Origin of the sequence: Rhizobium sp. M1, from assembly GCF_002531805.1 — a bacterium.
Lineage (GTDB): Bacteria > Pseudomonadota > Alphaproteobacteria > Rhizobiales > Rhizobiaceae > Rhizobium > Rhizobium etli_C.
On sequence record NZ_NWSW01000009.1, the window covers coordinates 1 to 56,388 of the forward strand.

At 62.4% G+C, this 56,388-nt stretch carries 52 protein-coding genes (1 of these 52 only partly in view); 25 read left to right on the forward strand and 27 right to left on the reverse strand.

Going from position 1 to position 56,388, the window contains the following annotated elements:
- Positions 1-341 precede the first annotated feature (341 nt).
- On the reverse strand, positions 342-713 hold the full coding sequence (locus tag CO655_RS10050) for a helix-turn-helix domain-containing protein (protein WP_097607490.1): 372 nt from the start codon (positions 711-713) through the stop codon (positions 342-344).
- Positions 714-854: 141 nt separating this feature from the next.
- Here CO655_RS10050 and CO655_RS10055 point away from each other — a divergent pair, with 141 nt between their 5' ends.
- On the forward strand, positions 855-1,316 hold the full coding sequence (locus CO655_RS10055) for a nuclear transport factor 2 family protein (RefSeq protein ID WP_097664543.1): 462 nt from the start codon (positions 855-857) through the stop codon (positions 1,314-1,316).
- Positions 1,317-1,359: 43 nt separating this feature from the next.
- On the opposite strand, the gene CO655_RS10060 is transcribed toward CO655_RS10055, so the two are convergent.
- Positions 1,360-2,235 carry a LysR substrate-binding domain-containing protein gene (locus tag CO655_RS10060; RefSeq protein ID WP_097664544.1) on the reverse strand — a complete coding sequence of 292 codons (876 nt, stop codon included), beginning with the start codon at positions 2,233-2,235 and terminating at the stop codon, positions 1,360-1,362.
- A gap of 106 nt (positions 2,236-2,341) precedes the next feature.
- On the opposite strand from CO655_RS10060, the gene CO655_RS10065 reads away from it, so the two are divergent.
- Together CO655_RS10065 and CO655_RS10070 are read left to right on the forward strand one after the other, a co-directional pair.
- Complete coding sequence (locus CO655_RS10065) at positions 2,342-3,046, forward strand: SDR family oxidoreductase (RefSeq protein WP_097664545.1); 705 nt, start codon at positions 2,342-2,344, stop codon at positions 3,044-3,046.
- A 13-nt stretch (positions 3,047-3,059) separates the two neighbouring features.
- Complete coding sequence (locus CO655_RS10070; RefSeq protein WP_097664552.1) at positions 3,060-3,632, forward strand: pyridoxamine 5'-phosphate oxidase family protein; 573 nt, start codon at positions 3,060-3,062, stop codon at positions 3,630-3,632.
- A 40-nt stretch (positions 3,633-3,672) separates the two neighbouring features.
- On the opposite strand, the gene CO655_RS10075 is transcribed toward CO655_RS10070, so the two are convergent.
- From CO655_RS10075 to CO655_RS10090, 4 genes are all read right to left on the reverse strand, one after another.
- On the reverse strand, positions 3,673-4,140 hold the full coding sequence (locus tag CO655_RS10075) for a response regulator (protein WP_097664554.1): 468 nt from the start codon (positions 4,138-4,140) through the stop codon (positions 3,673-3,675).
- 142 nt (positions 4,141-4,282) lie between these two features.
- Positions 4,283-6,199: an ATP-binding protein gene (locus CO655_RS10080; RefSeq protein WP_097664555.1), complete on the reverse strand. Its 1,917-nt coding sequence runs from the start codon at positions 6,197-6,199 to the stop codon at positions 4,283-4,285.
- Positions 6,196-6,855, reverse strand: coding sequence for a response regulator transcription factor (locus CO655_RS10085; RefSeq protein WP_097607412.1), 660 nt, complete (start codon positions 6,853-6,855; stop codon positions 6,196-6,198). The genes CO655_RS10080 and CO655_RS10085 overlap by 4 nt, the downstream gene beginning before the upstream one ends.
- The gene (locus CO655_RS10090; RefSeq protein WP_097664556.1) at positions 6,852-7,976 is read right to left on the reverse strand and encodes a sensor histidine kinase; all 1,125 of its coding nucleotides are present in this window, start codon (positions 7,974-7,976) and stop codon (positions 6,852-6,854) included. The genes CO655_RS10085 and CO655_RS10090 overlap by 4 nt, the downstream gene beginning before the upstream one ends.
- 191 nt (positions 7,977-8,167) lie before the next feature.
- On the opposite strand from CO655_RS10090, the gene CO655_RS10095 reads away from it, so the two are divergent.
- From CO655_RS10095 to CO655_RS10110, 4 genes are all read left to right on the forward strand, one after another.
- On the forward strand, positions 8,168-8,623 hold the full coding sequence (locus CO655_RS10095; protein ID WP_097664558.1) for an SgcJ/EcaC family oxidoreductase: 456 nt from the start codon (positions 8,168-8,170) through the stop codon (positions 8,621-8,623).
- A gap of 198 nt (positions 8,624-8,821) precedes the next feature.
- Complete coding sequence (locus CO655_RS10100; protein WP_176539233.1) at positions 8,822-9,373, forward strand: DUF3299 domain-containing protein; 552 nt, start codon at positions 8,822-8,824, stop codon at positions 9,371-9,373.
- Positions 9,374-9,457: 84 nt separating this feature from the next.
- Positions 9,458-9,718 (forward strand): type II toxin-antitoxin system VapB family antitoxin, encoded by a 261-nt coding sequence (gene vapB, locus CO655_RS10105; RefSeq protein WP_097664559.1) that lies wholly within the window; start codon positions 9,458-9,460, stop codon positions 9,716-9,718.
- Positions 9,715-10,119, forward strand: coding sequence for a type II toxin-antitoxin system VapC family toxin (locus CO655_RS10110; RefSeq protein ID WP_010029705.1), 405 nt, complete (start codon positions 9,715-9,717; stop codon positions 10,117-10,119). The genes vapB and CO655_RS10110 overlap by 4 nt, the downstream gene beginning before the upstream one ends.
- 86 nt (positions 10,120-10,205) lie before the next feature.
- Here the strand turns inward: CO655_RS10110 and CO655_RS10115 are convergent, their stop codons facing one another.
- Together CO655_RS10115 and katG are read right to left on the reverse strand one after the other, a co-directional pair.
- Positions 10,206-10,931 (reverse strand): SDR family oxidoreductase, encoded by a 726-nt coding sequence (locus CO655_RS10115; RefSeq protein WP_097607416.1) that lies wholly within the window; start codon positions 10,929-10,931, stop codon positions 10,206-10,208.
- A 605-nt stretch (positions 10,932-11,536) separates the two neighbouring features.
- On the reverse strand, positions 11,537-13,720 hold the full coding sequence (katG, locus tag CO655_RS10120) for a catalase/peroxidase HPI (RefSeq protein ID WP_097664560.1): 2,184 nt from the start codon (positions 13,718-13,720) through the stop codon (positions 11,537-11,539).
- A gap of 144 nt (positions 13,721-13,864) precedes the next feature.
- On the opposite strand from katG, the gene CO655_RS10125 reads away from it, so the two are divergent.
- The gene (locus CO655_RS10125) at positions 13,865-14,803 is read left to right on the forward strand and encodes a hydrogen peroxide-inducible genes activator (RefSeq protein WP_097664561.1); all 939 of its coding nucleotides are present in this window, start codon (positions 13,865-13,867) and stop codon (positions 14,801-14,803) included.
- On the opposite strand, the gene CO655_RS10130 is transcribed toward CO655_RS10125, so the two are convergent.
- The 3 genes from CO655_RS10130 to panC form a co-directional block, all read right to left on the reverse strand.
- Positions 14,793-16,193, reverse strand: a complete 1,401-nt coding sequence (locus tag CO655_RS10130) for a VWA domain-containing protein (protein WP_245423770.1) — start codon at positions 16,191-16,193, stop codon at positions 14,793-14,795. The genes CO655_RS10125 and CO655_RS10130 overlap by 11 nt on opposite strands.
- 177 nt (positions 16,194-16,370) lie before the next feature.
- The gene (panB, locus tag CO655_RS10135; protein WP_097664563.1) at positions 16,371-17,192 is read right to left on the reverse strand and encodes a 3-methyl-2-oxobutanoate hydroxymethyltransferase; all 822 of its coding nucleotides are present in this window, start codon (positions 17,190-17,192) and stop codon (positions 16,371-16,373) included.
- Positions 17,189-18,082, reverse strand: a complete 894-nt coding sequence (panC, locus tag CO655_RS10140) for a pantoate--beta-alanine ligase (protein ID WP_097607420.1) — start codon at positions 18,080-18,082, stop codon at positions 17,189-17,191. Before panC ends, panB begins: the two co-directional genes overlap by 4 nt.
- A gap of 273 nt (positions 18,083-18,355) precedes the next feature.
- Between panC and CO655_RS10145 the strand changes: the two genes are divergently transcribed.
- Positions 18,356-18,838 carry a ProQ/FINO family protein gene (locus CO655_RS10145; RefSeq protein WP_097607421.1) on the forward strand — a complete coding sequence of 161 codons (483 nt, stop codon included), beginning with the start codon at positions 18,356-18,358 and terminating at the stop codon, positions 18,836-18,838.
- Between the two features lie 91 nt (positions 18,839-18,929).
- On the opposite strand, the gene repC is transcribed toward CO655_RS10145, so the two are convergent.
- The 9 genes from repC to CO655_RS10190 all read right to left on the reverse strand — a co-directional run bounded on the left by repC (position 18,930) and on the right by CO655_RS10190 (position 29,480).
- Positions 18,930-20,213, reverse strand: a complete 1,284-nt coding sequence (gene repC, locus CO655_RS10150) for a plasmid replication protein RepC (RefSeq protein ID WP_097664564.1) — start codon at positions 20,211-20,213, stop codon at positions 18,930-18,932.
- 215 nt (positions 20,214-20,428) lie between these two features.
- Positions 20,429-21,400, reverse strand: coding sequence for a plasmid partitioning protein RepB (repB, locus tag CO655_RS10155; RefSeq protein WP_097664673.1), 972 nt, complete (start codon positions 21,398-21,400; stop codon positions 20,429-20,431).
- A 69-nt stretch (positions 21,401-21,469) separates the two neighbouring features.
- The gene (repA, locus tag CO655_RS10160; protein ID WP_097664565.1) at positions 21,470-22,678 is read right to left on the reverse strand and encodes a plasmid partitioning protein RepA; all 1,209 of its coding nucleotides are present in this window, start codon (positions 22,676-22,678) and stop codon (positions 21,470-21,472) included.
- Positions 22,679-22,920: 242 nt separating this feature from the next.
- Positions 22,921-23,982, reverse strand: a complete 1,062-nt coding sequence (gene ugpC, locus CO655_RS10165; RefSeq protein WP_097664566.1) for a sn-glycerol-3-phosphate ABC transporter ATP-binding protein UgpC — start codon at positions 23,980-23,982, stop codon at positions 22,921-22,923.
- Positions 23,983-24,004: 22 nt separating this feature from the next.
- Positions 24,005-24,859, reverse strand: a complete 855-nt coding sequence (locus tag CO655_RS10170) for a sugar phosphate isomerase/epimerase (RefSeq protein ID WP_097664674.1) — start codon at positions 24,857-24,859, stop codon at positions 24,005-24,007.
- Between the two features lie 27 nt (positions 24,860-24,886).
- On the reverse strand, positions 24,887-26,125 hold the full coding sequence (locus tag CO655_RS10175) for an ROK family transcriptional regulator (protein ID WP_097664567.1): 1,239 nt from the start codon (positions 26,123-26,125) through the stop codon (positions 24,887-24,889).
- Positions 26,126-26,168: 43 nt separating this feature from the next.
- On the reverse strand, positions 26,169-27,011 hold the full coding sequence (locus tag CO655_RS10180) for a carbohydrate ABC transporter permease (RefSeq protein WP_097664568.1): 843 nt from the start codon (positions 27,009-27,011) through the stop codon (positions 26,169-26,171).
- Entirely contained in the window at positions 27,008-27,937 is a 930-nt protein-coding gene (locus CO655_RS10185; RefSeq protein WP_088686130.1) for a sugar ABC transporter permease, read from the reverse strand. Before CO655_RS10185 ends, CO655_RS10180 begins: the two co-directional genes overlap by 4 nt.
- 244 nt (positions 27,938-28,181) lie before the next feature.
- A complete protein-coding gene (locus CO655_RS10190; protein WP_097664569.1) occupies positions 28,182-29,480 on the reverse strand; it encodes an extracellular solute-binding protein in 1,299 nt (432 codons plus the stop codon).
- Positions 29,481-29,833: 353 nt separating this feature from the next.
- Here CO655_RS10190 and CO655_RS10195 point away from each other — a divergent pair, with 353 nt between their 5' ends.
- Positions 29,834-30,880: a Gfo/Idh/MocA family oxidoreductase gene (locus CO655_RS10195; protein ID WP_097664570.1), complete on the forward strand. Its 1,047-nt coding sequence runs from the start codon at positions 29,834-29,836 to the stop codon at positions 30,878-30,880.
- Positions 30,881-31,000: 120 nt separating this feature from the next.
- Here the strand turns inward: CO655_RS10195 and CO655_RS10200 are convergent, their stop codons facing one another.
- The gene (locus tag CO655_RS10200; protein ID WP_097664571.1) at positions 31,001-32,140 is read right to left on the reverse strand and encodes an ROK family transcriptional regulator; all 1,140 of its coding nucleotides are present in this window, start codon (positions 32,138-32,140) and stop codon (positions 31,001-31,003) included.
- A 160-nt stretch (positions 32,141-32,300) separates the two neighbouring features.
- On the opposite strand from CO655_RS10200, the gene CO655_RS10205 reads away from it, so the two are divergent.
- Positions 32,301-32,720 carry a hypothetical protein gene (locus CO655_RS10205; protein ID WP_245423771.1) on the forward strand — a complete coding sequence of 140 codons (420 nt, stop codon included), beginning with the start codon at positions 32,301-32,303 and terminating at the stop codon, positions 32,718-32,720.
- 110 nt (positions 32,721-32,830) lie between these two features.
- Here the strand turns inward: CO655_RS10205 and CO655_RS34290 are convergent, their stop codons facing one another.
- The 3 genes from CO655_RS34290 to CO655_RS10220 form a co-directional block, all read right to left on the reverse strand.
- Positions 32,831-33,019 (reverse strand): hypothetical protein, encoded by a 189-nt coding sequence (locus CO655_RS34290; RefSeq protein WP_097607432.1) that lies wholly within the window; start codon positions 33,017-33,019, stop codon positions 32,831-32,833.
- Between the two features lie 312 nt (positions 33,020-33,331).
- The gene (locus CO655_RS10215) at positions 33,332-34,390 is read right to left on the reverse strand and encodes an LLM class flavin-dependent oxidoreductase (protein ID WP_097664573.1); all 1,059 of its coding nucleotides are present in this window, start codon (positions 34,388-34,390) and stop codon (positions 33,332-33,334) included.
- Between the two features lie 183 nt (positions 34,391-34,573).
- Entirely contained in the window at positions 34,574-35,623 is a 1,050-nt protein-coding gene (locus tag CO655_RS10220; RefSeq protein WP_097664574.1) for a LacI family DNA-binding transcriptional regulator, read from the reverse strand.
- A gap of 264 nt (positions 35,624-35,887) precedes the next feature.
- Here CO655_RS10220 and ugpC (CO655_RS10225) point away from each other — a divergent pair, with 264 nt between their 5' ends.
- From ugpC (CO655_RS10225) to CO655_RS10275, 11 genes are all read left to right on the forward strand, one after another.
- Positions 35,888-36,952 carry a sn-glycerol-3-phosphate ABC transporter ATP-binding protein UgpC gene (ugpC, locus tag CO655_RS10225; protein ID WP_097664575.1) on the forward strand — a complete coding sequence of 355 codons (1,065 nt, stop codon included), beginning with the start codon at positions 35,888-35,890 and terminating at the stop codon, positions 36,950-36,952.
- 60 nt (positions 36,953-37,012) lie between these two features.
- Positions 37,013-38,248, forward strand: a complete 1,236-nt coding sequence (locus CO655_RS10230) for an ABC transporter substrate-binding protein (RefSeq protein ID WP_097607436.1) — start codon at positions 37,013-37,015, stop codon at positions 38,246-38,248.
- A gap of 141 nt (positions 38,249-38,389) precedes the next feature.
- A complete protein-coding gene (locus CO655_RS10235; RefSeq protein WP_097607437.1) occupies positions 38,390-39,325 on the forward strand; it encodes a sugar ABC transporter permease in 936 nt (311 codons plus the stop codon).
- 5 nt (positions 39,326-39,330) lie between these two features.
- Positions 39,331-40,185: a carbohydrate ABC transporter permease gene (locus CO655_RS10240; protein WP_097607438.1), complete on the forward strand. Its 855-nt coding sequence runs from the start codon at positions 39,331-39,333 to the stop codon at positions 40,183-40,185.
- Positions 40,182-41,927, forward strand: coding sequence for an L-arabinonate dehydratase (gene araD, locus CO655_RS10245; RefSeq protein WP_097664576.1), 1,746 nt, complete (start codon positions 40,182-40,184; stop codon positions 41,925-41,927). The genes CO655_RS10240 and araD overlap by 4 nt, the downstream gene beginning before the upstream one ends.
- 10 nt (positions 41,928-41,937) lie before the next feature.
- Complete coding sequence (locus tag CO655_RS10250) at positions 41,938-42,741, forward strand: aldolase/citrate lyase family protein (protein WP_097664577.1); 804 nt, start codon at positions 41,938-41,940, stop codon at positions 42,739-42,741.
- Between the two features lie 10 nt (positions 42,742-42,751).
- A complete protein-coding gene (locus CO655_RS10255; RefSeq protein ID WP_097664578.1) occupies positions 42,752-43,636 on the forward strand; it encodes an SMP-30/gluconolactonase/LRE family protein in 885 nt (294 codons plus the stop codon).
- A gap of 3 nt (positions 43,637-43,639) precedes the next feature.
- A complete protein-coding gene (locus CO655_RS10260) occupies positions 43,640-44,404 on the forward strand; it encodes an SDR family oxidoreductase (RefSeq protein ID WP_097607442.1) in 765 nt (254 codons plus the stop codon).
- Between the two features lie 19 nt (positions 44,405-44,423).
- Positions 44,424-46,439, forward strand: a complete 2,016-nt coding sequence (locus tag CO655_RS10265) for an alpha-glucosidase (protein ID WP_280953065.1) — start codon at positions 44,424-44,426, stop codon at positions 46,437-46,439.
- 2 nt (positions 46,440-46,441) lie between these two features.
- On the forward strand, positions 46,442-47,215 hold the full coding sequence (locus tag CO655_RS10270; RefSeq protein ID WP_097664676.1) for a sulfite exporter TauE/SafE family protein: 774 nt from the start codon (positions 46,442-46,444) through the stop codon (positions 47,213-47,215).
- Positions 47,212-48,681, forward strand: a complete 1,470-nt coding sequence (locus CO655_RS10275; RefSeq protein ID WP_097664581.1) for an NAD-dependent succinate-semialdehyde dehydrogenase — start codon at positions 47,212-47,214, stop codon at positions 48,679-48,681. The genes CO655_RS10270 and CO655_RS10275 overlap by 4 nt, the downstream gene beginning before the upstream one ends.
- Before the next feature lie 181 nt (positions 48,682-48,862).
- Here the strand turns inward: CO655_RS10275 and ftsZ are convergent, their stop codons facing one another.
- Genes ftsZ through CO655_RS10290 form a run of 3 tightly spaced genes read right to left on the reverse strand, consistent with a single transcriptional unit; the run spans position 48,863 to position 51,808 of the window.
- A complete protein-coding gene (gene ftsZ / locus CO655_RS10280) occupies positions 48,863-49,855 on the reverse strand; it encodes a cell division protein FtsZ (RefSeq protein ID WP_245423782.1) in 993 nt (330 codons plus the stop codon).
- Positions 49,856-49,899: 44 nt separating this feature from the next.
- Complete coding sequence (gene fabF, locus CO655_RS10285) at positions 49,900-51,177, reverse strand: beta-ketoacyl-ACP synthase II (protein WP_097664583.1); 1,278 nt, start codon at positions 51,175-51,177, stop codon at positions 49,900-49,902.
- 46 nt (positions 51,178-51,223) lie between these two features.
- Positions 51,224-51,808, reverse strand: a complete 585-nt coding sequence (locus tag CO655_RS10290; RefSeq protein WP_097607446.1) for a TetR/AcrR family transcriptional regulator — start codon at positions 51,806-51,808, stop codon at positions 51,224-51,226.
- A 97-nt stretch (positions 51,809-51,905) separates the two neighbouring features.
- On the opposite strand from CO655_RS10290, the gene CO655_RS10295 reads away from it, so the two are divergent.
- The 3 genes from CO655_RS10295 to CO655_RS10305 all read left to right on the forward strand — a co-directional run.
- Positions 51,906-53,006, forward strand: a complete 1,101-nt coding sequence (locus CO655_RS10295) for an efflux RND transporter periplasmic adaptor subunit (RefSeq protein ID WP_097664584.1) — start codon at positions 51,906-51,908, stop codon at positions 53,004-53,006.
- Positions 53,006-56,137, forward strand: a complete 3,132-nt coding sequence (locus CO655_RS10300; protein WP_097607448.1) for an efflux RND transporter permease subunit — start codon at positions 53,006-53,008, stop codon at positions 56,135-56,137. The genes CO655_RS10295 and CO655_RS10300 overlap by 1 nt, the downstream gene beginning before the upstream one ends.
- Before the next feature lie 172 nt (positions 56,138-56,309).
- Positions 56,310-56,388: the 5' portion of a glutathione S-transferase family protein gene (locus tag CO655_RS10305; RefSeq protein WP_097664586.1), read on the forward strand. 506 nt of this gene lie beyond the right edge of the window; 79 of the gene's 585 nt are visible here — the first part of the coding sequence; the start codon lies at positions 56,310-56,312; its stop codon lies off the right edge, out of view.

The following is a 56,388-nucleotide window of genomic DNA, read 5'->3' on the forward strand; positions in this document are numbered from 1 at the left end:
TACAACAACGGCAACGTACAAGGATGAGGCTCTCTTGAGCGTTGGCGGATCCTCCGACGCCCGTGATTATCGGCGCGGCATCCTCCAACCTCCCTCATCCCGAGGTGCGCAGGCCAAAGGCCGAAGCCTCGAAGGACACGCTCCGACCTTGCTTCTTGCGCCCACTAGCAGCCGGCGGCCGAGGCACCTCAGGATGAGGTCGGAGAGAGGTCGCGGCATCGATCAACGTCCGCTGTTATCGGCGCGGCATCCACCAAACTCCCTCATCCTGAGGTGCGCAGGCCGAAGGCCGAAGCCTCGAAGGACGCGCTCCGACCTTGCCTCTTGCCTCTATTCAATCCCTACCCGGCGTCATGCCGTAGCCGCGATCGAATGATCTCGGGATGGTTCTGCTCGGCCCATCCGATCAGGGCCTTCATCGGGATCAGGAAGGATCGGCCGAGTTCCGTCAACTCATATTCCACGCGCGGCGGCACCTCGGGATAGACGGTGCGCCTGATATAGCCGTCCTGCTCCAGATGCCGCAGCGTCTTGGAGAGCATCTGTTTGGAGATGTCGCCGATCTCGCGCAGCAACTCGTTGAAGCGCTTCTTTTCGGTTTCCAGCGCCTCAAGCGTCAGCAGGCTCCATTGATCGCCGATGCGGTCGAGCACGCCCCTGATCGGGCATCCTGCCCCGGGCCGCTCTCCCGCCGGATCGGTTTTCCCGGGCATCGCTTCCTCCTTCCCGGTCATCGCGCGCTGACTTCGGCACTGAAAACTGCCTTCTTGCCGGGCATTTCGCGCTGTCCTAGACCAAGCCTCATAGTCTGTTTCTTAGACTAGATCGCGGATTCGTACCAAGGAGTTTGATGCATGACATTCGGGAAATCGCTTTGCGCACTCGCCATTCTGGCGGGCATCGCCATGCCTTCCGGCGCCTTTGCCGCCTCTCGGGATTTGAAGGTCGAGGAAGCCAACCGGAAGCTGGTGGTGGAGTTCTACGACCGCTTCTTCAACAGCCATGATATCGAGGCCGCATCGGTCGTGGCGGACGAGTACCGGCAGCACAATCCCGAGGTTCCGGATGGCAAGAAGCCTCTCGTTTCCTTCTTCACCGGCTTTTTTAAGGACAATCCTCAATCGAAGGCGAAGATCGTCCGCAGCTCGGCCGACGGCGATCTCGTCTGGCTGCATGTACATGCGACGAACGGCACTGACGACCGCGGCCAGGCGATCGTCGATATTTTCCGCGTCAAGGACGGCAAGATCGTCGAGCACTGGGACGTGATCCAGGCGGTTCCGAAAGAGGCCGCCAACAAGAACACCATGTTCTGAAAATGATGGGGCCGGCTGACGGCCGGCCTCGATCATTCCGCGATCAGGCGAGCGACAGACGCGCCGCGCACCAGTCCCACACCGCGTCGACGGCCTTTCGCGGCGATGATGAGCGTTTGCGGACGAGAAAGTAATCGGCGCCGATGGTCGCTGTGGCATCCGTCACCTGCACCAGCCGCCCGGCCTCGAGATCGGCCACCACGAAAGCCCGGCAGGCGAGCACCACGCCCTGGCCGGCAAGTGCCGCATCCAGGGCCAGTGTCGTGTGGTTGAAGGCCGCACCTGGCAGCTTCTCACGGATTCCGAGGAACACGCCCCAGCGATCGTGCGAGTCATGCAGGAGCGGCAGCTTGCAAAGTTCTTCGCCGCTCAACGGCAGGGTAAGGCCCTTGACCAGATGTGGGCTCGCGACCGCGACCAGTTCCTGGCGGAACAGCAGCCTTGCCTCCAGCGCCGCCGGGAAAGCCTGGCTGGTCAGGCGTACGGCGATATCCACCTGGTCGCGGTCGAAATCCGACAGTGCCTCGGTGGCGACCGTCCTGAGATTCACGTCGGGAAGGGCGCTGTAGAGCTCGGCGAGGCGCGGGATCAAAAGCTTGGCGGCGACGGTCGGGGTGACGCTGATCGTCACGGTTTCCGGCCGCGCCAGAAGCCGTCCGGTCGCTTCGCCGAGCATATCGAAGGCGCGGGTCACGTCGGAGAGGTAGGCCGCACCCTGCGCTGTCAGCGCAAGGCCGCGGGGCAGGCGCTGGAACAGCATGAGGCCGAGCTGATCTTCCAGCGCGCGGACCTGCTGGGCGATCGCACCCTGCGTGACGCCGAGCTCCTCAGCGGCAGCGCGGAAATTCAGCCGGCGGCCCGAAGCCTCGAAGGCGCGCAAGGCATTCAACGGCGGCAGCGCGCGGCGGGATCGGATCATAGGCTTATCCAGTAGATTTGCTACAGTCTCGCATGTTTCTTTCTCGCGCGAAAGCAGAGAGCATATCTGGCATAATGGTGCGCAAACTCAGCAGTCGGAGATTTCAATGTCTGAAGAAAAAGTCGCTCTCATCACCGCCGGCGGATCCGGCATGGGCGCCGCAGCAGCGCGGAAACTCGCTGCGGACGGCTACCGTGTCGCAATTCTCTCCTCCTCCGGCAAAGGCGAGGCGCTGGCAAAGGAACTCGGCGGCGTCGGCGTCACCGGTTCGAACCAGTCCAACGACGATGTGAAGCGGCTCGTCGATCTCTCGATGGAGCGATGGGGGCGCATCGACGCGCTGGTCAATTCCGCCGGCCACGGCCCGCGCGCGCCGATCCTCGACATCTCGGACGAGGATTGGCACAAGGGCATGGAGGTCTACTTCCTGAGCGCGGTGCGCCCGATCCGGCTGGTCGCGCCGATCATGGAAAGCCAGGGCGGCGGCGCCATCGTCAATATCTCGACGGCATGGGCTTTCGAACCATCGCCGATGTTCCCGACCTCGGCCGTCTTCCGGGCAGGGCTGGCAAGCTTCACCAAGATCTTCGCGGATAGCTATGCGGCCAAGAACATCCGCCTGAACAATGTCCTGCCCGGCTGGATCGACAGCCTGCCCGCCACCGAGGAACGGCGCGACAGCGTTCCGATGGGCCGCTACGGCACCAGCGAGGAAATCGCGGCCACCATCGCCTTCCTCCTGTCGGAGGGGGCCGGTTACATCACCGGCCAGAACATCCGCGTCGACGGCGGCATCGCCCGTTCGGTCTGAGCGGAGCCTGCCGGTGGATCTCACTGACATCGACGCTGCGGCATGGGCGGAACTCGAAACGGCTGCGGCGAACCCGCAGTCGTGTTTCCGTTATCTCAACCTCTGCTCCGTCGATATCGAGACGAGGCCGCAGGCACGCATGGTCGTGCTGCGTGCCGCCGACAGGTCGGCGCGGCGTCTCGAATTTCATACGGATACGCGCAGCTCCAAATGGCTGGAACTTTCAGCCAATCCCCGCGTCACGGTCCTCGGCTTCAGCGCCGACAGCCGGCTGCAGCTTCGGCTTCAGGGAAAGGTTGAGCTTCATGGGCCGGGAAGCGGAGGGGCTGACGCCGCATGGGACAGGCTGCCTGCTTGGACGCGGATGACTTATGCGGGCGGCCCGCCCGGGGACGAGCGCGCCTTCGAGACGACCGATATGCCAGAGCCTGCGGATGAGGCCGAGGGAAAGACGCGCTTTGGCGTCGTGATCTTCCGGGCCTGGACGCTGGATTGGTTCCAGCTGCGGCAACAGGACAATCGCAGAGCATTATTCGGCTATGACGAAGCCGGCGCCCTCTCCTCTTGCCGCTGGGTCAATCCCTGACCTGAAATCGCCGTGCTTTCGGACGTTGAGCGGAGGGCGATCAATCGATCCTGGGGCGTTCCGATTTCGGCGTCGCCAGTCCGTGCCTGGAAAGCTCCAGCGTCAGCATCCGGGTTTCGAGCAGATTGAAGATGCGCAGCACCGCCTCGATCGCATCGAAGGGCTTGGTCAGGAAATCCTTCGCGCCGAGGGAAAGCGCGCGGCGGCGCGTCGGCAGCGTCGCATCGGCGGTCAGCACCAGGATCGGCAGATATCTGTCGTCGGGGATGAGCCTTGCGAAGGTCTCCAGCAGCGCGAAACCATCGAGATCGGGCATCATCAGATCGAGCAGGACGAGATCGACGGGATGCTCGCGAAAGAGCCGCAGGGCCTCGCGTGGCTCGGTGGTGCTGACCAGCGCCGTAAAGCCCTCGCGCTTCAGAATGCGCTCCAGCAGCGAAACATTGGCGGGCTCGTCATCGACGATCAGGATCGTCGAGGCGCGCAGGGTATCGGTGGTATCTGTCATGGACGCAAACCCGCGACGTCATCCTCGGCCTTGTGCCGAGGATCTACGCCGGCCCAATTAAGTTTCTGGAAATAAATGTTTTCCTGCCAATCAATTACCGTGGTCAGATGCTCGGCACAAGGCCGAGCATGACGGAGGAGACTTACGGCACCGCGACGTCTTGCGCCTCGGCCTCCCGCATCGCCGCAGGCGCGCGCGGCAGGTCGACGTGGAACGTCGCGCCGCCCGCCCGGTTGCTGAAGCCGAGCGTGCCGCCCATGGCGTCGATCAGATGTCTGGAGAGCGCCAGCCCGAGGCCGGTTCCCTCCTGGCTTATGCGCTCGGCGCCCAGCCGGTCGAAGGGGGTGAACAGCCGGCCGACGCGCTCGGCCGGAATGCCGGGGCCTGTATCGCTGACCTCGATGCGGATGCGGTCCTCAAGCGCCTGGTGGCTGACGGTCACGCTGCCCCGCGGGCGATTGTATTTCACCGCATTGGAAAGAAGGTTGAGCAACACCTGGAGGAGGCGCCGCCGGTCGGCGAGTGCCGTCAGATCCGGCTCGGCCTCGGCGACTTCGATGCGGATCTGCTGCTTGCCGCAGAGCGGCCTTGCGAGCGACACGGCTTCCTCGATCACCTCGGCGACAAGCTGGGCTTCGACGGCAAGATCCATGCGCCCGGCCTCGATCCGCGCCATGTCGAGAACCTCGTCGATCAGGCTCAGCAGATGCCGGCCGGCTCTCAGGATCTGCGCGACGCTTTCGCGTGAATCGGCATCGGTAAGGTCCATTTCCAGAAGCTGGGCGAAACCGAGCACGGAATTCAGCGGCGTGCGCAGCTCGTGGCTCATGCGCGACAGGAATTCGCTCTTGGCATTGCTGGCGCGCACCGCATCCTCGCGGGCGGCAAGCAGCGCCTCCTCGAATTGCTTGCGCTCGGTAATGTCGCGGGTGATCTTGGAAAAGCCGCGCAGCCGTCCCGTCTCGTCGTGAAGAGCGGTGACGACGACATGCGACCAGAAGCGCGAGCCGTCTTTGCGCAGGCGCCAACCCTCCGCTTCGGTGCGTCCGTGCAGGGCTGCCTTCGAAAGTTCCTCCGCCGGAAATGTCTCCCTGGTCTCAGCGGGATAGAAGCGGGAGAAATGCTGGCCGACGATCTCCTCGGCCTGGTAGCCGGTGATCCGCCCGGCGCCGGCATTCCAGCTCACAACCTGCCCATCGGGATCGAGCCCGAAGATGCCGTAATCGCTGACGCCCTCGACCAGCTGGCGGAAGCGCTCCTCGCTCTCGGTCAGATCGGCCTCGCGCTTTTTCAGAAGCACGCTCGCATCCGCGAGCGCCTGTCCGAGATTGCCGAGCTCATCGCGGAAGGGATCGGCCGATGTCACGACTTCCCCTCGCGAGAGGCGGTGCGCCTCGGCTTTCAGCGCGTGCACGCGGCGCACGATGCTCGCCGAAAACAGGAAGACGGCGACGAGCGCGCCGGCAAAGCCGAGAAAGCCGGCTGATATCATCAGGCTGCGCGACAGGGTGCGGACCCGGTCGGCGGCCTGCGTTCTGGCGTTGAGGAGATCGGCCTCGCGCCGGTTCATCGCGTCGATCTCCTGCCGCAGCATGTCCAGCACCTGCTTGCCCTCGATGAGCTTGGCGGCCAGATCCTCGCGCCCGCCGGCGCGCAGGATGTCGGCCTGTTTCAGGAGTTGCAGACGGTCGACTTTGGCATCCACCAGGGCGCGGATGCGCTCGAGGCGGGCCTTCTGCTCCTCGTCGCGTAAGCGCCGGCCGACCTCGTCGAGCACGACGGGCAGCCTGTCCTCTGCCCGGTTGAAGGGATCGAGAAAATCGCTCCTGCCGGTCAGGAGATAGCCGCGCATGGCGGTCGCCGCTTCGGCAATCAGGGCATGCAGCTCCTGAATGCCGGACTGGATCTCCAGCGTCACCCGCACCTGGTCCTCGGCAATACGGCTCTGCCGGTCGGCGATGAAGACCGAGGCGAGAGCGGCCAAGAGCAGCGCCAGCGGCACCATGATGATGACGATGCCCTTTGCCCGAAGCGGCAGGTCGGCGAAGCGCGGCATCATGGCTCTTCCTTTGCTGTCTGCACCAGCCCGCCGCGCACCGCCATGACGGCGGCCTGCGTCCTATCGCCGGCGCCGAGCTTGGCGATGATGCGCTCGACATGGATCTTGACCGTGCCGGGCGAAATCTTCAGGGCGCGGCCGATCTCCTTGTTGGTCAGGCCCTCGGCCACCTTCGTCAGCACCTCGCGCTCGCGCACGGTCAGCGTCTCCAATGCGCTGGGGCTGGTCTGCGGCTTGGTGGTGGCGCGCTTCAGCAGCCTTGCAACCAGAGGGCCGTCAAAGAAGGCGTCGCCTTCGAGCACGCTGCGGATCGTGCGCAGAATATCCTCGCGGCTCGCATCCTTCAGCAGATAGCCGGTGGCGCCGGCTTCGATCGCCGCTTCGAGATAATCGAGGCTGTCATGCATGGTGATGATCATGACGCGTGTACCTGGCGAGACGCGCCGGATTTCCCGCGTGGCCGCGAGGCCGTCCATTCGAGGCATGCGGATGTCGAGGAGCGCCAGATCCGGTTTGTGAAGGGCAGCGGCTTCCACCGCTTCCGCGCCGTCGCGTACATCGAAGGCGACATGGAAATCTTCCTGGCCGCCGATCATGGCGATCAGGCCGGCGCGGGCGATATCATGATCGTCGGCAACGAGAATGGATGCGGTCATCCCGCCGTCTCCTGCTTGAGCGGCGCTGCGACGCGGACATGAGTGCCGCCGGAAACGCCGGCGCCGATCTCGAAACGGCCGCCGAGCAGCGCCAGCCGCTCGCGCATGCCGGCAATGCCGAGCCGGGCTCCCCTTCCCTGAATTCCAGGATGGCGCGCCTCGCCAATACCCTTGCCGTCGTCGATCACTTCAAGATGAGCCTGCCCCGCGCCGTCCTCGAAAAGGCGTACGATCAGCCGGCTCGCCTCGGCGTGCTTGAGCGCATTGGTGATCGCCTCCTGGGCGACGCGGTAGAAGATGATGCCGGTCGACGCCGGCCAGCGATCGGCGCCGGCATCGAGATCGGCGATCACCTCCATGCCGTCGATCGCGTCGAGGCGGGTGCGGAGCGCTGCGGCGACGCCGAGATCGTCGAGCTCGGGCGGGCGAAGATCGGCGATGGCGGCGCGCAGATCGGCAACCGAGCGGCGGGCCAACGCCGCAAGCTGTTCGATCTCCGGTTTCAGCGCATGCGGCTCGCCGATGCGGGCGGCGAGATCCTGCAGCCGGTAGCTGAGGCCGGCGGCAAGCTGTGCTGCGCCGTCGTGAAGATCAAGCGCCACCCGCTGCCGCTCCTGCTCCTGCGCCTGGATCAGCTGGGCGACGAGGGCAGCGAGTTCGCTGCGCTGCCGTTCGAGATCGCCGAGCAACGCCTGCTTTTCCGCCGCCTGCCGCTCGAGATGGCAGGCATCGGCGAGCTGCCCCGCCACCACCTCCAGCGTCTGCCGGTCGTCGGCGTCGATGGCGCGCGCCCTGGGCGCGCCGATCAGCGTCAGGGAAAGAGCGGCGCCTTCCTCGGAAGCGAAGAGCATGGTGTCATTGGCGGTCGGCTTGCCGATCGCCAGCCGCGTCGGCGTCTTTCCTTGCGGTGAGGGAAAGGTAAGTGTCGCGAGCGTTGCGCCTGCGAAATCGGCAAGCCGCGACAGGACCTCGGGTGCTGCCGTTTCGAAGGCTTGCGCATCGAGCAGGCTGCGCGCCTCGATGATGAAGCGCAGCCGCGCCGCCCGCGCTTCCGCCGCCCGGTAAAGCGCCCTCATCTCCGCCACATCAAGCGAATGCGCCGTATCTCTATTGTGCTCCATCCAGCGGGGACTGCTCCTGAAATTAATGACGCGGGCACGATAGTCATTCCGGCGGGAATGTCATCTATGCCGTTCGGCAGATCGGATCGAAGCCACCCGGCAGATGGGGTCGCGGTGCTCCGGCGCTTAACTATCGGTCATGCGGTTGACCGATGCGATGTCGCCCGGAACCGCCACAAAGGAACTCAAACATGCGTACGATCATTGCTGCCGCCCTTGTCATCGGTTTCGTCCAGGTCCAGTCCGCCAACGCGACCGAAACGGCGACCTGCGCGCCCGTGAGCGAAGAACAGGTCGCCAAGCTCTTCGACCGCTGGAACGCCTCGCTGGCGACGCTCAATCCCGAGGAGGTCGCCAAGAGCTACAGCGAGGACTCCGTGCTGCTCGCGACGCTGGCAAACAAGCCGCGCCTCACCCAGGAAGAGCGGATCGACTATTTCAAGCACTTCCTGGAAAAAAGCCCCAAGGGCCACATCGACAGCCGCACCATCAAGACCGGCTGCAACTGGGCCGTCGACACCGGCACCTACACCTTCACCATGAAGGACGGCTCGAAGGTCCCGGCCCGCTACACCTATACCTATGAGTTCAAGGGTGGGAACTGGCTGATCACCTCGCACCACTCCTCGATGATGCCGGAGAAGTAAAGGTCCGACCGATCCGGCAGGGAGATCCCGTGTCCACCCCACACGGGATCTCTTGATGTTGGGCATATGCTCGGCACAAGGCCGAGGATCACGTGGGGTAAGTTGGATGCGACACCCACGAGAGCTTTGACGGACGGGCGGGATCGGCTAGCATCCTCGGGCAAGCGGCAATGCTGTTAAAGCGGCCCGGGAGATGCGATGAAAAAGCACAGATTCCTGATGTTCACGGTGCTCACGCTCGGCTCGGCATGGCCGGTGTCCGGCGCCCTCGCTGCGGCGCAGCCGATTTTCTGGAGCGCCTTGCGGCCGGCCGATCAGGCCAGGGCGACAGTTCCGCTGTCGCCGAAAGCGGTCAGCGGCCCGCAGGGCGAAACCCTCGTCTGGCGTGACGAGGGCCAACCGGTCGAACTGACGGGCTTCGTCCTGCCGATCGATCAGGACGGCGATCTCGTTTATGAATTCCTGCTGGTACCCTGGGCCGGGGCCTGCAGCCACATGCCCACGCCGCCGCCCAACCAGCTGGTTCGCGTGGTTCCGCAGGAGCCTCTGCACCTTGAAAAAATCTATGAGACCGTCACCGTGACGGGCACCCTGCGGCCCGGCCTGGATCAGGCGCAGTTCTTCATGATCGACGGCGTCCGCGTCCTGTCCTACGGCTACAGCATGGGCCATGCCGCGGTGGCGAAGGCGTCGGCGACGAAAGATCCCGATCTGCTGTCGCTATCGCCTTTCGGTGTCGTGCCGCGCTAGCGCAAACCGCTGCGGTTTCTTGCGCGAATGCGGTCGATCACGTATATACTGAGAAGTATATACAAAAATCGCGGAGGCTTCTCCATGCCGCAATATGCGCGCGTCTTTCAATCCGGCAATTCGCAGGCCGTCCGGCTGCCGAAGGAATTCCGCTTCGATGTCGACCAGGTGGAGGTAACGCGTGAAGGCGATGCGATCATTCTGCGGCCGCGTGCCGATCCCGGCATGCGCTGGGGGTCGCTGAAGAGCGCTCTCGAACGCGGCCTGAGTGACGATTTTCTGGCGCAAGGACGGGAGCAGCCGGAGGATCAGGAGAGGCCGGGTCTTCAGGGCCTCTTCGAGTGATCACGCATCTTATCGACACCAATGCGGTGATCGCGCTGATCGGCAGGAAATCCGAGGCGCTGCTGAAGCGCGTGGTCGGCAGCGACGAAGGATCGATCGGGCTTTCCACAATCGTCATGCATGAACTCTATTATGGCGCCTATAAGAGCGCGAAAATCTCCTACAATCTCGAAACCCTGCGGCTGTTCATGGCGGATTTCCCCGCCGTCGGTTTCGAGCGCGAGGATGCGCTGGCATCAGGAGAGATCCGCGCTGCATTGGCGGCAAAGGGAACGCCGGTCGGTCCCTACGATGTGCTGATCGCCGCCCAGGCGAAGACCCGGGATCTCGTTCTCATCACGAACAATGTCGGGGAGTTCCGGCGCGTGGATGGCCTTGATGTCGAGGATTGGACGGCCTGACGATTGCGCTGGGAAGCCGGCTCCGCATCCCGCGCAGTCAGCCCGTGCGGAGAGGGGCGTGCCCTCCCCGGATATACGGCCTCGTGTCAGATATCGAAGGAGCTCGGCAGGATCACCACGTCGCGTATGGTCACGTTGCGCGGCCGGGTCAGCATGAAGAGCACGGCTTCCGCGACGTCGCGAGGTTCGATCAGCGCGCCCGCCTCTTTTGCCTTGCGCAGGTTTTCCTCCGGCCAGTCTTTCAGCAGAGCGCTGCTGACAGGGCCCGGCGAGACGGATCCGACGCGGATTCCGTTCTTCAGGAGCTGCCGCCGCATGGTCTGGACGAAGCAGTGCATCGCCCACTTCGACGGCGAATAGACCGGCTCCCATGGAACCGCGGCTTGGCCCGCGACCGAACTGGTGACGATGATATCTCCCGTCCCTCGCTCGATCATGTGGGGCATAACCGTCCGGACGTTCTTGATGACCACGTTCACGTTCAGATTGAGCATGCGGTCGATCGCGTCGAGATTTGCATCCACCAGATCTCCGCCGATATAGGTGCCGGCATTGGCATGGAAGATGTCGAGCTGACCGACCTTCGAGAGAATGCCGTCAAGCAGGCCGGCGCAATCCTCGGGATTGAGCAGGTCGAGCGGCAGCGCGATCGCCTTCTCTCCCAGCCTGCCGCAGGCAGCACTCAGCGCCGCCTCGTCCCGATCGATCATTACCACCGTACCGCCGGCCGAGATGATCGCTTCGGTCGACGCCAATCCAATACCCGAGGCAGCTCCGGTGATGGCCGCGACTTTACCTTGCAAACCGTTCATGTCCACTCCTCCAAATATGTCGATCTTCTATCGCATGTGAGGTCCGCCATGGCTAGAAGTTCGCGGCCTGGGGGAGCGGTCTGAGCGTAAAGGACCGGATGCTCGGGGTGCGGAAAACGATCCGGGAAAGAATGGCTCGGTTGACCCCTCTTCCGTCATACTCGGGCTTGTCCCGAGTATCTGCCTCCGGTCGACAGGGCAGCAGATCCTCGGCACAAGGCCGAGGATGACGTCGAGTGGAAATGAGACGGCTGCGGAGAGAATGGCTGGAGGCTACCCATGCTCCTGACCAAGTCAGTTCATGTGGACATAGGCACCACCTCTCCTCCGTCATTCCTGTGCCTGTCACAGGAATCCAGCCACCGCGCGTCGGCGCGGTGAATGACTCTTTTGAAAACAATTGAGTCTCCTGCGCCCAAGGACTTGGGCGCGTTGGATCCCTGTGACGAGCACAGGGATGAGGAAAGGAAAAGTAGTGCCCGCGCCGCACCACCATCACGCGCGTGGAGAGTTGAAAGGCCGGGCGGTCGCGGCCACCCAAGGCACTCGCATAAAAAAGCCCGGGCGCAGCCGAAACCGCGCCCGGGCAAAGTTTGCTAAACCGATCAGACGAGATCGAAGCGGTCGGCGTTCATCACCTTGGTCCAGGCGGCGACGAAGTCCTTGACGAACTTCTCCTTGGTGTCGGCCTGGCCGTAGACTTCGGCGAAGGCGCGCAGCTGCGAGTGCGAACCGAAGATCAGGTCGACGCGCGTGCCGGTCCACTTGGCAGCACCCGTCTGGCGGTCGCGGCCTTCATAGACGCCTTCCTTGCCGGCGGGAACCCACTGCGTGGCCATGTCGAGCAGGTTGACGAAGAAGTCGTTCGTCAGCGTCTCGGGACGAGAGGTGAAGACGCCGTGCTCGGGGTTGCCTGCCTTCAGCACGCGCAGGCCGCCGACGAGGACGGTCATCTCGGGTCCGGTCAGCGTCAGCAGCTGGGCGCGGTCGACCAGTGCTTCTTCCGGCTTCATGAACTGGAGGCGCTGGCCGTTCACATAGTTGCGGAAGCCGTCGATGCGCGGCTCGAGCGCTGCGAAGGAATGCGCGTCCGTCTGGGCTTCGGAAGCATCCATGCGGCCCGGCGTGAACGGCACGCTGACGGCGGTGCCGCCGGCTGCCGCAGCCTTTTCGACGCCGGCAGCACCGGCAAGCACGATCAGGTCGGCGAGCGAGACCTTCTTGCCGCCGGTCTGGGCGGCATTGAAGTCCTTCTGGAGGCCTTCGAGGACGCCGAGCACCTTGGCGAGCTGGACCGGCTGGTTGGCGTCCCAGTCCTTCTGCGGAGCAAGGCGGACGCGCGCGCCATTGGCGCCGCCGCGCTTGTCGGAGCCGCGGAAGGTCGAGGCCGAGGCCCAGGCGGTCGAAACCAGCTCCTGCACGGAAAGACCGGTGGCGAGAACCTTCGCCTTCAGCTCGGCAATGTCCTTGTCGTCGACGAGGGGATGGTCGACGGCCGGGATCACGTCCTGCCAGATCAGGTCTTCGGCCGGAACCTCAGGGCCGAGGTAACGCACCTTCGGGCCCATGTCGCGGTGGGTCAGCTTGAACCAGGCGCGGGCGAAAGCGTCGGCGAACTGATCCGGATTCTCCAGGAAGCGGCGCGAGATTTTTTCGTAGATCGGATCGAAGCGGAGCGAAAGATCCGTGGTCAGCATCGTCGGGACATGCTTCTTCCCCGGCTCATAGGCATCCGGGATTGAAGCTTCGGCGTTCTTCGCCCGCCACTGATGCGCGCCGGCCGGGCTCTTCGTCAGCTCCCACTCGTAAGCAAAGAGGTTTTCGAAGAAGTAGTTGCTCCACCTGGTCGGCGTCTGTGACCAGGTAACCTCGAGGCCGGCGGTAATGGCGTCCTTGCCGACGCCCGTGCCGAACGAACTCTTCCAGCCGAGGCCCTGGTCCTCGATCGCGCCGCCTTCCGGCTCGGCGCCGATGAAAGACGGATCGCCGGCGCCATGCGTCTTGCCGAAGGTATGACCGCCGGCGATCAGCGCCACGGTCTCTTCGTCGTTCATCGCCATGCGGGCGAAGGTTTCGCGAATGTCGCGCGCTGCAGCGACCGGGTCAGGATTGCCGTTCGGACCTTCGGGATTGACGTAGATGAGGCCCATCTGCACGGCGCCGAGCGGTTCGGCCAGCTGGCGTTCGCCGCTATAGCGCTCGTCGCCGAGCCAGGTGCCTTCAGGACCCCAGTAGAGCTCTTCCGGTTCCCAGACGTCGGCGCGGCCGCCGGCGAAGCCGAAGGTCTTGAAGCCCATGGATTCGAGCGCGACGTTGCCGGTGAGGATCAGCAGGTCGGCCCAGGAGATGCGGTTGCCGTATTTCTGCTTGATCGGCCAGAGCAGGCGGCGGGCCTTGTCGAGGTTGGCATTGTCCGGCCAGCTGTTCAGCGGCGCAAAACGCTGCTGACCCTGCCCGGCGCCGCCGCGGCCGTCGGTGATGCGATAGGTGCCGGCGCTGTGCCAGGCCATGCGGATGAACAGGCCGCCGTAATGGCCGAAGTCGGCCGGCCACCAATCCTGCGAATCGGTCATCAGCGCGTGAAGATCCTTCTTCAGCGCGTCGAGATCGAGCTTCTTGAACTCCTCGGCATAGTCGAAATCCTTGCCCATCGGATCGGCGCGGCCGGAATTGTGATGAAGAATCTGCACGTTCAGCTGGCTCGGCCACCAGTCACGATTGGCTCGGCCGCGCGGCGTATTGCCATGGGCCACAGGACATTTGCCTGCGGTGTCAGTGGGGTTGTCCATGATCGTCTCCTTCATTGCTTGATCTGTCTGCGGTTCAAAAAGATGAGCCGAGCTGGCGCCCCACTCTCTCCCTTGCAGTCTTCATATCGGAAGCGTTCAATAATTTTAAGTTGGATTTACTGATTGCTGCGATAAGCTGAGCTTATGAAAAATCTTACCCTGAAACAGCTACGTTATTTTGAAGCCCTGGCAAGGGATGGCCGCTTTCGCCGTGCCGCCGATGCCTGCGCCATCTCCCAGCCGGCGCTCTCTATGCAGATCAAAGAACTTGAGCAGGAGTTGGGCAGCGAACTCTTCGAGCGCAGCGCCCGTGAGGTGAAGCTCACCCCCTTCGGCCAGACCTTTGCGCTGCGCGTCCGCGATATCCTGCGCGCCGTGGACGAGCTCGGCGAGTTTGCCCGCGCCTCCCGCGACAGCTTCCTGACGCGCCTGCGCATTGGCATCATCCCGACGATCGCACCCTATCTGCTGCCGGCGATTATAAACGATCTCAACAAAAGCTTCGCGGGGATTCAGATCGAGGTGCGCGAGACGCAGACGGCCAAGCTGGTTCAGGAACTGGCGCAGGGCCAGCTGGATATGGCGATCGTCGCGCTGCCGGTGTCTGAACCCTCGCTGACCGAGCTCGAGCTGTTCAAGGAAGAATTCGTGCTGGTCAGGCGGCACGAGGATGGCGGCAAGCCAGTGCCCGAACGCGAGGCGCTGCGCGAAATGCGGCTGCTGCTGCTCGAAGAGGGCCACTGCTTCCGCGACCAGGCCCTGTCTTTCTGCAAGGTCGGGCCGGCCCGCCCGCGTGAAATCATGGAAGGCAGCTCGCTCTCTACCCTCGTCCAGATGGTCGGCGCCGGCATCGGCGTCACCCTGATCCCGGAGATGGCCGTTCCCGTCGAAACGCGCTCGGCCCGCGTCTCGATTTCCCGCTTCCCGTCACCGCAGCCATCGCGAACCATCGGCATGGTCTGGCGTAACTCCACGCCGATGGCCAAGCAGCTGCAGGAGGTCGCCGAGGCGGTGCGCCGGTCGGCGGAGACGATGCGCGGGCAATATGCCGATGGGGCGGCAGCGTTCGCGATTACTGCGTGAGCCGCAATGTATCGCCGCGAATGGCCGCCGCGATCGTTTCATAGACGGTCTTGATCGTCGCCGGTGATGCGGTGAAGAAATGCGCGGTGTTGGTGGCGCAGTTGCGGATGTTCACCACATCGGCATCGGCGCTGTAGGAAAGCGTATAGATTTCGATGCCGCTCTTCTTCATCGCCGTGCACGCGGTCTGCATCGCGGCGGTGGCGAATGCGTTGCACGCCGACGATTGAGTTTGCGAGCAGATCCAGTCGAACTTGTCGTTGGGGTCGTATTTGGTGTTCATTTCGCCATCGGTCATGAACACCATGACCTTATGGACGGAATCGGAAACCTCCGCAGGCGAGGTTTCGTCTCCCCACACGCCCTGCCACTTCGGCGAGAGCGTATACCATCCCGCGACCACGCCTGCATCCAGCCGGGTGGAGCCTTCGGATGTCAGGTTCTTCACGACGCTTTTGAGATAGGCGAAGTCGCCGGTCAGCGGCGTGACCGGTGGCGGGCAAAAACTCGTTCCCGATTTGGGATTGGCGTCCATGGCGACGAAGGCGGCGGTACCGGGCGGCGCGTCGCCCATGCCGTCACCGATCGCACCGGTATCCCTGACCTCGACGTCGGCACGTGGCTCGATGCAGCCCATCCAGTAGTAATTCTTCGAGGTGGACATGACAGGCGTGACGCCGTCGATCCAGTAAGAGAGCTTGTAGCTGGAGGAGGTGTAGACCGATTTGGGGTCGGTCCAGCGCTTGGGAACCGCAGCCGTTCCATTGTAAGATTTGAGCCATGCCGTGTTTGCCAGGCCGAAATTGACGCGGCTCGAAAAGGGCACGATCGATATCTTGGTTTTGTCGACGAGCGATGTGTTGGAGGAAAAGGCCTGGAGAAAGCCGGCGACCGCGGTCTGCATCGGCGTGAAGCGGTTCTCCTCGATCATCGAGCTCGACACGTCGAGCACCAGCGCGATCTCCAACTGCTTTACACCCGGCAAAGCCGCACAGGACCGGATGCTGATCGGAACGGACTGGATATTGGCCAGTTTCATGAAGGTGGTGGGCACGGCGTCCGCCACGTCGAGGCACAGTTCCGACTCGTCGCTCGCCACCTCCGGCTTGCCGGCGACGGCGGTCTCGAACTCGCCATTCGCCGACAGGAAGGCGTTGATCGTCTTCGCTATCGTCGCTTCCGGCATGCCGGACTTGTATTTGGCGGCGGCCGCGAGCACGGCCGAATCCGCGGCCGCCTGCAGCTCCGTCCGGCCATTATAGGCTCTGATGTAGTCGATGGATGCGCCGACCGCGAGAAGCATGGGCACCGCGACCAGGATGACGATGATCGCGACGGCCCCGTCGCGATCATCGATCAGGCGGGAAAGCAAGGACAAACGAGGGGGCATAGGCATCGGCTCGAAACTCAGATCTCTCTTTGGTTTCGAGCAGCGCTATGGCGGCAACCTTAACGACATGGAAACGCCCCGCCGCGCGGGAGCGGCAGGGGACATTTTCCGACGCGAATCGTACAACCGGCTCTGATTGTGGATATCCCGCGCGTTTGAAGGGCGGGCGCCCTCGCCTTACGAGCGGCGTTTGAACGTGTGTTCGGCTGCCGGGAATTTCCGCGTGCGCACCTCGCCAGCATAGGCGGCGGCGGCATCCGCAACTCTTTTGCCGAGCTCGTCGTAACGCTTGACGAAACGTGGGGTGAAATCGTTGAAGAGCCCCAGAATGTCGTCAGAGACCAGAACCTGGCCGTCGCAGGCGGCGGAGGCGCCGATGCCGATGGTCGGTATGTGCATGGCTGAAGTCACCTCGCGAGCGAGCGGTTCCACCGTGCCTTCGATGACGACGGCGAAGGCTCCCGAACCGCCGATGGCATGCGCGTCACGCCGGATCTTCGAGGTCTCGTGTTCGGAGTGCCCGACGGATCGATAGCCGCCGGCGGTCTGGACCTGTTGCGGCATCAGGCCGATATGCCCCATGACCGGAATTCCGCGCTTCGTCAGGAAGGCGATGGTCTCGGCCATCTCCTCGCCGCCTTCCAGCTTGACGGCGTCGCAGCCGGTTTCCTGTAGAATGCGGACGGCGTTACGGAAGGCGGTCTCCTTTGATTCCTGATAACTGCCGAATGGCATGTCAACGACGACGCAGGCCTTGGCGACGCCGCGCATGACCGCTTTGCCATGTGCGATCATCATATCGAGCGTGACGCCGATCGTGGTCTCCAGGCCATAGAGCACCATGCCGAGCGAATCCCCGACCAGCAGCAGGTCGCAATGCTCATCGAGCAGACGCGCCATCGGCGTGGTGTAGGCGGTCAGGCAGACGATCGGTTTGCCGCCCTTCATGGCCGAGATGCGGGCTGGCGTAAGACGCTTGTGGGATCCGACCGCACTCATCTGCTTACTCCCTTTCCCGGCAAGCTCCGCTCGCCGATAGGCCTGTTGCCCCCGATGACCCTGTTGTCGAGAAGCCGTGTCGAACCGATCCGCACGAAGAGCGCGACAACGACCGGCGCTGTGATGGAATTGACCGGCTGTAGCGTCGAAGCGTCCCTGACCGCAACGACCTCGGGCTTTGCCAGAGGTTCGCGACCGAGAAACGCCGTCAGCTTTTCTTCGAGCTCCGCGGCATCCGCAAGACCATCGGCGACGAGACGTTCCGCCTCGTCGAGGGTCTGAGGGATGATCACCGCCGCATGCCGCTCCGCCTCGCTGAGATAGACATTGCGCGACGACAGAGCCAAGCCGTCGCTGTCCCTGACGGTCGGCACCGCAATGACACGCACCGGCACGGCGAGATCATCCACCATGCGCTTGATGATGATGACCTGCTGATAATCCTTCTCTCCGAAATAAGCGGTTTGGGGCTGCACGATGTTGAAAAGTTTGCAGACGACTGTCGCAACACCGGCAAAATGCCCGGGCCGCACCGCGCCTTCCAGCTCGCGGCCGAGATCGGGAAGGTCGACGACGGTCTGCATCGGGCGGGGATACATGTCTTCGACGCCGGGTGAAAAAAGGAAATTGACCCCGGCCTGTCTCAGCATGGCTGCGTCGCGCTCCAGATCGCGCGGATATTGGCTGAGATCTTCTGCTGGGCCGAACTGCAGCGGATTGACAAAAATCGAGACGACGACGATGTCGTTCTCGGCGCGAGCGCGTGCGACAAGCTGCATATGACCGGCATGGAGGTAACCCATCGTCGGAACGAGACCGACGGTCCTTCCCTGCCGCCTCAGCGCATCGAGCGTGTGGCGCAGCTCGTCAATGCTCGAGAAAACCCGCATATATCCTCCCTGCGGCCGGTCGCTTGATCTTGGCCGCGGATAAGAAGTGTAATCGATGCGGCAGGTCAATCCTACATTTCTCAAAAAAACGATTAGATCACACGCCGGCGATAACACCGGGCTATATCTCTCCCTGAAAGGGTTTTCGCCGGGCGGTTCGCCTCCCGCCTCTTAGACGCTTGCAGCGGAACCGACGACGTGCGACTTCCGTTACTCGCCCTGTCGTCAAGATACCATCACAGTCGGTCGTTATGGACGTCGCATGGAGGACACATGGATAAGCCCTGGAAGGTCAGCCGCGGACCGATTGCGGCAAGCGAGCTCGACGTGGAGAAGGCAAACGCGATCAACATGCTGTTGATCCGGCCGGTGGGAGTTCTTCCTGCCAAAGCGGGAGATCCGATCCTCCCCTTTGCCGTCGGTCTTTTCAACGAACTCCGCCCGCTCCTGAAACCCGATGCCGGCGTCACGACCCTGAGGCGTGCGACCGCCGCCTATGTCCACTGCCGGCGCTATTACTTCGCCAGCGCCCAGCCCGACTCCATGCGCCACGGCCTCGACGGCGATCCGGTGGAACCACTGTCGTCGGAAGACCGGCTTGTCGCGCAAAAGCGTTTTCTGAGCCTCAAGCAGGGCACCGCCAAGGCTGAGGCGCCTGAACAGCCCGCCCCTGTCCCGCCTCCGCTTCTGAGCAAGAACGAACAGATCCGCGCAGCCCTCCTCAGCAAGAAGAACGCTTCGGCCCGAGTGGGATAACGCGCGATCGCAGAAATAGAGATGGTGTCCATAAGCAGATAGGCCGCGCCGCGCTGACAAACCTGAGCCGAGTGCGAGGCGAGCTTCACACTCATGCGTCGATCCCGCCGGACGACCGGCCTTTGAGGCGGAGCAGCGCCATTAACATCGGCCCGAGTGCGAATTCGCCCATTCTGGCCCGCCGCGTCAGGTCCCGCAGGTAGCCACCCGGCGAGTGGATCTGCCCAGCCCTCTCCAGGATGCACGCCATGACAATGGCGGTATTTTCCGGTCCCATCATCGCCATCGCCTCCTCATAGGCCGAAGCGCTGACGCCAAGCATTGTCCGCACGACCATGGCCGCCGCCATCAGATCACGCCCGTTGGCGACTGTGCCGCCCGGTCCATAGCCGGCAATATCAGGGCAGGCCCGCAGGACCGTGGCGAGAGAGAAGGATTTCAATCTCGCGGAATCTAACCGGACATCAGCTCGGACTTCCTGCCGACCATCCCCTCGCCTGCCCTGCTTGCGACTTTCCTGCCCGGCCCCTGGCTGATCTCGCCTCGCCTCCTGCGTTCTTTCCAAGGCTGGTTCAGATTCAGATAAGGATTCGGGATTCGAATTCTGTATGTGGCGCTCAAACTGGGATTCACTGCTGCTCGTAATTTGCATTTTCTCATGTAATTCCAATGTGTTGATGAGGCCGAGGCGGATCGTTTCCAGCTCTGCGAGCAGCGGCGGGAGATTTTCGAGTGTTGCCGCCTTCGGAATGCGCTGCAGCAGTGCATGAAACAGCGAGGCGATGCGCTCCCACTCGCCGGGAACGGCTTCCTCGGCGGCTGCGGCGATGAGCTTGGCGATGTCGCGCCGGCAGATCGTCAGCCGCTCCTTCGTTGCCCGCAGCATCTGCCGGTCGGCGGCGATGCTGGCTGCCATGGCTTCGATCTCGGTGGCGCGGGCAAGAAGCGGCGCGAGACTGAAGCCGTAGGCCTCGTCGATCCCGCCTGCCCTGCCGCGGCGGACATAGCGCTTGCCGTTTGGGCTATCCTTGCGGGAGATGAGGCCGGCCTCGACGAGCACGGCGAGATGCCGGCGCAGCGTTGCGGCGGCCATGCCGCGTGCTCGCAGCGAGAGCTGCGTATTCGAGGGAAAGACCACCAGCCCTTTTTCACTGGAGAGCTCGTCCTCGGGATAAAAGCTCAGCAGCGCATCGAGCACGGTGAGCGCCCGGTCGGTCACGCCGAGCCCTGCCCGCGCCTCGCAGACCGATCTGAACAATTTCCATTTGTTGCGCGTCGTTCCGGCCGCCATCGCTTCGCCGCGCCGCTGCTTCAGCAGCAGGGCAAGCGACATCGGCCGCCGCCCGAAGGGCGTCGTCACAGATTCACTCTCCATTTCCTTCACCTCTATTCAGGCAAAAGAAATCCGCTCACCGAAACGATGCGAGGGTAGAGGCTACTGCAGTGTCATTGCCCGCATCTGAAAAGACACGGGCGGGCGCTTCAGGACTCTTGACTGGGATTCGTGAAAATGCGATTCTCTGTCTTGCTTAAGGATGTGAGAAGGGCTTCCACGACTCGTTCGTTTGGGGGCCTTTTTCTTTTGCGGTTTCAGTCTCCTTGTCTGCCCTCCTCGGCGAGGAATTGCTCGTAGAGCGCATCCAGTCTGCCGGAGAGAAATTCCCCGAAGCGGCCGGCATTTTTCGCCTTCATCGAGAGCGAGAACGCCTTGCCGTCATTCTTCATTTCCGCCTGGACCGCCTTGTCCAGCGGCTGCCATGTCACCTTCCTTGCCGCTGCCGTTTTCTTCACCGGCCGCGCGCTTTTGTTCAGCGCCGCATAGAGCGCTTCGAAACGTTTGTCGGAAGGTAACTGATGAAAGTTGACCTCTTCGAGGACCTTGGCGACACTTGCCGCATTGGCCGATTTGCCGGCGAGCAGCGACAGCTCCACCCAGCGCTCGCGGCCGACGCCGGGGGCAGGGCCGATCGCCTGGACGACCTCCTGCGGCAGCCGCTCCATCACCGACATCATCTTCGAGACCGAGGCCGCATTGGCGGCGAGCGCCGTCGAGATTACCTCCCTGTCATGGCCGAGCTCTTCCAGGCGCTTGGCGAAGAGCGCCCGCTCGATGAAGGTGAGGTCGGCGCGGGCCGAATTTTCCTGGCCCTGGGCGATGACATGGGTGCGGTCGTCGATCGCCTTGACGACGGCGCGGACATTGCGGCCGAGTTCGCGGGCAGCGCGCAGGCGCCGGTGGCCGAAGACCACCTGATAGCGCCCGTCGATCTTCCCATGGGGACGCACCAGGATGGGCGTGTCCTGTCCACGCGCGCGGATCGCCTCGACCAGCGCGCGGAACGCCTCGTCGTCTTCCGACAGCCGGTCCTTGACGAAGGAGGCCTCGATGGTGTCAGGGTCGAGATCGACCACCGCCTCGCCCTCGAGGAATTTTTCCGCCTGCTTGGCCAGCTCGTCCAGCGAGCGGACGAGCGAGCGGCCTGCCCCGCGCATCGGATAGTTCGGCGCGCCTGCGCTCTCGGGCATCTCGCTGAGCCCCTCAAGCAGATTTTTCCGTGCCATGACTTCCTCCGATTGCAGCCATTCCATTGATTTGCTTCAAGGAAACGGCGAATTTGTCAGCCGACAAATTCACCGTCCCCATGCCTGGTGAATGAGGCCCGCGATCTCGGCATTGACGGCGTCCATCGCCTCGATCGCGCGATCATAGGTTCCCCGGTTCATCGAGGATCGCTCGACCTCGTAAAGCGTCTGCTTGGTGATGCCGGCATCCGAGATCGCTGTCGATTTGACCATCTGGTGCTTCAGCATGAATTCGTGGAACATGGTCGACATGAAGCCGACCATCTGCGCCTGCGGCACGTCGGTCGGCTCGTAACGGGTGATGAGATAGCGGTACCAGGAAAGGTTCACCTCGGCGCCGGCAGCGCGGATCGGCTTCAGGATGCCGCCGAGCATCAGCAGGAACTGGCCCATCGACATGACGTCGAGCATCTGCGGATGGATGGTGATCAAGACGCTGGTCGCCGCCGTCAGCGCCGTCAGCGTGAGATAGCCGAGCTGCGGCGGACAATCGATGACGACGACGTCGTAGCGGTCGTCGACTTCGGCAAGCGCCCGCGAGATGCGCGTGAAGAAGGTCTTGCCGTCATTGCTCGATTTGTCGGCCATGGCGAGCGGCGTGTCGTATTCGTATTCCTGCAGATCCAGATTGGCCGGCACGATATCGAGGCCGGGAAAATTGGTGCTGTGGATGATCTCCGAGAGCTTCTTCTTCTCGCCGTCATAGCGGATCGCCTCATAAAGCGAGGAGGCCTGGTCGAATTCCGGCTGGAAACCGTGCAGGGAAGAGAGCGAAGCCTGCGGATCGAGATCGACGGCAAGCACCCGGTGCCCAGTCAGCGCCAGATGCTGGGCAAGATGGGCTGATGTCGTCGTCTTGCCCGAGCCGCCCTTGAAGTTGACGACGGCGATGACCTGCAGCTTCTCATTGCCGCGGCGATGGGGCACATACATGCGGCTCTCGGAGCGGCCATGCGCGTCGAGATAGCGCCGGAGCTCCAGCATCTGCTCGGCGCTGTAGGAGCGGCGTCCGGAAGGCGAGGTCTTGGGGCAGGGGCCTTTGCCTTCGAGGTGCAGTTTCTTCAGCGTGCTTTGCGACGCCCCGACATAATTCGCGACCTCCGCCAGCGAGAAGCTGCGCAGCGTCTTCTTCGCATTGGGCGGAAAACGCTGCACGCTGAGCAGATGCAGCTTCTTCGAAATCACGTCGCCATGTTCGAGAATCTGATCCTCGAAATGCAGTGGTGCTGCCTTCAAGGCATTCAAATTAGCGTTCATCGGCGGCAATCTCTCGGATAACGATTTTCGGGATCAAAAGCCCCTCTAACCGTTATTATCCGCGATTCTCCGATACCGGCCAAGAATTTTAAGGTTAACGGATATTAACCTTTTAATTGCGCGTTCAAGCACTTGGGCAGTACTGCATCGATGTCTGAAGGGCCTGAGCCATTTGGGGCCGGGGGCGCGGAAAAGGCGCCCCCGGCGGCGCCCGGCCGAAGGGGAGGGGGCATTCGGCGGGCTTAACTCAACGGCGCTTCGCCTGTAGTGATCCGTTGTTCGTCCGCGGCGAAGAGGTGCACGGCATCGTGGATCGGCGCGATCTTCAGTATATCGCCGGGGGTGGCCCTGATCCGCTCACGGAAGACGCAGGTGATCGTCTGCGCTCCCAGCCGGACGAGGACAAGGGTCTCCGAGCCCGTCGGTTCGACGACGATCGTTGTCACCTCGATGCCGTCGGGGTCGAGCCTGATATGTTCGGGACGGATGCCGTAGATGACGGCGTTTGCCGGGCGGCGCTCGCTCGGCAGCAGCAGGCCATCCTCAGTGCGGAAGCCGTTCTCCGTCATGCTGCCCTCGATGAAATTCATCGCCGGCGAGCCGATGAAGCCGGCGACGAAGAGATTGCTCGGCCGGTCGTAGAGTTCGAGCGGCGAGCCGGACTGCTCGATCAGCCCGTCCTTCATGACGACGATCTTGTCGGCCATGGTCATGGCTTCGATCTGGTCGTGGGTGACGTAGATGGTGGTCGTCTGCAGCCGCTGGTGCAGTTCCTTGATCTCCGATCGCATCTGCACGCGCAGCTTGGCGTCGAGGTTCGACAAGGGCTCGTCGAAGAGGAATACGGCGGGATCGCGCACGATGGCGCGGCCCATCGCCACGCGCTGCCGCTGGCCGCCCGAAAGCTGCTTCGGATAGCGCTCCAAGAGATTTTCGAGGCCGAGGATCTTGGCGGCATAGCCGACCCGGTGGTCGATCTCCGATTTCGGCATGCGCTTCAGCCGCAGCGAGAAGCCCATGTTCTTGGCGACCGTCATGTGCGGATAGAGCGCGTAGTTCTGGAACACCATGGCGATGTCGCGATCCTTCGGCGCCAGCTCGTTGACGATGTGCTTGCCGATCTGGATCTGGCCCGAGGTGATGCCTTCCAGTCCGGCGATCATCCGGAGCAGGGTCGATTTCCCGCAGCCGGAGGGGCCGACCAGCACGACGAACTCGCCGTCGCCGATATCGACCGACACGCCTTTGATGGCTTTGAACGCGCCGTAATCCTTGCGCGCATTGTTGACCGAAACATGAGCCATGAAACTCCTCCAGGATTCGCCGTCAAAGTCCGTTCAAGACACTCTTGAGATAATCGAGGCCGAGGCGTTCGCCCTCCTTGCGCGCAGAGAGATCCTTGCCCGGCCAGCCATAGGCGGCATCCTCATGCTCGATTGAGAGCGTGCCATCGAAACCATGTCCGCGCGCCTGGCTGAGGAAACGCGGCCAGTCGAGAAGGCCGAGCCCCGGCAGCTTGTATTGCCACCAGCCCCTGCCGTGATAGCCGATCGCCTGCAGGGCCTGCCTGTCGATCGCCGTATCCTTGGCATGCAGGATGGCGATGCGATCCTTCACCGCCTCCATTGCGTGATAGGGATCGACGCCGATGCGGATGAGGTGCGAGGGATCGAATTCCAGCCCGAAGCGGCGATCCGGGATTCTGGCGAAAAGCTCCTGCCATCCCTTCGGCGTCGTGCCGATGAAATTGTCTTTCGGTCCCGGCCAGTTTTCGATCGCGAAGGTGAGGCCGGTGGATTGCGTCTCGGCGATCAGACCGTTCGCGAAGTCGGCGAAATCGTCATAATTGGCCTCGTCGCTGGCGCTGTCGTCCCGGCCCGGGAAGATCACGAAGATCGGCACGCCGGTCTCGCCGATCGCCTGGGCAAATTCCGCCGTCCTCGCCCTGAGCCCCCGGCGCTTGTCGCGGTCGGCATCGAGCTGGTTGCCGAAATAGGTGATCGAGGAGACGAAGAGGCCGCGGTGCCTCGCAAGCGTGACGGCGTCCGCCACCCGGTCCGGTGTCTTGATGTGGCCGCCGACATCGATCTCGATGGCGTCGAAACCGGCCGAGGCGGCGAAATCCACCACTTCCTCCAGCGGGCGGTCATTGAATGTCGAGGTATAGAAGCCGATCTTCACCATATCCTCCCGGGCCTTGCGGCCGTTTCAACTGTTCAGCCGATCCATGAATTTGAGCGGCGAGCGGGTGCGTTGCGCCACATCCGCCGATGCGAGCATCAGGGCGGCCGCCATCGGCATCGCCGCCGCGCCCATGGCCGAGGCGTCCTCGCCGATCGAGGCGCGATGCAGCGAGGGCAGGTTGGTGTCCTCGGCGTCGAGATGCTCATGCACATAACGCAGCAATTCATCGACGATGCGGATCGGCAGCCTGCCGCCGACGAGCACGGCGTCGGGATCGACGATCATGGCGATATGTTTGACGGCGACCGCCAGATGCGCGCTCATTTCCTTCAGCCACTGCGAAACGAGCCGCCTTCCATGCGCGTCGAGCGTCAGCAGGTCCTGGGGAACGCTCACTTCGATGCCGTGCTTGGCCAGGAAATCATAGAGGAAGAACAGCGAGAAGATCTCGCCGAGAAGCTGGACCTTCTGGCCTTTGCCGTCGCGGCCGTCGGCGATCGGCAGCCAGCCGATCTCGCCGCTGAGGCCCATGGCGCCGCGATGGCCGTTGCCGTCAAGCACCAGGCCGCCGCCGGGGCAGGCATTGACGGCAATATAGAAGAAGCTGCTGCTTTCGGCACCGAGGCCGTAGTCGAGCTCGGCAAGGGCTGCGGCATTGGCCTCGTTCTCGATGAAGACGGGGTGCTGCGTCAGGTTCTCGAGGGCGGCGCGCACATCGAATTCCGTCCATTCCTGATAGGCATCCGGCTTGCCGAGCAGCGAAATTTCGCCGAGCCAATCCGGCACCGCCAGACCGATGCCGCAAAGGCGCGCATCGTCGATCAGCCGGCTGCGCTGGAAATGCGAGATCGCATCCGATGTCAGCTGCATGAATTCACCAGGCAGGATGAAGCGTTTTTCGTGATGCGCGCGGGCGCGGACATTGCCGACGGCATCGACGGCGAGGATCGTCAGGTGGTCGCGGTCGATATTGATGCCGATGGCGTAAGAGGCATCCGGATTGATCTCCAGCTCGATCGCCGGCTGGCCTCGCAGCCCGTGGCGACGGCGGGCTTCCATGATCAGGCCTTCGTCGAGCAGGCGGTCGACGATGCGGGCGATGGCCGGCTTGGTAAAACCGGTCCGCCTGGCGATTTCGGCGCGCGAGATCGGCGCCTGGCGATGGATGCAGCGCAGGACGACGGCCCTGTTGTGCTCGCCCGCATCTTCGACATTGGCCCCCGTCAGATCCGGCGAGAGCCTCGCGCCGAGCGTCTGGTTCATGCGTTCGATCCTTCCTCACGCGTCAAGAATGAAGCAGACCGTCTCATCCCTTCACCGCGCCGCTGGTCATCGCGCCGAGGATCAGCCTCTGCAGCGACAGGAAGGCCACGATCGCCGGAACGACCGAGATCAGGCAGGCGGCGGCAAGCAGCTGGATGGACGAGTCGGTCTGCATGCCGCGGAAGTTAAAGATTCCAACGCCGATCGGCATCAGGTCATTTTTGGTGAGCAGCAGGAAAGGCACCAGGAATTGCGACCAGCCGGCGATGACGGTGATGATGAAGACCGAGGCGATGCCTGGCGCCGACAGCGGCAGAATGATCCGCCAGAAGACCGAGAAGCGGTTGCAGCCGTCGATCATCGCCGCCTCGTCGAGGCTGCGCGGAATGCCGTCGACCGTGCTCTTCAACAGCCAGGTCGCGAGGGGAACGCCGAGCGCGATATAGACCATGACGACGGCAAAATGCGTATCCAGCATGCCGAGCCGGTTCATGTAGCGGTAGAGTGGCACCATGATAACCAGCGGCGAGATCATCTGGAAGAGCAGCAGCCCCATCATCGACAGGCCCTTGCCGCGGAAATTGAAGCGGGAAAAGGCGTAGGCCGCGGGCAGCGCCACGATCAGCACGCCGAAGCCGCTGAGCGCCGCGAGCTTGAGGCCGTTCCAGAGATAGATCGGGAAATAGCTGTTGTTGAGAACGGTGATGAAATTGTCGACGGTCGGATTGTTGGGAATATAACGCGCCGCGCCACGATAGATCTCGCGCTTGTCGCGCAGCGCCATCGACAGGAGATAGGTGAGGGGGCCGGCGAAGAAGATGAACATCGCCAGCATGAAGAGATAGCTCATGGCATCGCCGAGCCGTGTTCCGGTGCGCTGGCTCATTGCTCTTCCTCCTTCGGCAGGAACGAGGCGTAGATGAAGGCGAGCCCGAGGCTGATGATCAGCATCAGCACGGAGAGCACGCTGCCGCCGGAGAGATCGTAGTTCCGGAAGACGATGTTGAAGACATAGAGCGAGATGACCTCGGTCGCGCGCCCGGGACCGCCGCCGGTCAGCGTGATGATCGCATCGAAGGTGTTCACCGTCTGGATGGTGATGAGGATCATGTTGACGAGGATGGCGGCGCGCAGCTGCGGTAGCGTGACGAAGAAAAACTGCTGCGAGGCGGTCGCGCCGTCGACTTCGGCGGCTTCATAAAGCGAGGGATCGATCGCCTTCAGCGCCGCATACATGACGACCATGGAAAAGGCAGTGCCGCGCCAGATGTTGGAGATCAGCGTCGACCATGGCGCGATGGCGGGATCCGAAAGCCAGGCAACGGTCGGCATGTGCATCAGCCTCAGAATGCTGTTCAGCGCGCCGTAGGGCGCTTCGGAAAACAGCATCTGCCAGATGATGCCGCCGGCGATGCCGGGCACCACCCAGGCGACCAGCGCCGTCGTTCTCAGGATCGTCGTGCCGAACAGGCCGCGCTTTTCGCCGCGAATGACGGTGACGGCCACCGCAAGGCCGAGGATCTGCTGACCGATGACGCTGCCGCCGACGAAGATCAGCGTCGCCCATAAAATGTCGGGCAGCTGCGGCGAGCTCAGCGCATTGGTGATCGAGCCCAACGTATAGTCCTGATTGTCGCCGATCAGCGTCGCGTTGGTGAAGGAAAGCCGGAAGACGTCGATGACGGGGTAGAGATAGAATATGCCGATGACGATGATCACGGGCATGATCCAGGGCAGGGGCGCGCCGGCGAAACGGCGCATGAACGTTCTGCTTTGAGGCGGGCTGTCGGCCTCGATGGCAATGGGGCTCATTGGCTTCTCTGTCCTGATTTGGCAAAGCCGGCGACGCCCGCGGGCAGGCGCCGCCGCTGTCTGAAGCGTTGGAGATCGCCGCTGCCCCTCACCCTAACCCTCGCCCCGTTCTGACGGGGAGAGGGGACGTGCCCCGCGAGGCGCTGGTAAGGGACGGAGAGCTTGCGGCTTGTCCCTTCTCCCCGTCAGAACGGGGAGAAGGTGGCGGCAGCCGGATGAGGGGCTGGCCACGAACGCCGCAGCATCACAGCCGCTTGTAGGCCTCCATCGCCGCGCTGAATGCGGCATCCAGAGCTTCTTCCGGCTTCTTCGTGCCCGAAAGCACGTCGCCCATCATGATCTGGATCTGGTTGGATATTTCAGGATAGATCGGCACGCCGGGGCGGGCCTGGCCGTTGACCAGAGCCTGGGCGAAGGTCTTGTTGGCTTCGGTGGAGAAGACCTCGTACTTGTCGAACAGCGATTTGCGCGTCGGCAGCTGCTGCTGCAGCGCGTTGGCCGGGCCCATATAGACCTCGCGGGCGAGGTTGGCGCACATCTCGATCTTCTCCTTGTCCTTGCTGAAGGAGGCGATCGTCCAGCCGCCGGTGCCGGTCGAGCGCTGATCCGCGGAAGGGCCGGGGATCGGCGAGAAGGTCCAGTTGGCGAACTCGTCCTCCTCGAGCGTCGTCTTCAGCTGCGCATATTGCCAGTTGCCGCCGATGAAGAGGGCGGTCGTGCCGGCTGCCGCCGCGGCGTTCATGTCGTCGTAATTGGCGATGGTGCTGACGCGTTTGGGAGCCGCGCCGGAATCGACGAGATCCTTGAAATAGTTGAGCGCCTTCAGGAATTTTTCCTTGTTCTCGCCTTCGCCGAACACCGGCTTGCCGCTGTCGTCGACGAGTTTGCCGCCGAGCGCCCAGTAATTGGCGAGCCAGTCGAAGGTGGTGCCTTCCCAGCGCCCGCCGTTGAAGAGCACGCCTTCCATGCCTTCCTTGGTGGAGGCAAGGGCGGCCGTTTTCAGGTCGTCCCAGGTCTCAGGCGCATCTGCTACAATCGACTTGTTGCGGTAGAGCACGCGAAGGTCCGTATCCCACCACCAGGCGCGCACCGTCTGGTCCTTGTCGGTGATGCCGGTCCGGATGAAGGGGAAGAGATCGTCCACCTCTTCCTTCGAGAAATAGGGCGTGAAGTCGGCCAACACCTTGTTGACCATGAACTGCGACAGCACGAAGGAGTCGACGGCGGCGCAATCCGGCGCATTGCCGGCCTTGGCCTGCTCCAGCATCTTGGCCTGTTCGGTGCCGATGTCGGAGGACATGAACTGCATCTGCAGTTTCCATTCGGGATGCTTCTTGATGAATTCGACGAAGAGTTTCTGATAGCCCTCCGCAATGGCGGGGTCGGAATTGTTCGGGCTGTCGTTGGTCAGGCGGACGACGAGGGTTTTGGCGGCATCGGCGAGGCCGATCCGGTCTTTGCTAGCTAGTTCCTGGGCAAAAATGGCGGATGCTGAAAATAAGATAGTGCTCAGCGCCAATGCGCTGACGGTCGCGCTCTTCATGATGGGTCTCCTCCCCATTTTGAACGATTACAGCCTGGCGGTCAGTTGACCTCTCCTCATTTCCGTGCTGCATTAATTAGATTAAGTTACTTTGATTTGATGTCAAGCCAGAGCTTTGGGAGGATCGAGATGCTGGCGACATTCAACACCAGCTAGCGCGCCGCCGGCGAAAATCGAGTCGACTTCGCGAGGTCATGCGCCGGTCCGCCACGTCGAAGCGTCTATTCTGGACGCGCGGCGCATCCACCCCGCAATTTTCCCGAGGAAGAGCCCGAGCGATCGCGCATGGCCGTGACCGCAAGCGGCGGTTTTTGCCCGGCGGCAGCCGGAAACCCAACTCTGTGGAGGAGAAGATGCGTTTACTCATTCTCGGCACCGGCGGCATGGCCAATCAGCACGCCGCACGCTTCAAGGCGATCGAAGGCGTCAGCGTCGTCGGCGGCGTCGATGTCGTTCCGGAGAGGCTCGCGGCCTTCTGCACCGAACACGGCATCGCCAATCATTTCCTTTCGCTCGAGGATGCGCTTGCCTGGGGCGAGTTCGATGCGGTCGCCAATGTCACGCCTGACAGCATCCACCACCCGACGACGCTGCAGGCGATTGCCGCCGGCAAGCATGTCTTTTGCGAGAAGCCGCTCGCCACCGATGCGGCGAAAGCCATGGAAATGACCGAGGCGATCGAGCGGGCGGGCAAGGTCGGCATGGTCAACTTCACCTACCGCAACTCGCCGGCGCTGCAGAAAGGCCGGCAGATGGTGCTCGCCGGCGAGATCGGCGCAGTGCGCCATGTCGAGGCGTCGCATCTGCAAAGCTGGCTGGTCGGCCGCCACTGGGGCGATTGGAAAAGCGAAAGCAAATGGCTGTGGCGGCTGAGCAAGAAGCACGGCTCGAACGGCGCGCTCGGCGATATCGGCATCCACATCGTCGATTTCGCTTCCTACGGCTCCGGCCTCGACGTCGCCCATGTCTTTGCCCGGCTGAAGACCTTCGACAAGGCGCCGGGCCATAAGATCGGCGAGTACGATCTCGACGCCAATGACAGTTTCACGATGAATGTCGATTTCACCAATGGCGCGATCGGCACGATCCAGGCAACACGCACCGCCGCCGGCCAGATGGACCAACTGCGCCTCAGGGTCTACGGCGAAACCGGCTCGGTCGAGATGATCTACGACACCGGCAATTCGACGCTGCGCGCTTGCCTCGGCGAAGACGTGCACACGGCGACCTGGTGCGACGTGCCGTTCGATCCCGTCGAAACCAACTACCAGCGTTTCGTCCAGGCGGTGCGGGCGGGCAAGACCCAGGAACCGTCCTTCCGCCGTGCCGCCAATATCCAGAAGGTGCTCGACAAGGCGCTGGCCTCCGATCTCAGTCACAAGGACGAGGCGCTTGGCTAGGGCGGTTCAGCTTTCCACGGAAAAGCAGGTCTGTCCTAACCTTTTGCTTTGGCGCGATTCCCGGCAAAAGCGCTTTGCGCTTTGCCTGGGAAACCGCTTCGCACTTTTCCTGGAATTGCTTTAGGCCGAAGCCGGCGGCAGCAGCAGCGTGTTGAGGAAGGGCAGCAGCGCCGCACCGAGCGCCACGCCGCCGCCGCTGAAGCTTGCCGGCCGCATCGGCGAAATCCATGGCGTGATGATCGGGCGTGTGGAGGTATCGCGCCGCTCGATGGAAAGCTGATGGATCAGCGCCTCGATCACGCCCTGCGGCAGGTCTCCGCCGATCATGACGGTGCTCGGGGCGAAGAAGCCGGCCATGGCGATGATCGGATCGAGCAGATGGCCCGCGGCCTCGCGGATCCATTGCGACAGCAGCGGACAGGAGAATTCCTCCCCCTTCAGCAGCCGGGCGAAATCTTCGTCGCCGATGCGTGCGCGCAGGGAGCCGAAGCCGACGACGGTATTGAGCTGGACATTGTCCGGCCCGGTCAGCATTTCGCCAATGCTGCCCGCCCGTCCATGCACGCCGGAATAGGGAACGCCGCGGATGAGGAAGCCCGCCTGCACGTCGTCGTCGATGATGATCATCGCAAGCCCGCCCTCCGGCAGCGTGCTGCCGATCGTGCGTTCGGCAAGCAGGCTCGCAGTGCATTCGTTCTCGACATAGGGACGCGCGATCGTCGACAGCGCGGCGATGGCGTCGCTCTCATCCTCCGTCCAGTCGTTGGCGGCGATGCCGAGCCCGATGACCGGCAGAGCGGCATGCCGATCGACCATATCGCGGGCGGCCGCATGCACCAGCTGGACCTTGTCCGCCGGCTCCACGTCGAAATAGGCCCGCTCATGCACCTGGCCGCTCAGATCGACGAGCACGATCTCGCCGCGCTTCTTGCGAAGCTTGACCCCGACCGAAAAAGCGCCTTCCGGCCGCAGCGCAAATTCCGTCGCCGTCGCGCCGCCGCCGAGCCCGTTGCGCCGGTTCGAGGTGACGAGCTTCTCCTCCGCCAGCCGCCGCAGAATATTGGTGATGCCGGGCCCGGTCAGCCCGCTATGCCGCCCGAGCTCGGTGCGCGTCAGCGGCCCATGCCGGCGGATCGCTTCCAGGATGACGCGAATGTTCCGGTCGGCGATCTCGCCCGACCTCAGACCCACCGTTTTGGCGCGCGGACCGCCCATCTCCTGGGTGTGAAGCCGACGCGGCCCTGACCGAAGATACCGCATGACTGTCTTTCCTAGAGCACTATCTCGGTTGTGTATCACGCTTGCAGGTGTTCGTAATAGTTTTCTACTCGACCCGCGAACCAGCGGGTTCAATTGCTCGAAGCCAACGCTGAGTCATGGATGCCCTAGAGGCCCACGGCATGGGAGGCCGTTACGTGTAGTGTTCGATGTCTCGACTTTGACTGGTCAGCTTTACCGGCTCGAAACATTTCTACGTGAAGGTCCGCGGATGCGGACGTGGATCGATTTTATCACGTGGATGCTCGCCTTGCCTCCCGCTCTCTGGGAGCTGGCGAATGTGGGCAGACGCTACGGCTGGACTCTAGGTGCCTGCGCTGGCTCGATTGTTTTCGGCGGCATATTTTTGTGGGTCATTGCGCTCCAATGGGTTGCCGAAGGTATCCAGCATAGCGCTTTCGGTGTTGTGCAAGCGCTGCTTCTGCTGGTGGTGCCTCCGGCAGCTACCGTTTTTATTGCTAAGATGACCGGATTGGCTGCTGGAGTTTTCGCCGGCATTGCCGTTGGATTCTGCGTGTTTGTCATGACCGCCGTCATCGGAATTGGCCTCTACGGCGAGTGAGGCATTGCGAATGCCGGTCGGCTAAGGTTTGCCGAGATCGCTTCGACGGATCCGGATGGCTCCTGGATCTTCACGATAGGTCCCGATGCACTACCAAGCAGCGGTTGCTACTAATAGCTGCAGGGACGATCGTTGCCAAAGCCGTCGCGGCAGGCAGGTCTGAGCCCATAGTCGACGCTGCTAAATCCAACCGAGCCGGTTTGCACCGAGTCGGTTGAGCTGGTCGTGCAGGAAGGCAACGAGACGGCAACCGCGATGACGGCTGCTACGGCTGCCAATGATTTGCGAATCTGGCGCATCCCACCCTCCCAATCGCCGGCTGAGAGCCAGCGTTTTCAGTGTGATTACGGTCAGATAGGCCGATGCGGCAGTTGGTAAACTGTTGCGTCCGATCAAGATTCCGTTATTCGTTGAAGCGCGTCGGCTTTCGAGCGGAGGACACCATGCCCCTCTCCGGATTGGTGCTCACGTTCTGGGCGAAGAAAATCGCATAATGTTCGAACGGAACCGGCCCGGCAGGCGAACAAAGAAGATAAGCATTAACAGGCACATGGCTTTCAAGCAGGTGATTGGGGTTCGGACCCGTCCAAGGCGAGCAAGCAGCGCTTCTGTCAAAGCGGCCCATGATCCAGCCGTGGCAAAACAAGACGCGCGAAAAGGTCGGCCTCGGTTGTGTGCGGGTAGCCCGAGAGAATGAAAGCTTCGATTCCTTCCGCGCGATACGCCTGCAGTTTGGCCAGAACCTGGTCGGGATCGCCGACGATCGCAGCACCGCAGCCGGAGCGGGCGCGGCCGATACCGGTCCAGAGGTTGTCTTCGACATAACCCTCGCTGCCGGCCTGGTCGCGCAGTTCGGTTTGGCGCCTGACGCCGACGGACTGGCTGTCGAGCGATTTCGCCCGGATGGCTGCACCCGTGGCGTCATCGAGTTTCGACAGCAGCCGGTCGGCGGCAAGTCGTGCCTCAGATTCGGTTTCGCGGACGACGACATGCACGCGGTAGCCGAAGCGGAGCGCGCGGCCACGCGCCTGTGCCCGGCTGCGAAGATCGGCGATCGTCTCACGGACGGCCTCCATCCGGTCCGGCCACATCAGATAGATGTCGGCACCTTCTGCCGCTGCTTTGCGAGCATCCTCGGATAGACCGCCGAAATAGAATTGCGGGCAGCGTCCCGACAGCGGAGCGATCCGCGGCGGATCGACCTTCAGCTTCCAGAAGGTGCCGTCGTGATCGAGCGGCTTTCCGTCAAGCAGCGTGCGCAGGATCGACATGGCCTCAATGGTGCGGGCATAGCGCGGGCCGCTCGCAAGGGTTTCTCCCGGCATCTCGCTGGAGATGATGTTGACCGAGAGGCGGCCATGGGCGATGCGGTCGATGGTGGCGATCTGGCGGGCCAGTTGCGCCGGCCAGTTTTCGCCAATGCGAACTGCCATCAGGAGTTTGATCCGGCGCGTGAGCGTCGCCATGGCCGAAGCAAAGGCTGTCGTATCAATGCCGAGCGCATAGCCGGACGGAAGCAGAATATTGTCGAAGCCGCCGCTTTCGGCCTGCAGGACGATATCGCGACAGTGTTCGAAACTCGATAGCAGCCGTGGATCGGGAGAGCCGAGGAATTCGTAGTCGTCGTCGCACAGAGCGGAAAACCAGCTGACTTCGCAGGCGGTGGTCATATGTGGGTGTCTCCCGTCTCGTCGGCGCGATCTCGCGCGGCGGTTCTCTATCGGCCCGGTTTCTGGCGCCAGTGTTCTGGTAGCAGCCCTTGCCTGTCGAAGGAAGGAACGGCGCCTTTATCCGTTTCCTGTTTCGTAGATCAATTTTCGAAGCGGGGTTGCGCGTGCGGCAGATTGTGTTCGTCAACTGCTTTGCCGATGAAGCAGCGTGAAACGAGTATCGATTACCGTAGGCTTTCTTTCGCTACTATCGGCTATGCGCTCAAGGATCAGGCGCGCAGCCTCCGTGCCGATCAGATCTCCCGGCGGACGGATGGTGGTGAGCGAGGGATTTGAGGCGGCGCTGAAGCTGAGATCGCCGAAGCCGATCACCGAAAGCTGTCCGGGGATGTTGATTCCGAGCCGCTGGCATTCGAAGATTACGCCGAGCGCCATATGATCGTTGGAGCAGGCAATGCCATCCACCTGTGGAAATTTCCGCATGGTTTCGCCAAGCAGCATGGCGCCTACTTCGGCGCTCGACGGTGCCGGATGCTGGATGATTTCGACGGTAGCACCCGAGGTTTTGCGGGCTTCCTCTACAAATCCCTCGGCGCGGTGCGCCGCTCTTTTGTCTTCCTGCAGTCGGGCGCCGAGAAAGACGAGATTGCGGCGATTTCGTTGAATAAGGTGCGCGGCCATCGAGTGGCCGACCTGTTGGTGGTGGAAACCGACGGCCATCTCGATAGGCTCTGAGCCGAGTTCCCAGATTTCGACCACCGGCACACTGCTTTCGCGCAGGAGCCTCCTGGTCGCATTGCTGTGGCTAAGCCCCGTCAGCACGATCGCCGCCGGCGCCCAGGACAAGGCCATTCGCACGAGGTTCTCCTCCTCGCGCTCGCTGTATTCGGTGTGGCCGAGCAGCACCTGCAGCCGCTCCTTGCCCAGTTCGGCCTGCATGGTTGCAACTGTTTCGGCAAAGAAGGCATTGCGTACCGATGGCACGATGATGCTGACGGCGCGCGAAGAGGCGGCGGCGAGCCCTCCGGCCATCAGGTTCGGGACATAGTTGAGAGCCTCGATCGATTTTGCGATCGCCTCGCTGGCCGACGCCGATACGGCGTCCGGTTTGCGCAGATAGAGCGAGACGGTCGACGGCGAGACCTCGGCCCGAGCCGCGACATCCATCATCGTCACCCGCTGCATCTTGCGGCGTTTTCGGGTCGGCTTCGCGGAGCGTTGAGTATCCACCATTTATCCCGTCGGTATAGTAGCGCTATTATTTCATTGCATAATAACCCATAGGCTTGCGTTGAACAATTCCCATTGACGGGAATTGCGCCCATTTGCCTGATAAAACTCAATAAGTCGGCAAATTTGCCCTGCCGGGTCTGGCTTGTCCGAATTCACCCGCGGCAATTTTCAACGGGGAGGCTTGCCAAAGAAAATCGTAGCGCTATTATTGCTGCGGGAAATGAAGATGGGCACGGGACACGGTTCCGTCTCCGGGAGGTTTGAATGGCGGGAGTGAGCCTGCGGGCGCTGGACAAGAGTTATGGTGCCCTTCGGATCGTCAAGGGCATCGATCTTGAGATTGCCGACGGTGAGTTCGTGGTCTTCGTTGGTCCGTCGGGCTGCGGCAAATCCACGACCCTGCGCATGGTTGCCGGGCTGGAGGCGATCACCGGCGGCGAGGTCAGGATCGGCGACCGTGTGGTCAACCGGCTGGCGCCGCGTGAACGGGATATCGCCATGGTCTTTCAGGACTATGCGCTCTATCCGCACAAGACGGTTCGGGAGAATATGGGTTTCAGCCTGAAGGTGCGCGGGATCAGCGCGGGGGAAGCTGCGGTGCGGGTGGATGAGGCCGCCAACATGCTCGGCATTTCCCATCTGCTCGATCGCCGGCCTGGCCAGTTGTCCGGCGGCCAGCGCCAGCGCGTCGCCATGGGCCGCGCCATCGTCCGCCGTCCGCAGGTCTTTCTCTTCGATGAGCCGCTGTCCAATCTGGATGCAAAATTGCGCGGACAGGTCCGCACCGAAATCAAGAAGCTGCATCAGGCAATCGGCACGACAATCATCTACGTCACCCATGACCAGGTCGAGGCGATGACGCTGGCCGACCGGATCGTCATCCTGCGCGGCGGCGAGATCGAGCAGGTCGGAACGCCGGACGAGGTCTACAACCGCCCGGCCAGCGTCTTTGTCGGCGGCTTTGTCGGATCGCCCGCGATGAATTTTGCCAAGGCAAGGGCCGATGGCGGCCATCTGGTGTTTGCCAACGGAGACCGCCTGCCGCTGTCGGCAATCCAGGTCCCCGCGGTCGATGGCCGCGAATTCGTCGTCGGGATCCGTCCGGAGCATTTCACGGCAAACGCGTCGGAGGTCGCCCTGACCTGTCACGTTCAGGTCGTCGAGCCGCTCGGCTCCGATACGCTCGTCCACTTCGCCGTCGGCAACGAAATCCTGACGGCCCGGATGCCGCCGGAGACGCGGGTCAAGGCCGGCGAAACGCTGAAGATCGGCGTCGATCCCGCGAAAATCCATCTTTTTGACGCCGCGACGGAACGCGCCGTCCATTGACGACCCTGCGCGGGGGAGGATGCCAACATCGCGCGACCAAACATCAAACGGGAGGAAATCATGACTTTTTCGAAATTAACCGGTGCATTGTTCTGCGGTGCCATGCTGGCCGTCGCGATGCCGGCTTCGGCCGAGACGGCGCTGAACATCTACATCTCCAGCCAGCACCAGCCGGACGTCTGGCGCAAGGCGCTCGACAAATATGAAGCCGCCAATCCGGATGTGAAGGTCAAGATCGAGACCGGCGGCAACACGTCCGAAGCCCAGGCGCAGTATCTGAACACCGTGATGTCGGCCAAGGACACCTCTCTCGACGTTCTGATCCTCGACGTCATCCGCCCGGCGCAATTTGCGGCTGCCGGCTGGACCAGCGATTTCCCCGGCAAGGACATGTCCTCCTATCTGCCGGCCTATGCGGGCGCCAACACCGTCGATGGCAAGGTGATCGCGCTGCCGGCCTTCGCGGATTCGCAGTTCCTCTACTATCGCAAGGACCTTCTGGAAAAATACGGCATCGAGCCGCCCAAGACCTGGGATGAGCTGAAAGTCGCCGCCAAGAAGATCGCCGAAGGTGAAGGAAATGCCGATCTCCAGGGTCTGTCCTTCCAGGGCAAGGCGATCGAAGGCGCGGTCTGCACCTTCCTGCTGCCGTACTGGAGTCAGGGCAAGACGCTGACCGATAACGGTCGCCTGACCTTCGATCGCGACGCGGCCATCAAATCGCTCAGTCTCTGGAAGGCTTTTGCCGACGAGGGCGTTGCCAAGAAGAACATTGCCGAAGTCGGCACCGACGACACGCGGAAGGAATTCCAGGCTGGCAACGTCATCTTCGCCGTCAACTGGTCCTATGCCTGGGCGCAGGCGCAGGGCAAGGACTCCGCGGTTGCCGGCAAGGTCGGCGTTGCCCGTCTGCCGGCCATGACCGGCGGCGAGCAGGCAACCTGCCTCGGCGGCTGGGAATGGGGCGTTTCCGCCTATTCGCAGCATCAGGACGAAGCGAAGAAGCTGGTCGAGTACCTGTCATCTGAAGAAGTTTCGAAGTTCATGGCAATCAACGGCTCGCTGCTGCCGACCTATGCTGGTCTCTACCAGGACGCCGAGGTGACGAAGAGTGCGCCGTGGTTTGCCGATGCGCTGCAGGTGGTCGAGACCGCCAAGCCGCGCCCGGTGACGCCGCGCTACAACGAAGTAAGTGAGGTCATCCGCACCACTGTCAACGCCGTTCTCGCCGGCGTGACCACGCCGGAAGACGGTGCCGATCAGATCGGCGCACGCTTGAAACGCATTCTGCGGTGAGGAGCCCGTAACTCCTTGCGCAATCCCCTCCCTTTCCTCCGGGGAGGGGAAACCTCCTCAAGGCGGACGAGCAGCATCCGGTTGCAACGGACGAGGCATCGGCCTTGCGCTTCAAACCCCTCAACGTTTCGGAACGAGACCATGGCGACGACAACCACACTCAAGGCGACGGATACGCGTGAGCATCAGCCAGCGGTCTGGACTCGGTGGCTCGATCTCAGCGACCGTGCCCTTGCCGTTTTGCTCCTCGCGCCGGCCGGCCTTCTTCTGGCATTGATCATCGTCTATCCGGTCTGTCGGCTCATCTATACGAGCTTCCTCAACCTATCGCTCACCTCGGGCCTGCCGGCGGAATTCGCCGGGCTGGAAAACTACCGCCTGATGATCGACGATCCGGTATTCTGGGAAACCACCTGGAATACGATCTTGATCACACTGATCACCGTGCCGGGCGCGCTTTTGCTGGGGCTTGCACTTGCGTTGCTCGCCAACCTCCCCTTCCGGACGCAGTGGCCCGTCCGGCTGTCGCTGCTTATTCCCTGGGCGTTGCCGCTTTCCTTTGCCGGTTTGATCTTTGCGTGGTTTTTCCACTCGGAATATGGCGTCGTCAACGACGTGCTGAACCGCCTCGGGTTCGAGGGGATCATCTGGTTCAACTCGCCGGACTGGGCCTTCGCCGCCATCTGCCTGACGATCATCTGGAAGACGTCGTCCTTCATGGCGCTGATCATCCTGGCCGGTCTGCAGACTATTCCGCGCTCGCTTTACGAGGCGGCGGATGTGGACGGCGCCGGACGGTTGCGCCAGTTCTTCGAAATCACCCTGCCGCTGCTGAAGCCTTCGATCGTCGTGGCGCTGATCTTCCGCACCATCACCGCGCTGCAGACCTTCGACATCCCCTACATGATGACGGGCGGCGGGCCGGGCACATCCACCGCGACGCTCGCCATGTACATCCACCAGAACACCGTGTCCTTCCTCGATCTCGGCTATGGGTCGGCGCTCGCCGTCGTGATGTTCGCGCTGTCGATGTGCGTTACGGCCGTCTATCTCCGCATGATCCGGACCAAGGAGTAACATTCATGAGCACGACGACAGCCCCCGGTTCGGCGTCCTTCCTGTCCGGCAAGCCTCTGCGTGTCATCGCTGCCGGCATCCTTCTGGTAAACGGCATGTTCCCGGCGCTCTGGATCCTGTTTACATCGCTGAAGACCGAAGCCGAGCTGACGGCAAAGCCCATTACCTGGATCCCGCATGCGCCGACCGTTCAGAACTATGTGCAGGCCTTCTCCGACCAGCCGCTGCACATCTTCCTGTTCAACAGCTTCATGGTGGCGCTGCTGTCGACCGCGCTGACGCTGTTCGTCGCGGTGCTGGCGGCCTATGCGCTCGCCCGGCTCAATCTGACCTATCGCGGGCTGATCCTGTCGCTGATCATCGCCGTCTCGACATTCCCGCTGGTGACGCTGCTGGTGCCGTTATTCGAAATCATGCGGGCGCTCAATCTCCTCAACAGCTGGACGGCGCTGATCCTGCCCTACACGGTGCTGAGCCTGCCGGTCTGCACCCTGATGCTGGTCTCCTTCTTCGAAGGCATTCCCCGCGATCTGGAAAATGCCGCGATGATCGACGGCTGCACGCGCATGGGCGCACTGTTCAAGGTCGTGGTGCCGCTCTGTGCGCCTGGTGTCTTCACCGCCGGCATCCTCGCCTTCGTCAATGCCTGGGATGAATTCCTGCTCGCCCTGTCGTTCAACTCCAACCCGTCCTTGCGCACGCTGCCGGTCGGCATCCAGCTCTATCAGGGCGAATTCGCCTTTCCCTGGCCGGTGATCTCGGCAGCGCTGGTCGCCGGCATCGTGCCGGTCGCCATCCTCATCGTCATCTTCCAGGAGCGCGTCGTCTCCGGCCTGACGGCGGGGGGCATCAAGGGATGAACGAGGTGAAGAAGAAACGCGATCTTTCGGAACTGCGCAGCCAGCGCTGGTTCGCCTCGGACGATATGCGCGGTTTTGCCCACCGGCAGCGCACGCAGCAGATGGGCATGCGCCGCGACGAGTTCATGGGCCGGCCGGTGATCGGCATCATCAACACCTGGAGCGAGATGAGCCCCTGCCATGCACATTTGCGCGATCGTGCCGAGGCGGTGAAGCGCGGCGTCTGGCAGGCGGGCGGCTATCCGGTCGAAATGCCGGCGCTCTCGGTCGGAGAGGTCATGGTGAAGCCGACCACCATGCTCTACCGCAATTTTCTCGCCATGGAATGCGAGGAACTGCTGCGCTCGCATCCGGTCGATGGGGCCGTGCTGCTCGGCGGTTGCGACAAGTCTACACCGGCCCTGCTTATGGGCGCGATTTCGATGGATATTCCGGCGATCTACTGCCCGGCAGGCCCGATGTCGAACGGGCAATGGCGTGGCATGAAGACGGGCGCCGGCACGCATACCAAGAAATATTGGGACGAACTGCGCGCCGGCAATATCACCCAGTCGGACTGGATCGACCTCGAAAGCCGCATGACGCGATCGGCCGGCACCTGCAACACCATCGGCACCGCATCGACGATGACATCGATCGTCGACGCCATGGGACTGACGCTGCCGGGCGCCTCTTCCATCCCCGCCACCGATTCCGGTCATCCGCGCATGGCATCGGCCTGTGGTGTCCGGATCGTGGAGATGGTCTGGGAAGACCTGAAACCCTCCGATATCCTGGACAAGGCGAGCTTTCTCAACGGCCTGGTTGCCTATATGGCGCTCGGCGGCTCCACCAATGCGGCCGTCCATCTGGTCGCCATGGCGCGCCGCGCCGGTGTCGATCTATCGCTCGACGATATGGCGGCGATGGCCGGCCAGGTGCCGGTGGCGGTCAACGTCTTTCCATCGGGCGAGTACTTGATGGAGGACTTCTATTTCGCCGGCGGTCTTCTGGCGCTTCTCAACAAGTTTTCGCGTCACCTCGATCTGACGCGACCGACCGTCAACGGCCAAACGCTTGGCGACAATATCGCCGCGGCGGACTGTTGGAACGACGACGTCATTCGTGGCGAGGACAATCCGGTGGTGCCGCTGTCGCGCGGCAAGACGTTGGAAGTTCTGCGCGGCAATCTGGCTCCGAACGGCGCCGTCATGAAGTCTTCCGCGGCCAGCCCGAAATTCCTGAAGCATGTCGGCCCGGCCATCGTCTTCGACAATCCGGGTGTCATGAACACGACGCTCGACGATCCCGATCTCGATATCACCGAAGACACGGTGATCGTGCTGCGCAATGCCGGCCCGGTGGGTGCACCGGGCATGCCGGAATGGGGCAATCTGCCGATCCCCCAAAAGCTTCTGAAGCAGGGTGTGCGCGACATGGTGCGCATCTGCGACGGCCGGATGAGCGGTACGCATTACGGCACCTGCATCCTGCACGTCTCTCCCGAGGCCGCCGTCGGCGGACCGCTGGCGCTCCTGAAGACCGGCGACGTCGTCGAACTCGACGTTACCGCCGGGACCATCAACATGCGGGTCGATGAGGCGGAAATCGTCCGCCGCCGCGCCGCATGGAGACCGGCCCCGCCGACCTACCAGCGATCCTTCGCAGCCCTTTACCAGCAGCATGTCAGCCAGGCCGACCAGGGCTGTGATTTCGATTTCTTAAGCGGAACGGCCGTGGTGCCCGATCCGGCGATCTATTGAGGAGACGACTATGAGCCTGACCAATCGCTTCAAGGCATGGCTTGCCGAAAAGGACCGGCCAGCACCGCTCGGCACCTGGCTGATGGCCGCGGCTCCGGCAACGGCCGAGGCGCTCGGCTATGCCGGCTTCGATTTTCTCGTCGTCGATATGGAGCATGTGCCGGTCGAGGTTTCGGACGTCGCGGGCATCTTACGCGCCATCGGCTGCACGCCGGCCGAGGCCGTGGTGCGCCTTGCCTGGAACGATCAGGTGCTGGTCAAGCGCGTGCTCGATGCTGGCGCGCGCACGGTCATGCTGCCCTTCGTGCAGACCGCCGAGGAGGCCCGCGCGGCGTCGTCCTACACCCGCTATCCGCCACAGGGCATTCGCGGCGTCGCCGCCGTTCATCGTGGCTCGGAATTCGGCACGATCCCGGACTATCTGAAGCGGGCGAATGGTGAAGTCTGCACCATCGTACAGCTCGAAACCCCGGAGGCGATCGAGCGGCTGCCGCAGATCTCCGCCGTCGATGGTATCGACGCGCTGTTCGTTGGTCCGGGCGATCTTTCGGCCGCCATGGGCCATATCGGCAATATCGCCCATCCGGAGGTCCAGAGGCTGATCGAGAAGGCGGCCAAGGACGCCCATGCCGCCGGCAAACCGGTCGGCATCGTCGGCCCCAATCCCGATATGGTGAAGCGCTTCCTTGGCTACGGCTACGACTTCGCGGCAATTGCTTCCGATATCGCGATGATGACCGGCCGCGCCAATGACTGGCTCGGCAGCCTGAAAGGGCAGGCGGCTCCTGTCGCGGCACCAGCCGCTGCCTATTGAGGATCGTTTCGTGCGCACAGGCTTCGACCTCGTTCTCGATGCAAAAGCGTCGCTCGGCGAATGCCCTCTGTGGTCGGTTGCCGAGCAGGTGCTCTATTTTGTCGATATCAAGCGCTGCCGCATCCATCGCTTCGACCCGCCGACGGGCGGCCTGACGACGCTTGAGCTTTCGGAAGAAGTCGGCTGCATCGGCCTCGCGGCAGGGGGCGGTTTCGTGGCGGGGTTGCGGTCGGGAATCTGGCTGCTGGATGCGGACGGCAGGCCGGTTCGCCGGCTCGCCGACAATCCTGAGGACCAGACGATCAGCCGCTTCAATGACGGCATGGTCGATCCGATGGGCCGGTTCGTTGCCGGAACGGTGGATGAAAGCCGCGAAAAGGGAATTGCCGGACTTTACCGGTACGACCGTAACGGATTGGCGCGACTGGCCGATGGTCTCCTGACCTCGAACGGCGTCGCTTTCTCACCGGACGGACGCCGGCTCTATCACGCCGATACGCTGCGCTACACGCTCTACGCCTATGATTACGCCCCGGAAACCGGCACCGCATCCAACCGTCAGGTCTTTAGCCGGTTCGGCAGCGAAACGGACAAGGGCCGCCCGGATGGCGGCGCGGTCGATCTCGAAGGCTGCTACTGGACGGCCCTGTTCGAGGGCGGCCGGGTGCAGCGCTACAGCCCGGACGGCGCGCTGCTGGCCGAATATCCTGTTCCCGTCAGATGCCCGACAATGGTCAGCTTCGGCGGTGCGGACATGCGCACCCTCTTTTGCACCAGCGCCAGCGTCGGCCGCTCCGAGGCAGAGCTTGAAGCATTCCCGCTGTCCGGCGGCCTCTTTGCCATGCGCGCCGATGTCGCCGGGCTGCAAAAACCTCTCTTCAACCCGGAAGTCTGATCCATGCCATCCACCTATGACAGCGTTCGTTATGCATCTCTTGAAGGCCGCGCGGTGCTGATCACCGGCGGCGCGTCGGGGATCGGCGCGGAAATGGTCAGGGCTTTTGCGGCGCAGGGCGCAAATGTCTCCTTCATCGATATCGACGCGGTCGAAGGGACAAAGCTCGCCGCCGAAACAGGTGCTGCCTTTTCCCTATGCGATATCGCCGATATCGCGGCACTGCGGGTTGCCATCGCCGAGATCGAGCAGGCGTGTGGCGGCATCGCTACCCTGGTCAACAATGCCGGCAAGGATGATCGTCATGCGATGAGCGATGTCGAGCCGGATAGCTGGCGCAGGGCGCTGTCGCTCAATCTCGATCACCAGTTCTTCGCCACCCAGGCGGTCAGCTCGCGCATGGCGGAAAAGGGGGCGGGATCGATCATCATGCTCGGCTCGATTTCCTGGATGCGCGGGCGTCCGGGCATGGTCGGCTATACGACCGCGAAGGCCGCGATCAACGGCATGACAAAGACGCTTGCCCGCGAACTCGGCCCTTCCGGAATCCGCGTCAATTGCATCGTGCCCGGCGCTGTTGTCACCGAGCGGCAGCTGAAGCTGTGGACCTCGCCGGAGCAGAACCAGCAGTTCATCGAACTGCAGGCGCTGAAATTCAGGCTGGATGCAAGCCATGTGGCGCGCATGGCGCTGTTTCTCGGCTCCGACGAAAGCGGCGGCTGCACAGGCGCCAATTTCGTCGTCGATGCCGGCCTGACCCAGAACTGACCGACAACCGACCAAGACGATGCAAGATCTGAAAGACATGGCGATGAAACTCGAAAAGACGGAAACCGGATTTACCGTGTCCATCAATGGTCGGACGATCCTCGATCACAGCACGAGTGCGCCTTGCATCTTTGCCGGCATCGGCGAGGAGCGCATGGATATGTATCGCGGCAACTTCGAGATCGAGGACTATGTCATTGAGCGCGGCCGACTGGCGCATGCCGAGATCGACGGAAACCGGATCGCCCTATCGGAACGGTCGGGCCAGAAGCCACGGCTGGTGTTGACGATCGAGAACGGAGCGATCGAATTTGAAGCGTCCGATCCCCTCATCAATCGCCTCTGGATCCGAATTCCCGCCGATCACGATGAACATGTCTGGGGCGGGGGCGAGCAGATGTCCTATTTCGATATGCGCGGCCGCCGCTTTCCACTCTGGACGTCCGAGCCCGGCGTTGGCCGTGACCAGACCAGCGAGATCACGTTCAAATCGAACGTCAAGGACAGGGCAGGCGGTGACTATTTCAACACCAACTACCCGCAGCCGACCTATGTTTCCTCGGCGCTTTACGCCATGCATGTGGAGACGTCAGCCTATTCCGTCTTCGATTTCCGCCGCAAGGCCTTTCACGAGATCGAGGTCTGGGCGATCCCGGAGCGGATCGAGTTCTTTGCCGCTCCGACATTCGTCGAACTGGTCGAGCTGCTGTCGGACCGCTTCGGCCGCCAACCGCCGCTTCCCGAATGGGTGTATAACGGCGCGATCATCGGTCTGAAGGACGGGGAAAATTCTTTCCGGCGCCTGCAGTCGATGCGCGACGCGGGTGTCGAGGTGTCGGCTCTGTGGTGCGAGGACTGGGTCGGCCTGCGTAAAACCTCTTTCGGCGCGCGTCTTTTCTGGGACTGGCAAGTCAACGAGGAGCGTTATCCGGGCCTGCGCCGGAGGATCGCCGAACTCAAGGATGACGGCATCCGGTTCCTGGGCTACGTCAACCCCTATCTCTGTGTCGATGGACCCTTGTTCGAGATCGCCGAAAAAGCCGGCTATTTTGCTACGGATGCAGCCGGCACGACCGCGCTCGTTGATTTCGGCGAGTTCGATTGCGGCGTCGTGGATTTCACCAATCCGGCCGCGGCGGAATGGTTTGCCGAGGACATCATCGGCAAGAAGATGCTCGACTACGGCCTCTCCGGCTGGATGGCCGATTTCGGCGAATATCTGCCGATCGATGTCCACCTCTCAAACGGCATCGATGCCAAGCTGATGCACAATCAGTGGCCGACGCTCTGGGCCGAGGTCAACGCCAAGGCGGTTTCCAGCCGCAGCCAGACCGGCGAGGCGCTGTTCTTCATGCGCGCCGGCTTCACCGGCGTCCAGAAACATTGCCCGTTGCTGTGGGGCGGCGACCAGTCGGTCGATTTCTCCCGTCACGACGGGTTGGTCACGGTTATCTGTGCGGCACTGTCTTCCGGCCTGCTCGGCAATGCCTATCACCACTCCGACATCGGCGGCTACACCAGCCTCTTCGGCAATGTCCGCACGCCGGAGCTTTTGATGCGCTGGGCCGAAATGGCTGCATTCACGCCCGTCATGCGCAGCCACGAGGGAAATCGTCCGCGCGAAAACGTCCAGATCGATCAGGATCCACAGGTGCTGTCGCATTTCGCCCGGATGACGCGGATCTACAGGCATCTTGCGCCCTATCTCAAATCCCTGTCCGGTGAGGCGGTTGCGCGGGGGCTGCCGGTGCAGCGGCCGCTCTTCCTGCATTACCAGGACGATCGCGAGACCTACGCGATCCAGGACAGCTACCTCTACGGCCCTGACATGCTGGTCGCGCCGATCTGGGAGGCGGCGCAGGCAGATCGTGTCGTCTATCTGCCGCAGGGCGAGCGGTGGGTTCACGCCTGGACCGGTGAAACCTTTGCCGGCGGCGAGAAGGTGCAGATCGCCGCGCCGCTGGGCCAGCCGCCCGTCTTCTATCGCGCCGGTTGCGCCAATGAAGCGCTGTTTTCCGGTCTTCGAGGCCTGTGACCGTGAGTGTTGCCGGTCTTGCGGGGCTTCTGGTACTGGCGGGCCTTGCCGCCTACATGCAGACCCTGACGGGTTTTGCCCTCGGCCTGATCATGATGGGCGGCATCGGGCTTTCCGGGCTGATGCCGCTGCCGGAGGCCGCGGTGCTCGTCGGCTGCATGGTGCTCGTCAATGCGGCGCAGGTTCTGGCACGCGGCTGGCGCGACATCGCCTGGGCGGAATTCTGGCCGGTCGTCATCTCCAGCCTTGCCGCCCTTGCCGCCGGATACTGGCTGCTGGGCTTGATGGTTTCGAGGTCCATCGATTGGCTGAAACTTGTGCTCGGTATCGTCATCATTGCCTCCAGCCTGCAGCTTGCGCTGAAGCCCCAGCCGCTGGCGGCGCGGTCATCGACGGTATCTTTCGCGTTATTCGGTGCGATTGCCGGCCTGATGGGCGGCCTGTTTTCCACCGCCGGCCCGCCGCTGGTCTATCATCTCTACCGGCAGCCGCTGCCGGCCGTCAGCATCCGCGAAACGCTGGTAGCGGTCTTTGCCGTCAATGCCGTCATTCGGCTGTCCATGGTCGCGGCTGCCGGCGAGATACCGCACAGCGGCTTCTGGTGGGGGCTGCTCTGCATTCCGGCCGTGATGATCATGACCTCGGTTGCGAAAAGGTGGCCGCCGCCCCTGTCCGTCCTGTCCATTCGCCGCATCGCCTTCGGCCTGCTTTTCTTGTCCGGCCTGTCGCTGGCCGTTCCCGCTCTTTTGAAGATCATAGGAGATCATGCATCATGACCGAGCATCGCACGCTTGCCCTCAAGGACCCCACGCTTCTCATAGATAAGGCTTTTGTCGACGGCGCGTGGATCGCCGCACCCGACGGCAGGTCGATTGCGGTCACCGACCCCTTCGACGGGGCGTTGATTGCCAATGTGCCGGATCTCGGCCAGGCGGTTGTCGCCGAAGCGATCGATGCCGCTGCCGCCGCCCAGAAGCTCTGGGCAAGGCGGACGGCCAAGGAACGGGCGCAGGTGCTCAAGCGCTGGTACGATCTCATCATCGAAAATGCCGACGATCTGGCGCTGATCCTGACGACCGAGCAGGGCAAGCCGCTGGCGGAGGCGAAGGGTGAGGTCGTCTCCAATGCCGCCTATCTCGAATGGTTCGCGGAGGAGGCAAAGCGCATCGACGGCGATATCATTCCCGGTCCCAATGCCGGTCAGCGCATCATGGTCCTGAAGCAACCGGTCGGCGTCTGCGCGGCGATCACGCCGTGGAATTTTCCGAACGGCATGATCACCCGCAAGGCAGGCCCGGCCCTTGCTGCCGGCTGCAGCATGATCCTGAAGCCCGCTTCGCAGACGCCGCTATCGGCGCTGGCACTTGCCCTTCTGGCCGAGCGCGCCGGCGTGCCGAAGGGGGTGTTCTCGGTCGTGACAGGGGAGGCCAAGCCAATCGGTCTTGAGTTCTGCCACAATCCGAAAATTGCCAAAATCACCTTTACCGGTTCGACCGGAGTCGGCCGCTGGCTGATGAAGGAGGCGGCCGACGGCATCAAGCGCCTGTCGCTGGAGCTGGGGGGCAACGCGCCCTTCATCGTATTCGACGACGCGGACCTCGATGCCGCCGTCGAAGGCGCGATGATCTCCAAGTTCCGCAATGCCGGCCAGACCTGCGTCTGCGCCAACCGCATCTACGTACAGGAGAGCGTCGCTGCGGCTTTCACCGAAAAGCTTCTTGCCAAGGTTTCGGGACTTTCGCTCGGTCGCGGTACCGAAGCCGGCGTCAGCCAAGGGCCGCTGATCGATGAGAAGGCTGTGGCGAAAATGGAAGAGCATGTCGCCGATGTGGTCGCAAGAGGCGGGGTCGTGCTTTCCGGCGGCAAACGCAGCGCGCTCGGGGGCACGTTCTTCGAGCCGACGGTCGTCACCGGCGTGACGCAGGCAATGAAGGTGGCAAAGGAGGAAACCTTTGCGCCGCTGGCGCCAATCATTTCGTTCAATGACGAGGACGACGTCATCGCCATGGCCAATGATAGCGAATTCGGCCTTGCCTCCTATTTTTACGCAAAGGACATGGCCCGCATTTGGCGTGTCGCGGAAGCGCTCGAGGCTGGCATGGTGGGTGTCAACACCGGCATGATCGCCAACGAAATGGCTCCCTTTGGCGGCATCAAGCAGTCCGGCACCGGGCGCGAAGGATCGAAATACGGGATTGAGGGCTTTCTTGAACTGAAATACGTGTCCCTTGGAGGTCTCTGACTGGCAGCGACTGACGATTATCGCTTCGTCGCGAGATATAGCCGTCAAAATCGACGTCGTCTGACTGGTAGCGCCGCGTTGTCAGCCCGAGCCAGGCGCTCTCGCGCGCCGCTGCGAGCAGTGAGTTGAGATGTTCAGGAGCGCGTTGCCTTTAGAAATCGACCGACCCTGCACATGAACGTCAGGCGACACGGTCGACAAGCAGCGGCGCGCGGGCTGCCAGTCCAATCCCGGTTGCGATGAGCGACACCCGCATCCGGTCGCCGAGGCTTTCGTCGAGGCTTGCGCCGAAGATGATCTCGGCATTCCCATCGACTTCTTCGCGGATACGGCCGGCTGCATCATCGACTTCGAACAGGGTGAGATCTCGACCAGCAGAGATCGAGACGAGAACCCCTTTTGCGTCCCTGAGTATCGCGTCACCAAACAGCGGATTCTCCAGGGCTGCTTTCGCGGCCGCGGTCGCTCTGCCTGGGCCCGCAGCTTCTCCTGTTCCCATGACCGCCATGCCCATGTCCCCCATGATCGCTTTCACATCGGCGAAATCGAGATTGACCAGTCCTTCCTTCAGGATCAGTTCGACGATCGAACTGACGCCTGCATAGAGCACGGCGTCGGCCGAAGCAAAGGCCGCCGCAAGCGTCGTATGCGGGTCCGAAAGCCGAAAGAGGCTCTGGTTTGGGACAACGATGACGGTATCGGCGACTTCGAGGAGCTGTTCGATGCCTTCTTTCGCCTGGCGCATGCGGTGCGAGCCTTCGAACACGAAAGGCTCCGTGACAATGGCGACGGTGAGAATGCCGGCCTGCCGTGCGGCGCGGGCAATAACCGGCGCTGCCCCGGTCCCTGTGCCACCGCCCATGCCAGCGGCGATAAAGCACATATGATAACCGGCGAGATGTTCCATGATCTCGCGGATCGACTCTTCCGCAGCGGCACGACCGATTACCGGGAGCGAGCCGGCGCCCAGACCCTCGGTAACCTTCAGGCCAAGTTGCACGACCTGCGGCGCCTTGGACTTAACGAGCGCCTGAGCATCGGTGTTGGCAACCAGAAAATCGACTCCGGATAATTCCTGCGTGATCATGTTGTCGACTGCGTTTCCGCCGCCGCCGCCGACACCGATCACGGCAATCTTCGGCTTCCAACCTGCCGGTTTCTGTAGGGGGTGCATCATTATAATCCGTCCTATCCTCGTTCGGAATTGCTTGTGGAGGCCTATGCCGCTTTTGCAGGCCAGCGCTTAAACAGCGCACTCGCATTCACGCCGCCGAACCCGAAGCCATTGGTGATCGCGTAATCCATGAACAGCGGCCGGGCCACTTTGGCGACGATGTCAATTCCGTCGCTGGCAGGGTCTGGTGCATTCAGATTGAGTGTTGGCGGCGCAATCTGATCGCGCAGAGCCATGATTGCAAAGACGGCTTCCAATCCACCGGCAGCACCGAGCAAATGACCGGTCGCTGATTTCGTGCCGCTCACCGCCAGACCGGATGCCTTTCCGAACACAGACTTGATGGCCTCGATTTCCCCACGGTCTCCAACCGGCGTGGAGGTCGCGTGAGCATTCACGTGCTGGATTTCCTGAGGAGAAATACCGGCCTGTTGGATAGCAATTTGCATGGCTCTCGCGGCGCCCGATCCATCCTCAGGACCGGACGTGATGTGGTGGGCGTCGGCTGTCGTGCCGTAGCCGACCAATTCGGCCAAAGGCTCGGCACCGCGCGCAAGGGCATGGCTGAGGGATTCGATGACCAGCACGCCTGCGCCTTCGCCCATGACGAACCCGTCGCGGAGTATATCGAACGGTCGCGATGCCAGTTCAGGCGTGTCGTTGAACCCCGCAGACAAGGACCGCGCAGCAGCAAAGCCGCCAAGGCTCACGATATTCATGCAGGCTTCCGTCCCGCCGCAGATCGCGATGTCGGCTTCGTGCGCACGAATGAGCCTGGCGGCGTCACCAATCGCCTGAACGCCCGCCGCGCACGCTGTCACGGGTGCTCCAAGGGGACCCTTCAACCCATGTCGTATCGATACCTGACCCGCTGCCAGATTGACCAGAAACGACGGGATGGTGAAGGGCGACAAACGTCGTGGCCCCTTATGGTCGACAGTCCGCACAGCGTCAGTGATGGCGGGAAAACCGCCGATTCCGGAAGCAATGATCGTCGCCGTTCGAAGGCGGTCCTCTTCCGAAATGGGCTTCCAACGCGCCTGCGCAAGTGCTTCGTCAGCCGCCGCGAGCGCGAAAAGAATAAAGCGATCGATCTTTCGCTGATCTTTCGGCGGCAGCACAAGATCAGGATCGAACCCTGCTTCTGCGTCCTCGGCGATGGATGGGACCACACCACCGATCTTGGCGGGGAGATCACCGACAACCTCGTCCGATAGGCGGCGAATCCCGGATTTTCCGGCTTTGAGCCGTGTCCAGGAGCTTGAGACATTGGCACCGAGCGGGCTCACCGCACCCATGCCTGTGACGACTATACGACGCATGATAACTCCGAGAAATTGTGTGTTGCCGGACTGGAACGGTGGCGTCCTAGTCTTCGTCGAGGGGGGCGAGGCGCTTTACCTCATTGGCCGCCGCTTGAAGCAGACGGTCCGACATATCCGCGTCCGTCATGATCCTTGATAGCGTGACCGCGCCGACCATCAGGGACAGCACCACCATCGCCTTTTCATTGGCGTCGGGCTCGCCTTTTTCCGGCATCAGTTCCTCCAGCACCTGCAGATGAGCCTCGATCCCGTCTTGGAAGGGTGTCCGGACTTCCGCCCTTTGGCGAGCTGCGTCAGAGCCAAGTGCGACGAGCGGGCATCCGTCCCCCGTTTCCCCGTGATGGTCGGCCGACAAGTAGAGACCGACGACCGCGCGCAATGGACCCGAGCTTGAGGCTGCGACGGACGACCACCGGCGTGTTGCACTCTCCATCGCCCGACGGGATGCGAGCGCCGCGAGATCGTCTTTGGATTCGAACTGCTTATAGAAGCCGCCCTGGGTAAGGCCGGCTGCCTTCATCAGGTCTTTGAGACCGATCCCGTCAAAACCATGTTCGCGAAAGAGCCGGCTTGCCGCAGTGATCACGGCGTCTCGATTTGCTTCGGCCTGGGCTCGAGTGACTCGCATTTAGTGCTCCTTTTTAGATTTCATTTGACATCTATATACGTTTTAGATTTAAGTTGCAATCTATTCCGATGAATCGACCGTCAAGAAGGGTCATCACATGAAAACGAAGTTTCTCCTCTCCTCCGCGGTCGTGATCGCCGGCGCCGCCACCGCCGCGTTTGTCTTTTGGCCGACCGAGAAAGTCTCGGCAGCGGCCGATCCCCGGACCGCTATCCCATTTGTGAGTGTCGTAGAGGCAACGACGCCGGATACCGTCGCCAGAAGCTTTACCGGGACGATCGCGCCCCGTGTCCAGAGCGACCTTGGCTTTCGTGTCCCCGGCAAGATCGTCGAAAGGCTGGTGAACCTCGGTGACGAGGTGAAAGCCGGACAGCCCTTGATGAAGATCGATGAAACAGATCTGCGCCTCGCGCTGACCGCCAAACGCAATGCCGTTGCGGCGGCACAGGCAACATTCGTTCAGGCACAAGCCGACGAAAAGCGTTTCGCCGCACTGGTGAAAAACCTGGCGGCATCCACGCAGCAGTATGAAAAGGCGAAAGCGGCCCTTGATACTGCCACCGCGCAACTTGCCGCAGCAAAAGCCGAGGCGAATGTCGCTGACAACGAGGCGACATATACGGTGCTGCTGGCAGACGCCGACGGAACAATTGTCGAAACGCTGGGCGAACCCGGACAGGTGGTCGCAGCCGGCCAGACGGTCATTCGGCTTGCCCAGGCCGGAGCGCGGGAGGCTCTGGTGTGGATGCCCGAAAATCTCAGGCCGGAGATCGGCGCGACCGCACAAGCCACCGTTTATGGCCGCGACACCGAGGACAACGCGGTGCTTCGCCAGATTTCGGCTTCAGCAGAAACGCGAACCCGCACCTACGAAACGCGCTGGGTCCTGCAAGGAGGTGCGGCGACAGCGCCTCTGGGCGCAACGGTAACGATCAAGATACCCAATAAGGATGCGCAAACCCATGCCGAGGTGCCGATCGGCGCGCTTCTGGACGACGGCAACCGTTCGGGCATCTGGGTCGTCGATAAATCCTCTACCGTTCACTTCCGGGAACTGACCGTCGAACGGCTCGGCGAGGAAGACGCGATCGTTTCTGGCTTGAAGCCGGGCGAAGTCGTCGTTGCACTTGGCGCGCATCTCCTGACCGACGGCGCGACCATTCGGACCGGTGTAGAAAAAGCAGAGGCGGCCAAGTGATGAGCTTCAATCTTTCCGCGCTGGCCGTCCGTGAGCGGGCCGTCACCCTCTTTTTCATCATCCTTTTAGCCGCAGCAGGCGTCTACGCCTTCATGAGCCTCGGGCGCGCAGAGGATCCGTCTTTCACAATTAAGACAATGACGGTCACGAGTGTCTGGCCGGGCGCAACAGCGCGCGAGATGCAGGATCTCGTCGCGGAACCGCTGGAAAAGCGTCTTCAGGAACTGACTTGGTATGATCGGGTGGAAACAACCACTCGTCCGGGCTACGCATTCCTGACGGTCACACTCAAAGACGATACGCCGGCCAGCGCGGTCGAGGGCGAGTTTTACCAGGCGCGCAAGAAACTGGGCGACGAGGCGAGGAGCCTGCCGCCTGGTGTCTTCGGACCTTTCGTCAATGATGAGTATTCCGACGTCAGCTTCGCCCTTTACGCGTTGAAAGCCAAGGGCATGCCGATGCGTGACCTGGTTCGCCAGGCGGAAACGATCCGGCAGGACCTTCTGCATGTGCCGGGCGTGAAGAAGATCAACATTCTCGGGGAACGGCCTGAGCAGATCTTTGTCGAATTCTCTTTTGCCAAGCTCGCGACACTTGGTGTGTCGGCGCAGGACATTGCATCGGCCCTCCAAAACCAGAACACTGTCACGCCCGCTGGCTCCATCGATACACGCGGTCCGCAGGTCTTTATCCGGTTTGACGGCGCCTACAACAACATACAGGCCATCGCAGATACACCGATCGTGGCCGGTGGCCGGACTCTGAAACTTTCCGACATCGCGGACATCCGTCGCGGCTACGAAGATCCCGCGACCTACATCATTCGACACGAAGGCGAGCCGGCGATCATGCTGGCTGCCGTGATGCAATCGGGCTGGAATGGTCTCGAGCTCGGCAAGGCGCTTGAGGAAAGATCTGCGACGATCAGCCAGTCGCTGCCTCTCGGCATGACCCTGGCGAAGGTCAGCGACCAAGCCGTAAACATCCAGGAAGCTGTCGGCGAATTCATGATGAAGTTCGCGATGGCGCTCGGTGTCGTGCTGTTCGTCAGTCTGATCGCTCTGGGCTGGCGCGTCGGTATCGTCGTGGCACTTGCCGTTCCACTGACGCTTGCCGTCGTCTTCCTGATCATGCTGGAAACCGGACGCTTCTTCGATCGCATTACGCTTGGCGCCCTGATCCTGGCGCTCGGACTTCTGGTAGACGATGCGATCATCGCTATTGAGGTCATGGTCGTAAAGATGGAAGAGGGCATGGACCGCATCAAGGCGGCCGCCTATGCCTGGAGCCATACCGCAGCGCCCATGCTGTCAGGCACGCTTGTCACCATTATCGGCCTGATGCCGGTCGGTTTTGCGAAATCGACGGCGGGTGAATATGCCGGCAACATTTTTTGGGTCGTGGGCTTCGCTCTCATCGTATCCTGGATCATCGCCGTGGTGTTCACACCCTATCTCGGCGTCAAGATGCTTCCCGACATCAAGCCAGTCACCGGAGGCCACGGCGCCATCTATGGCACGCCGAATTACCAACGTCTTCGTGCGGTCATCAAGTTCGCCGTTCGGCATAAGTTCATGACCTGCGCTGTCGTGGTCGTGGTGATGGGTGTTTCCGTCGTGGGAATGGGGAGCGTAAAGCAGCAATTCTTCCCGACGTCGGATCGCCCCGAGGTGCTGGTCGAGGTTCGGCTGCCCGAAGGCACGAGTATCGAAACGACCAGCGCTACGGTAGAAAAGCTCGAGCGCTGGCTGCAGAAGCAGCCCGAGTCGAAGATCGTAACCAGCTATATCGGTCAGGGCGCCCCACGATTCTTCTTTGCAATGGCGCCTGAACTGCCGGATCCGGCCTTCGCCAAGATCGTAACACTCACCCCCGATGCCGAGGGTCGTGAAGCGCTGAAGCATCGCCTGCGTGCAGCCATCGCCGATGGCCTTGCGCCGGAAGCCTCCGTTCGCGTCACGCAGCTCGTGTTCGGCCCTTACACACCGTTCCCCGTCGAGTTTCGCATTATGGGGCCTGATCCCGAGAAGCTCTATCAAATCTCGGAACAAGCGCTCGCGATCATGAAAACCGTCCCGGACGTTCGCCAGTCCAACCGCGATTGGGGCAACCGCACGCCTATCGTCCGCTTCATTCCTGACCAGGAGAGGCTTAATCTCATCGGTCTGTCGCCTGCCGAAGCCGCCCAACAGTTGCAGCTTCTGCTAACGGGCGTTCCTATAACCCAGGTTCGTGAAAACATCCGCAACGTCCCCGTTGTTGCGCGCAGCGGCGGCGACAATCGTCTCGATCCCTCGAAGCTCTCGGACTTCTCGCTGATCAGCAGGGACGGAAGGGCAATTCCGCTCGATCAGATCGGTCACTCAGAGGTCAGCTTCGAAGAGCCGATCATGAAGCGCCGTGACCGCACGCCGGTCATCACCGTCCGGTCCGACATCAGCGAGACAACGCAACCGCCGGAAGTGTCGCAAGCCGTCATGCAGGCCCTGCAGCCATTGATCACCTCGCTGCCCGTCGGTTATCGGATTGAAATGGGCGGCAATATCGAGGAATCGCTCAAGGCAAACGTCGCGCTCGCCAAAATCTTCCCCTTGATGATCGCAGCGACACTGATCGTGATCGTTCTTCAGGTTCGCAGCCTGTCGACCATGACCATGGTCATACTGACGGCGCCGCTTGGCCTTGCCGGCGCAGTACCGGCCTTGCTCCTCTTCAACCAACCTTTCGGCTTCAACGCCATTCTAGGTCTGATTGGACTTGCCGGTATCCTGATGCGCAACACGCTTATCTTGACCGAGCAGATCAAGGAGAATCAGGCGGCAGGTCTGGACGACTATCACGCTGTCATCGAAGCGACCGTGCAACGAACCCGTCCGGTTATCCTAACGGCGCTTGCAGCGGTACTCGCCTTCATTCCGCTGACCCATTCGGTGTTCTGGGGATCGATGGCCTACACGCTGATCGGCGGCACGGCGGTCGGCACCGCGATAATCCTCCTGTTCCTTCCTGCTCTCTATGCGGCATGGTTCCGGATCAAGCCGACAGAGGACAACACGATGCACGCCGACCATGGCGTCGCACAGCCGGAGGCGAGCCGCCCGGAACCGAAGCTGCATCTGGCGGCCGAGTGATGCAAAGACCCCTCCGAAGCGTCCCTGACGCTTCGGAGGGTCAAAGGGCAGGCCGTCACGTTATCGGGCATAAGGTCTGCCGTCTCCTTCGAAAGGGACAGAGTACTGCCCCAAGCCCGGCAACGCCGGTCTCCAGCTAAACGATCCACGCTCACGAACTAACAGGTGCAACATGACCCCGATCGTATCAATTTTCAAAACCCCGCCCGATGGCGGTCGGGGGTTCCACCGGGATATGCGCGTGCGGTGGG

Excerpts from the sequence above, each read along its gene's own strand:
- CO655_RS10050 (WP_097607490.1), bottom strand. The coding sequence starts at position 713 with ATGCCCGGGAAAACCGATCCGGCGGGAGAGCGGCCCGGGGCAGGATGC.
- CO655_RS10055 (WP_097664543.1), top strand. The coding sequence starts at position 855 with ATGACATTCGGGAAATCGCTTTGCGCACTCGCCATTCTGGCGGGCATC.
- CO655_RS10060 (WP_097664544.1), bottom strand. The coding sequence starts at position 2,235 with ATGATCCGATCCCGCCGCGCGCTGCCGCCGTTGAATGCCTTGCGCGCC.
- CO655_RS10065 (WP_097664545.1), top strand. The coding sequence starts at position 2,342 with ATGTCTGAAGAAAAAGTCGCTCTCATCACCGCCGGCGGATCCGGCATG.
- CO655_RS10075 (WP_097664554.1), bottom strand. The coding sequence starts at position 4,140 with ATGACAGATACCACCGATACCCTGCGCGCCTCGACGATCCTGATCGTC.
- CO655_RS10080 (WP_097664555.1), bottom strand. The coding sequence starts at position 6,199 with ATGATGCCGCGCTTCGCCGACCTGCCGCTTCGGGCAAAGGGCATCGTC.
- CO655_RS10085 (WP_097607412.1), bottom strand. The coding sequence starts at position 6,855 with ATGACCGCATCCATTCTCGTTGCCGACGATCATGATATCGCCCGCGCC.
- CO655_RS10090 (WP_097664556.1), bottom strand. The coding sequence starts at position 7,976 with ATGGAGCACAATAGAGATACGGCGCATTCGCTTGATGTGGCGGAGATG.
- CO655_RS10095 (WP_097664558.1), top strand. The coding sequence starts at position 8,168 with ATGCGTACGATCATTGCTGCCGCCCTTGTCATCGGTTTCGTCCAGGTC.
- CO655_RS10100 (WP_176539233.1), top strand. The coding sequence starts at position 8,822 with ATGAAAAAGCACAGATTCCTGATGTTCACGGTGCTCACGCTCGGCTCG.
- vapB (WP_097664559.1), top strand. The coding sequence starts at position 9,458 with ATGCCGCAATATGCGCGCGTCTTTCAATCCGGCAATTCGCAGGCCGTC.
- CO655_RS10115 (WP_097607416.1), bottom strand. The coding sequence starts at position 10,931 with ATGAACGGTTTGCAAGGTAAAGTCGCGGCCATCACCGGAGCTGCCTCG.
- katG (WP_097664560.1), bottom strand. The coding sequence starts at position 13,720 with ATGGACAACCCCACTGACACCGCAGGCAAATGTCCTGTGGCCCATGGC.
- CO655_RS10125 (WP_097664561.1), top strand. The coding sequence starts at position 13,865 with ATGAAAAATCTTACCCTGAAACAGCTACGTTATTTTGAAGCCCTGGCA.
- CO655_RS10130 (WP_245423770.1), bottom strand. The coding sequence starts at position 16,193 with ATGCCCCCTCGTTTGTCCTTGCTTTCCCGCCTGATCGATGATCGCGAC.
- panB (WP_097664563.1), bottom strand. The coding sequence starts at position 17,192 with ATGAGTGCGGTCGGATCCCACAAGCGTCTTACGCCAGCCCGCATCTCG.
- panC (WP_097607420.1), bottom strand. The coding sequence starts at position 18,082 with ATGCGGGTTTTCTCGAGCATTGACGAGCTGCGCCACACGCTCGATGCG.
- CO655_RS10145 (WP_097607421.1), top strand. The coding sequence starts at position 18,356 with ATGGATAAGCCCTGGAAGGTCAGCCGCGGACCGATTGCGGCAAGCGAG.
- repC (WP_097664564.1), bottom strand. The coding sequence starts at position 20,213 with ATGGAGAGTGAATCTGTGACGACGCCCTTCGGGCGGCGGCCGATGTCG.
- repB (WP_097664673.1), bottom strand. The coding sequence starts at position 21,400 with ATGGCACGGAAAAATCTGCTTGAGGGGCTCAGCGAGATGCCCGAGAGC.
- repA (WP_097664565.1), bottom strand. The coding sequence starts at position 22,678 with ATGAACGCTAATTTGAATGCCTTGAAGGCAGCACCACTGCATTTCGAG.
- ugpC (WP_097664566.1), bottom strand. The coding sequence starts at position 23,982 with ATGGCTCATGTTTCGGTCAACAATGCGCGCAAGGATTACGGCGCGTTC.
- CO655_RS10175 (WP_097664567.1), bottom strand. The coding sequence starts at position 26,125 with ATGAACCAGACGCTCGGCGCGAGGCTCTCGCCGGATCTGACGGGGGCC.
- CO655_RS10180 (WP_097664568.1), bottom strand. The coding sequence starts at position 27,011 with ATGAGCCAGCGCACCGGAACACGGCTCGGCGATGCCATGAGCTATCTC.
- CO655_RS10185 (WP_088686130.1), bottom strand. The coding sequence starts at position 27,937 with ATGAGCCCCATTGCCATCGAGGCCGACAGCCCGCCTCAAAGCAGAACG.
- CO655_RS10190 (WP_097664569.1), bottom strand. The coding sequence starts at position 29,480 with ATGAAGAGCGCGACCGTCAGCGCATTGGCGCTGAGCACTATCTTATTT.
- CO655_RS10195 (WP_097664570.1), top strand. The coding sequence starts at position 29,834 with ATGCGTTTACTCATTCTCGGCACCGGCGGCATGGCCAATCAGCACGCC.
- CO655_RS10200 (WP_097664571.1), bottom strand. The coding sequence starts at position 32,140 with ATGCGGTATCTTCGGTCAGGGCCGCGTCGGCTTCACACCCAGGAGATG.
- CO655_RS34290 (WP_097607432.1), bottom strand. The coding sequence starts at position 33,019 with ATGCGCCAGATTCGCAAATCATTGGCAGCCGTAGCAGCCGTCATCGCG.
- CO655_RS10215 (WP_097664573.1), bottom strand. The coding sequence starts at position 34,390 with ATGACCACCGCCTGCGAAGTCAGCTGGTTTTCCGCTCTGTGCGACGAC.
- CO655_RS10220 (WP_097664574.1), bottom strand. The coding sequence starts at position 35,623 with ATGGTGGATACTCAACGCTCCGCGAAGCCGACCCGAAAACGCCGCAAG.
- ugpC (WP_097664575.1), top strand. The coding sequence starts at position 35,888 with ATGGCGGGAGTGAGCCTGCGGGCGCTGGACAAGAGTTATGGTGCCCTT.
- CO655_RS10230 (WP_097607436.1), top strand. The coding sequence starts at position 37,013 with ATGACTTTTTCGAAATTAACCGGTGCATTGTTCTGCGGTGCCATGCTG.
- CO655_RS10235 (WP_097607437.1), top strand. The coding sequence starts at position 38,390 with ATGGCGACGACAACCACACTCAAGGCGACGGATACGCGTGAGCATCAG.
- CO655_RS10240 (WP_097607438.1), top strand. The coding sequence starts at position 39,331 with ATGAGCACGACGACAGCCCCCGGTTCGGCGTCCTTCCTGTCCGGCAAG.
- araD (WP_097664576.1), top strand. The coding sequence starts at position 40,182 with ATGAACGAGGTGAAGAAGAAACGCGATCTTTCGGAACTGCGCAGCCAG.
- CO655_RS10250 (WP_097664577.1), top strand. The coding sequence starts at position 41,938 with ATGAGCCTGACCAATCGCTTCAAGGCATGGCTTGCCGAAAAGGACCGG.
- CO655_RS10260 (WP_097607442.1), top strand. The coding sequence starts at position 43,640 with ATGCCATCCACCTATGACAGCGTTCGTTATGCATCTCTTGAAGGCCGC.
- CO655_RS10265 (WP_280953065.1), top strand. The coding sequence starts at position 44,424 with ATGCAAGATCTGAAAGACATGGCGATGAAACTCGAAAAGACGGAAACC.
- CO655_RS10275 (WP_097664581.1), top strand. The coding sequence starts at position 47,212 with ATGACCGAGCATCGCACGCTTGCCCTCAAGGACCCCACGCTTCTCATA.
- ftsZ (WP_245423782.1), bottom strand. The coding sequence starts at position 49,855 with ATGCACCCCCTACAGAAACCGGCAGGTTGGAAGCCGAAGATTGCCGTG.
- fabF (WP_097664583.1), bottom strand. The coding sequence starts at position 51,177 with ATGCGTCGTATAGTCGTCACAGGCATGGGTGCGGTGAGCCCGCTCGGT.
- CO655_RS10290 (WP_097607446.1), bottom strand. The coding sequence starts at position 51,808 with ATGCGAGTCACTCGAGCCCAGGCCGAAGCAAATCGAGACGCCGTGATC.
- CO655_RS10295 (WP_097664584.1), top strand. The coding sequence starts at position 51,906 with ATGAAAACGAAGTTTCTCCTCTCCTCCGCGGTCGTGATCGCCGGCGCC.
- CO655_RS10300 (WP_097607448.1), top strand. The coding sequence starts at position 53,006 with ATGAGCTTCAATCTTTCCGCGCTGGCCGTCCGTGAGCGGGCCGTCACC.